General features: G+C 60.1%; 58 protein-coding genes, 1 tRNA gene and 1 pseudogene (2 of these 60 running past the window's edge). 24 read left to right on the top strand and 36 right to left on the bottom strand.

All coding sequences use genetic code 11. The features are described 5' to 3' along the window. A protein-coding gene (locus L8K08_RS14605; protein WP_242198139.1) for a TonB-dependent siderophore receptor crosses the window boundary here: on the bottom strand, positions 1–1657 show its 5' portion. Its footprint begins 503 nt before the window's first position; the window shows 1657 of its 2160 coding nt (coding positions 1–1657); the start codon lies at positions 1655–1657; its stop codon lies beyond the left edge, outside the window. 217 nt (positions 1658–1874) lie between these two features. Between L8K08_RS14605 and L8K08_RS14600 the strand changes: the two are divergent. Beyond that, a pseudogene (locus L8K08_RS14600) lies at positions 1875–2119 on the top strand (TOBE domain-containing protein); the annotation flags it as partial. Positions 2120–2273: 154 nt separating this feature from the next. Here the strand turns inward: L8K08_RS14600 and L8K08_RS14595 are convergent. From L8K08_RS14595 to L8K08_RS14500, 20 genes are all read right to left on the bottom strand, one after another. Next, a complete protein-coding gene (locus tag L8K08_RS14595) occupies positions 2274–3368 on the bottom strand; it encodes an alpha/beta hydrolase (protein WP_242198136.1) in 1095 nt (364 codons plus the stop codon). A 77-nt stretch (positions 3369–3445) separates the two neighbouring features. Then, positions 3446–4207: a PIG-L family deacetylase gene (locus tag L8K08_RS14590; protein ID WP_242198133.1), complete on the bottom strand. Its 762-nt coding sequence runs from the start codon at positions 4205–4207 to the stop codon at positions 3446–3448. A gap of 178 nt (positions 4208–4385) precedes the next feature. Further along, positions 4386–5045, bottom strand: a complete 660-nt coding sequence (locus L8K08_RS14585) for a glycosyltransferase (RefSeq protein WP_242198627.1) — start codon at positions 5043–5045, stop codon at positions 4386–4388. After that, on the bottom strand, positions 5042–5641 hold the full coding sequence (locus L8K08_RS14580) for an SAM-dependent methyltransferase (protein ID WP_242198131.1): 600 nt from the start codon (positions 5639–5641) through the stop codon (positions 5042–5044). Before L8K08_RS14580 ends, L8K08_RS14585 begins: the two co-directional genes overlap by 4 nt. Further along, the gene (locus L8K08_RS14575; protein WP_242198129.1) at positions 5638–6396 is read right to left on the bottom strand and encodes a PIG-L family deacetylase; all 759 of its coding nucleotides are present in this window, start codon (positions 6394–6396) and stop codon (positions 5638–5640) included. The genes L8K08_RS14580 and L8K08_RS14575 overlap by 4 nt, the downstream gene beginning before the upstream one ends. Continuing rightward, positions 6393–7391: an acyl-CoA dehydrogenase family protein gene (locus tag L8K08_RS14570; protein ID WP_242198126.1), complete on the bottom strand. Its 999-nt coding sequence runs from the start codon at positions 7389–7391 to the stop codon at positions 6393–6395. Before L8K08_RS14570 ends, L8K08_RS14575 begins: the two co-directional genes overlap by 4 nt. Before the next feature lies 1 nt (position 7392). Further along, the gene (gene glgX, locus L8K08_RS14565; RefSeq protein WP_242198123.1) at positions 7393–9549 is read right to left on the bottom strand and encodes a glycogen debranching protein GlgX; all 2157 of its coding nucleotides are present in this window, start codon (positions 9547–9549) and stop codon (positions 7393–7395) included. A 133-nt stretch (positions 9550–9682) separates the two neighbouring features. Then, positions 9683–9952 carry a DUF2934 domain-containing protein gene (locus L8K08_RS14560; protein WP_106579064.1) on the bottom strand — a complete coding sequence of 90 codons (270 nt, stop codon included), beginning with the start codon at positions 9950–9952 and terminating at the stop codon, positions 9683–9685. Positions 9953–9976: 24 nt separating this feature from the next. Next, positions 9977–12733, bottom strand: coding sequence for a malto-oligosyltrehalose synthase (locus tag L8K08_RS14555; protein WP_242198119.1), 2757 nt, complete (start codon positions 12731–12733; stop codon positions 9977–9979). Continuing rightward, positions 12730–14814 carry a 4-alpha-glucanotransferase gene (malQ, locus tag L8K08_RS14550; RefSeq protein WP_242198117.1) on the bottom strand — a complete coding sequence of 695 codons (2085 nt, stop codon included), beginning with the start codon at positions 14812–14814 and terminating at the stop codon, positions 12730–12732. The genes L8K08_RS14555 and malQ overlap by 4 nt, the downstream gene beginning before the upstream one ends. Beyond that, the gene (gene treZ / locus L8K08_RS14545; RefSeq protein WP_242198114.1) at positions 14811–16556 is read right to left on the bottom strand and encodes a malto-oligosyltrehalose trehalohydrolase; all 1746 of its coding nucleotides are present in this window, start codon (positions 16554–16556) and stop codon (positions 14811–14813) included. The genes malQ and treZ overlap by 4 nt, the downstream gene beginning before the upstream one ends. 19 nt (positions 16557–16575) lie before the next feature. Further along, positions 16576–18132, bottom strand: a complete 1557-nt coding sequence (gene glgA, locus L8K08_RS14540; protein WP_145161041.1) for a glycogen synthase GlgA — start codon at positions 18130–18132, stop codon at positions 16576–16578. Between the two features lie 508 nt (positions 18133–18640). Continuing rightward, the gene (locus L8K08_RS14535) at positions 18641–19594 is read right to left on the bottom strand and encodes a D-2-hydroxyacid dehydrogenase family protein (protein WP_242198111.1); all 954 of its coding nucleotides are present in this window, start codon (positions 19592–19594) and stop codon (positions 18641–18643) included. Positions 19595–19621: 27 nt separating this feature from the next. Next, entirely contained in the window at positions 19622–20635 is a 1014-nt protein-coding gene (locus L8K08_RS14530) for an alpha/beta hydrolase (protein ID WP_145161037.1), read from the bottom strand. 102 nt (positions 20636–20737) lie between these two features. Beyond that, positions 20738–21751, bottom strand: a complete 1014-nt coding sequence (locus L8K08_RS14525; protein WP_242198109.1) for an alpha/beta hydrolase — start codon at positions 21749–21751, stop codon at positions 20738–20740. 214 nt (positions 21752–21965) lie between these two features. Next, a complete protein-coding gene (locus tag L8K08_RS14520) occupies positions 21966–22406 on the bottom strand; it encodes a YqaA family protein (protein WP_242198107.1) in 441 nt (146 codons plus the stop codon). 3 nt (positions 22407–22409) lie between these two features. Further along, positions 22410–22856, bottom strand: a complete 447-nt coding sequence (locus tag L8K08_RS14515) for a DUF411 domain-containing protein (protein ID WP_242198106.1) — start codon at positions 22854–22856, stop codon at positions 22410–22412. Positions 22857–22967: 111 nt separating this feature from the next. Then, entirely contained in the window at positions 22968–23426 is a 459-nt protein-coding gene (locus L8K08_RS14510) for an SRPBCC family protein (RefSeq protein WP_242198104.1), read from the bottom strand. A gap of 90 nt (positions 23427–23516) precedes the next feature. Next, complete coding sequence (locus tag L8K08_RS14505) at positions 23517–25508, bottom strand: methyl-accepting chemotaxis protein (RefSeq protein ID WP_242198102.1); 1992 nt, start codon at positions 25506–25508, stop codon at positions 23517–23519. A gap of 145 nt (positions 25509–25653) precedes the next feature. Then, on the bottom strand, positions 25654–26649 hold the full coding sequence (locus L8K08_RS14500; RefSeq protein ID WP_242198100.1) for an aldo/keto reductase: 996 nt from the start codon (positions 26647–26649) through the stop codon (positions 25654–25656). Between the two features lie 119 nt (positions 26650–26768). On the opposite strand from L8K08_RS14500, the gene L8K08_RS14495 reads away from it, so the two are divergent. Then, a complete protein-coding gene (locus L8K08_RS14495) occupies positions 26769–27683 on the top strand; it encodes a LysR family transcriptional regulator (RefSeq protein ID WP_242198099.1) in 915 nt (304 codons plus the stop codon). Here the strand turns inward: L8K08_RS14495 and L8K08_RS14490 are convergent. Continuing rightward, a complete protein-coding gene (locus L8K08_RS14490; protein ID WP_242198097.1) occupies positions 27674–28579 on the bottom strand; it encodes an AraC family transcriptional regulator in 906 nt (301 codons plus the stop codon). The genes L8K08_RS14495 and L8K08_RS14490 overlap by 10 nt on opposite strands. Positions 28580–28681: 102 nt before the next feature. Between L8K08_RS14490 and L8K08_RS14485 the strand changes: the two genes are divergently transcribed. From L8K08_RS14485 to L8K08_RS14465, 5 genes are read left to right on the top strand one after another with little or no spacing between them, the layout of a single operon-like run. Then, positions 28682–29242 (top strand): carboxymuconolactone decarboxylase family protein, encoded by a 561-nt coding sequence (locus L8K08_RS14485; protein ID WP_242198095.1) that lies wholly within the window; start codon positions 28682–28684, stop codon positions 29240–29242. Between the two features lie 51 nt (positions 29243–29293). Further along, positions 29294–30355 (top strand): acyl-CoA dehydrogenase family protein, encoded by a 1062-nt coding sequence (locus tag L8K08_RS14480; protein WP_242198092.1) that lies wholly within the window; start codon positions 29294–29296, stop codon positions 30353–30355. Next, positions 30352–31155, top strand: coding sequence for an ABC transporter ATP-binding protein (locus L8K08_RS14475; RefSeq protein ID WP_242198090.1), 804 nt, complete (start codon positions 30352–30354; stop codon positions 31153–31155). Before L8K08_RS14480 ends, L8K08_RS14475 begins: the two co-directional genes overlap by 4 nt. Then, entirely contained in the window at positions 31142–32341 is a 1200-nt protein-coding gene (locus L8K08_RS14470) for an ABC transporter substrate-binding protein (protein ID WP_145161011.1), read from the top strand. Before L8K08_RS14475 ends, L8K08_RS14470 begins: the two co-directional genes overlap by 14 nt. Next, the gene (locus L8K08_RS14465; RefSeq protein WP_145161009.1) at positions 32338–33099 is read left to right on the top strand and encodes an ABC transporter permease; all 762 of its coding nucleotides are present in this window, start codon (positions 32338–32340) and stop codon (positions 33097–33099) included. The genes L8K08_RS14470 and L8K08_RS14465 overlap by 4 nt, the downstream gene beginning before the upstream one ends. A 41-nt stretch (positions 33100–33140) precedes the next feature. Here the strand turns inward: L8K08_RS14465 and L8K08_RS14460 are convergent, their stop codons facing one another. After that, a complete protein-coding gene (locus tag L8K08_RS14460; protein WP_164487942.1) occupies positions 33141–33278 on the bottom strand; it encodes a hypothetical protein in 138 nt (45 codons plus the stop codon). Between the two features lie 173 nt (positions 33279–33451). Between L8K08_RS14460 and L8K08_RS14455 the strand changes: the two genes are divergently transcribed. Next, positions 33452–33646 (top strand): hypothetical protein, encoded by a 195-nt coding sequence (locus L8K08_RS14455; protein WP_053255884.1) that lies wholly within the window; start codon positions 33452–33454, stop codon positions 33644–33646. Between the two features lie 9 nt (positions 33647–33655). On the opposite strand, the gene L8K08_RS14450 is transcribed toward L8K08_RS14455, so the two are convergent. Further along, positions 33656–34039 (bottom strand): fe2+ zn2+ uptake regulation protein, encoded by a 384-nt coding sequence (locus L8K08_RS14450; RefSeq protein WP_119740169.1) that lies wholly within the window; start codon positions 34037–34039, stop codon positions 33656–33658. Between the two features lie 238 nt (positions 34040–34277). Between L8K08_RS14450 and L8K08_RS14445 the strand changes: the two genes are divergently transcribed. The 3 genes from L8K08_RS14445 to L8K08_RS14435 all read left to right on the top strand — a co-directional run bounded on the left by L8K08_RS14445 (position 34278) and on the right by L8K08_RS14435 (position 39509). Further along, a complete protein-coding gene (locus L8K08_RS14445) occupies positions 34278–36557 on the top strand; it encodes an acylase (protein WP_242198088.1) in 2280 nt (759 codons plus the stop codon). A 212-nt stretch (positions 36558–36769) separates the two neighbouring features. Further along, positions 36770–36843 (top strand) — tRNA-Cys (locus L8K08_RS14440). Positions 36844–37424: 581 nt separating this feature from the next. Further along, positions 37425–39509 (top strand): PAS domain-containing protein, encoded by a 2085-nt coding sequence (locus L8K08_RS14435; protein ID WP_242198085.1) that lies wholly within the window; start codon positions 37425–37427, stop codon positions 39507–39509. A gap of 158 nt (positions 39510–39667) precedes the next feature. Here the strand turns inward: L8K08_RS14435 and L8K08_RS14430 are convergent, their stop codons facing one another. From L8K08_RS14430 to L8K08_RS14380, 11 genes are all read right to left on the bottom strand, one after another. Continuing rightward, entirely contained in the window at positions 39668–40732 is a 1065-nt protein-coding gene (locus L8K08_RS14430; RefSeq protein ID WP_242198083.1) for a tyrosine-type recombinase/integrase, read from the bottom strand. A 3-nt stretch (positions 40733–40735) separates the two neighbouring features. Further along, positions 40736–40972 (bottom strand): DUF4224 domain-containing protein, encoded by a 237-nt coding sequence (locus L8K08_RS14425; RefSeq protein ID WP_124418880.1) that lies wholly within the window; start codon positions 40970–40972, stop codon positions 40736–40738. A 2-nt stretch (positions 40973–40974) separates the two neighbouring features. Continuing rightward, entirely contained in the window at positions 40975–41319 is a 345-nt protein-coding gene (locus tag L8K08_RS14420; protein ID WP_124417598.1) for a hypothetical protein, read from the bottom strand. Between the two features lie 76 nt (positions 41320–41395). Further along, positions 41396–42217, bottom strand: a complete 822-nt coding sequence (locus L8K08_RS14415; protein ID WP_242198081.1) for a DUF2303 family protein — start codon at positions 42215–42217, stop codon at positions 41396–41398. A gap of 51 nt (positions 42218–42268) precedes the next feature. Further along, a complete protein-coding gene (locus L8K08_RS14410; protein ID WP_124417596.1) occupies positions 42269–42616 on the bottom strand; it encodes a hypothetical protein in 348 nt (115 codons plus the stop codon). A gap of 54 nt (positions 42617–42670) precedes the next feature. After that, positions 42671–42913 carry a pyocin activator PrtN family protein gene (locus tag L8K08_RS14405; RefSeq protein ID WP_124417595.1) on the bottom strand — a complete coding sequence of 81 codons (243 nt, stop codon included), beginning with the start codon at positions 42911–42913 and terminating at the stop codon, positions 42671–42673. Then, on the bottom strand, positions 42910–43287 hold the full coding sequence (locus L8K08_RS14400; protein WP_124417594.1) for a hypothetical protein: 378 nt from the start codon (positions 43285–43287) through the stop codon (positions 42910–42912). Before L8K08_RS14400 ends, L8K08_RS14405 begins: the two co-directional genes overlap by 4 nt. Further along, positions 43284–43559: a hypothetical protein gene (locus L8K08_RS14395; protein ID WP_069023704.1), complete on the bottom strand. Its 276-nt coding sequence runs from the start codon at positions 43557–43559 to the stop codon at positions 43284–43286. Before L8K08_RS14395 ends, L8K08_RS14400 begins: the two co-directional genes overlap by 4 nt. Before the next feature lie 10 nt (positions 43560–43569). Next, a complete protein-coding gene (locus L8K08_RS14390) occupies positions 43570–44151 on the bottom strand; it encodes a deoxynucleotide monophosphate kinase (protein ID WP_242198079.1) in 582 nt (193 codons plus the stop codon). Further along, on the bottom strand, positions 44148–44348 hold the full coding sequence (locus tag L8K08_RS14385; RefSeq protein ID WP_242198077.1) for a hypothetical protein: 201 nt from the start codon (positions 44346–44348) through the stop codon (positions 44148–44150). The genes L8K08_RS14390 and L8K08_RS14385 overlap by 4 nt, the downstream gene beginning before the upstream one ends. Before the next feature lie 134 nt (positions 44349–44482). Continuing rightward, on the bottom strand, positions 44483–45133 hold the full coding sequence (locus L8K08_RS14380) for a S24 family peptidase (protein WP_242198075.1): 651 nt from the start codon (positions 45131–45133) through the stop codon (positions 44483–44485). Between the two features lie 95 nt (positions 45134–45228). Here L8K08_RS14380 and L8K08_RS14375 point away from each other — a divergent pair, with 95 nt between their 5' ends. From L8K08_RS14375 to L8K08_RS14330, 10 genes are all read left to right on the top strand, one after another. Further along, positions 45229–45456 carry a YdaS family helix-turn-helix protein gene (locus tag L8K08_RS14375; RefSeq protein ID WP_242198073.1) on the top strand — a complete coding sequence of 76 codons (228 nt, stop codon included), beginning with the start codon at positions 45229–45231 and terminating at the stop codon, positions 45454–45456. A gap of 138 nt (positions 45457–45594) precedes the next feature. Further along, positions 45595–46083, top strand: a complete 489-nt coding sequence (locus tag L8K08_RS14370; RefSeq protein ID WP_242198070.1) for a phage regulatory CII family protein — start codon at positions 45595–45597, stop codon at positions 46081–46083. Continuing rightward, positions 46076–46279: a TraR/DksA C4-type zinc finger protein gene (locus L8K08_RS14365; protein ID WP_242198067.1), complete on the top strand. Its 204-nt coding sequence runs from the start codon at positions 46076–46078 to the stop codon at positions 46277–46279. Before L8K08_RS14370 ends, L8K08_RS14365 begins: the two co-directional genes overlap by 8 nt. After that, on the top strand, positions 46276–48966 hold the full coding sequence (locus L8K08_RS14360; protein ID WP_242198064.1) for a bifunctional DNA primase/polymerase: 2691 nt from the start codon (positions 46276–46278) through the stop codon (positions 48964–48966). The genes L8K08_RS14365 and L8K08_RS14360 overlap by 4 nt, the downstream gene beginning before the upstream one ends. A gap of 328 nt (positions 48967–49294) precedes the next feature. Then, positions 49295–49777, top strand: a complete 483-nt coding sequence (locus L8K08_RS14355; protein WP_242198061.1) for a hypothetical protein — start codon at positions 49295–49297, stop codon at positions 49775–49777. Positions 49778–49966: 189 nt separating this feature from the next. Beyond that, positions 49967–50311: a phage holin family protein gene (locus tag L8K08_RS14350; RefSeq protein WP_242198058.1), complete on the top strand. Its 345-nt coding sequence runs from the start codon at positions 49967–49969 to the stop codon at positions 50309–50311. A gap of 32 nt (positions 50312–50343) precedes the next feature. Beyond that, positions 50344–50844: a hypothetical protein gene (locus L8K08_RS14345; protein ID WP_242198057.1), complete on the top strand. Its 501-nt coding sequence runs from the start codon at positions 50344–50346 to the stop codon at positions 50842–50844. Positions 50845–50858: 14 nt separating this feature from the next. Beyond that, positions 50859–51212 carry a hypothetical protein gene (locus L8K08_RS14340; RefSeq protein WP_242198054.1) on the top strand — a complete coding sequence of 118 codons (354 nt, stop codon included), beginning with the start codon at positions 50859–50861 and terminating at the stop codon, positions 51210–51212. A gap of 429 nt (positions 51213–51641) precedes the next feature. After that, positions 51642–52205, top strand: a complete 564-nt coding sequence (locus L8K08_RS14335) for a hypothetical protein (protein ID WP_242198052.1) — start codon at positions 51642–51644, stop codon at positions 52203–52205. A gap of 4 nt (positions 52206–52209) precedes the next feature. After that, positions 52210–54204 (top strand): phage terminase large subunit family protein, encoded by a 1995-nt coding sequence (locus L8K08_RS14330; protein WP_242198050.1) that lies wholly within the window; start codon positions 52210–52212, stop codon positions 54202–54204. A 2-nt stretch (positions 54205–54206) separates the two neighbouring features. Here the strand turns inward: L8K08_RS14330 and L8K08_RS14325 are convergent, their stop codons facing one another. Next, positions 54207–54644 (bottom strand): hypothetical protein, encoded by a 438-nt coding sequence (locus L8K08_RS14325; RefSeq protein ID WP_242198048.1) that lies wholly within the window; start codon positions 54642–54644, stop codon positions 54207–54209. On the opposite strand from L8K08_RS14325, the gene L8K08_RS14320 reads away from it, so the two are divergent. The 3 genes in view from L8K08_RS14320 to L8K08_RS14310 are tightly spaced (at most 43 nt apart) and all read left to right on the top strand, a layout consistent with a single transcriptional unit that may run on beyond the window. After that, positions 54643–54894: a hypothetical protein gene (locus tag L8K08_RS14320; RefSeq protein WP_242198046.1), complete on the top strand. Its 252-nt coding sequence runs from the start codon at positions 54643–54645 to the stop codon at positions 54892–54894. The two genes, L8K08_RS14325 and L8K08_RS14320, sit on opposite strands and share 2 nt — an antisense overlap. Positions 54895–54937: 43 nt before the next feature. Then, positions 54938–55144: a hypothetical protein gene (locus L8K08_RS14315; protein ID WP_242198042.1), complete on the top strand. Its 207-nt coding sequence runs from the start codon at positions 54938–54940 to the stop codon at positions 55142–55144. Then, positions 55144–55221, top strand: partial view of a phage portal protein gene (locus L8K08_RS14310; RefSeq protein WP_242198040.1) — the 5' end (the start) only. It continues 1404 nt past the right edge of the window; the window shows 78 of its 1482 coding nt (coding positions 1–78); it begins with the start codon at positions 55144–55146; the stop codon falls past the right edge of the window. Before L8K08_RS14315 ends, L8K08_RS14310 begins: the two co-directional genes overlap by 1 nt.

Below are 55221 nucleotides of genomic sequence, written 5' to 3'. Positions count from 1 at the left end.
CCTGCGGGCAGTTCGGCACGAACACTTGCACCGCCCGGTTTTCCTGGTCGACGCGGAACAGCGCCAGGCTCGCATTCAGCGCGCCGCCCAGGTATTCGCCCTTGATGCCGACCTCGTAGTTCTTGCCGACAATCGGCTTGACCGGCTTACCGGACGTGTCCTTTTCACTTTGCGGCGTGAAGATGTCGCTGTAGCTGACGTAGACCGAATGATGGTCGTCCAGCTCGTAGATCAAACCTGCGTAGCGGGTGAGGTTGCGGGTGACATGATAATCACCGTCGCCGTCACGGTTGTCGTAGTCATACCAGTCAAGGCGCCCGCCGAGGATCAGCTTCAACGGGTCGGCCAGGCTCAGGCGCGTGGTGACGTAGACGCCATCCTGAGTGGTGACTTCGCGCTGGTTGTCGGTGTGGACGAAGTCCGGCTTGCCGGCGGTGAGTGGCCAGTTGGTGTCGTACGGGCTGTAGCTGTGGGTGGTCAGGTCGTAGATGCGCTTGCTGGCGCCCACCACCAGTTCATGGGTACGCCCGAACGCCTGGAAAGGGCCGCTGGCAAAGGCGTCGATGCCGGCCTGGTTTTCATCGTAGGCCGCCTGGTAGACCGTGCGGGCCGGTGTATTGTTGACCCAGCGCGACTGGTAGGAGCCTGAAAACAACGCGTTCTGTTCGGCGTAGTTGGCGTTGACTTGAAGGCTCCAGTCGTTGGCCAGGCGCTGACGCAGCTCGGCGAACACCGTGTTGATTTCCTGGTCCTTGTTCTCCCAGCGAGTGCCGGGGTTGTAGGAGCGCGGCAGGTCCAGGTGATGGCCGTCCTGACCGACCATCGCCGATCCCCAGAAGTAGTTGGTCTTGTCCTTCTGGTTGGAGAAACCCAGGGTCAGGGTGGTGTCTTCGCTCAAATCCGCTTCGGTGACGGCGTAGAAAAGGCCGTGATCTTCCTGGACTTTATCGATGAAGCTGTTGGCATCACCGTAAGAGGTGACCACCCGGCCGCGCAATGTGCCGCTGTCGTTGAGCGGGCTGGAGGCGTCCAGCTCGCCACGGTAATTGTCCCAGCTGCCGGCGGCACCGGTGAGGGTGACTTTCTGCTCGTCCAGCGGCCGCTTGCGGATCAGGTTGATGGCGGCTGAAGGGTTGCCGGCACCGGTGACCAGACCTGTTGCGCCGCGCACTACCTCGACGCGGTCGAACATGGCCAGGTTCGGCTGGGCGCCGACCGAGACCCCGTTGTAGCCGCTGGGAATGCCGTCATACATCAGGTTGTCGATGTCGAAACCGCGCGAGGTGTACGACTGCCGGCCAGGGCCGTTGGAGAAATTCAGGAACAACCCGGGCGTGGCCTTGACCACGTCGTTGATGCTGGTCATCGCCTGGTCATCCATACGCTGTCGCGTGATGACTGTGACGGCCTGTGGGGTTTCGCGCATCGTCAGTGGAAGTTTGGTTGCCGTGGCCATCGAGCCGGTGGTGTAGGACGGGCTGCCTTCGGTGGTCGCGCCGAGTTGTTGCTCGGTGTTGATCTGCGTTGCACCCAACTCGACAACGTCGGCTGGCTGCTGCGTATCGGCGGCGAAGGCCGCTTGTGAGCTGGCAATACAGATGGCCATCGCGATCAAATTGGGTGAAAAACCTTTACCGCCGTGTTGTTGCACAGACATGAAACCGACTCTCCCGAAAGCGCCGTCCCTAGCGAATAACAAAGATGATGATAATTATTCGCATCAGTGTGTCAGATTGGATCCGAGCAAAAAAGCCTTTGACGTTAAATGCTTAACAAATTTTTCACATTGTCGATGCGGGCTTGTCGCCAGCTCGGGCGACGACAGGCAGCCAATACAGGTGCACAACGCCGGCAGACGGGACACTGGAGTTGTTGCCGTGGCACTGATCAAGGCGCCGTGGGTGATGTTGATGACTGGCGCGCAACTGCCTGGAAGGCACGGTACTGAGCGTCAACGACGGTGCGGTGAACGCCGAAGTGGTGATCGAATTGGCCGGTGGTTTCGAAGGTTTACGCCATCGTCACCCGCGACGCGGTGGGGGAGTTGGGTTTGGCGCCAGGCGTCATCGCGACAGCGGTGATCAACGCCTCGCACATCATTCTCGGCGTGCCGGCCTGATCAACACACGGTGGCCCGAGTCCATTCGGACCACCGTGTTCAATTGGTAACACTGTTCAAGCCAGAGAGTGCCATTCCCCTACAGCCGTGCGCTGAGCAGCAAAAAACACGCCCCGCCCAAGGTCGGTACCCGCGCCAGGTCGTCGCGATAAGGTCACAGGTGATCGGCGTCGAACACGGCCTTGGCGAACGCTGCCGGTGCTTCCTGCGGCAGGTTGTGGCCGATTCCGCCATTGATCAGGCGAAATTGGTACTTGCCGGTGAAGCGCTTGGCGTAGTCCTCGGGTTGCGGGTGCGGTGCGCCATTGGCGTCGCCTTCGAGGGTGATGGTCGGCACGCCGATGGTGGGCGACTGGGCCAGTCGCTGTTCCAGCGCGTCGTATTGCGCCTCGCCTTGCACCAAACCCAGGCGCCAACGGTAGTTGAAAACGGTAATAGCGACGTGATCAGGGTTATCCAGGCCTTTGGCGCTGCGCGCGAACGTGGCGTCGTCAAAGGCCCACTTCGGCGAAGCGGTTTGCCAGATCAGCCTGGCAAATTCGTGGGTGTTTTTCTGGTAGCCGGCGGCGCCGCGCTCGGTGGCGAAGTAGAACTGGTACCACCACTGCAATTCCGCCTTGGGCGGCAGCGGTTGCTGGCCGGCAGCCTGGTTGCCGATCAGGTAGCCGCTGACAGACACCAATGCCTTGACCCGCTCCGGCCACAGCGCCGAGACGATATCCGCCGAGCGCGCGCCCCAGTCGTACCCACCGAGTACCGCCTGCTTGATCTTCAGCGCGTCCATGAAGTCGATCACGTCCTGTGCCAACGCCGCCGGTTCACCGTTGCGCAGGGTTTTATCCGACACGAAACGCGTGGCGCCATAGCCGCGGGCATACGGGATCAACACGCGGTAGCCTTTGGCCGCCAGCCGCGGCGCGACGTTGGCGTAACTGTCGATGTCGTAGGGCCAGCCGTGCAGCAGGATCACCACCTGACCGTTGCCCGGGCCAATGTCGGCGTAGGCCACATCGAGCACCCCGGCCTTGACGTGCTTGAGCGCGCCGAAGGCGGACTGGTCATGGCTGGCCGGCGTTGGCGGCTCGGGCATTTCAGCGTGCGCCACGCCCAGGGCGCCGAATGGCAACAAGGCCAATGCCAGAAAAAGCGGACGGTGTTTGGAGCGACGGGTCAACAGAGTGTGCAAGGCGAGCCTCCTGCGGCTGATGGGTGCCTGACACTCAGTTGACCGCTGCGCTGTATCGCGCATATTTCAGGAACGGTCTCGGGTTAAACGCTGTGTATCGCCACGCCTGCTGTACACACTGCGATACATATCCGCCCGCGCTACGCGAACACGATCTCATACGGCTCGCGCATGCGCTCCAGCAGTTCCTGGGCGAGCATCGGCGCGAGCCCGATGGTCGGGTCGCCGACCAATTGGCTGGCGTAGGCATGAGCGGCGTGAAGTTTGCGCGCGACACTCCAGCTGTCCAGACGCACCTTATGCGCCCGTTGCCAAGGCATCATCGCCGCTTCACGCGCCGGACTGTGCCAGGCCCAGATGGGCAGTTCATAAAGCCGCGCGCCGATCAGGCCGCAGGCCTTGGCGCTGGCACGGCCGACGGCGTCGTGGTCGTCATTGCCGTCGTTGCGCCACGTGGTGAACACCACGTCGCCCGGCTGCAGGTAACGCGCAATGAACTGGCTCATCGGCTGTTCACTGCTCGCCAGGGCGTCGTCACGAAAACCGCCGCGAATCCACTTCAAGCTGTGCAGCGGCATCCCCAGCCGGCGCAACGCCTCGGCGCTTTCCTGGGGGCGAATCACACTCAGGCGGCTCGCCGGCCATGCGTGAGACCCCGGATGGCTGGCGCTGCCATCGGTGATCGAGATCAGCAGCAGCGGGTGCTCCAGAGTACTGAACAGTTGCAGCAGCCCTCCACACGCCAGCACTTCATCGCCAGGGTGCGGAGCAATCACCACCACGCGTGCACCGGGCGGCACCAGTGAAGAAGGAGGGATAGCGGGAATTTGCGCCAACTGTGGCGCGCTGTTCCAGATTTGCGCGGGACCGCGGCGGCCCTCGCTTAAGGAGGCAGGCTTCATGGGTGTCACATCCTTGTCGATTGATGCTGGGCCGTACCCCGTTGACGGGACGACGCTCTTTTTGTTCGCCGCAGACTCCGCTGCGGTGATGCGCGGTACTCCAACCCTGGAATACCGGCAAGGCGCTATCAGCATAGTCAAGGATTCATGGGTTTTACATCGTGAAATGTTGATTTTTTCAGCTGGCCTGCATGAGGCTCTTCAAATAGTCACCAAACCCGCCTTGGGCGCGGCAGTCGAGCCGGCCACTGGTAATCACCTGTGGCCTGTGACTCCAGGCGATGGACGCGCCGCAACGCTCCAGATTGCGCACCAGTTGCACATCTTCGTGGCACGCCAGGGGCTCGAACCCGCCGGCCTGCACATAGGCGCCAGCACTCACGCCCAGATTGGCGCCGTGAACATGCCGATGGCCGTCTCGGGCCTGGTAGGCCTGGGTGTAGCGAATTTTCGCCGCGGGGTCGAAGCCTTCACTCCAGGCGTCCACGGTCACGGTGCCGCACACCGCGTCAACACCCAGCGCCAATTGCGCCACCAGCCAGTCAGAGGCGACGCGGCTGTCGGCGTCCGTGCACGAAATCCAGCGTGCACCTTGATTCAGCAAGTGCCGCGCACCCACACCGCGCACCTGCCCGACATTGCGCGCCTGCACGTGCAGGCTGTGCACCGCATAGGCTTGCACGATCGCCGCACTGCCATCGTTGCAGCTGTCGAGCACGGTGAGGATCTGAACCGCTTCGCCGAGCAGCCCCGGATGGCGGGCAGCAACCAGGGCGGCCTTCAGGCATTCGCCCAGCAGCGCCTCTTCGTTATGCACCGGGATCAGAACGCCGATTATCGCAGCCCCTCCAGGGTGGCGACCGAGGTACTGTCGCGACTCCACAGGTCGAGCAGGAAATCACTTTCGTGATGCTGCACCACCGGCGGCATACCCAGCCGTTGCTGCAGCAGGGTATGCACCTGTTCAGCGGTCTGCGGGCAACCTTCAATGCGGGGGCGCCAGTGACAGGCAAGCAGTTGCCCGTCTTCGGTCAAGGCGCCAAGGGCGCAGTCAACCAGGCGGTGCAAATCATCGGCATCCAGGTAGTAGCACAGCTCGCTCAACACGATCAGTTCGAACGAGCCGGTCGGCCACTGTTCCGGCAAACGACTTTGCTGCACCTCGGCATGGGGGAACCCCAGCAACCGGGTTTTTGCCAATGCCACTGCGGCACTGGCCGTGTCACAACACACCAGGTGGTCACAGCGCGGCGCCAATTCGGCGCTCAGCTCGCCGTTGGCGCAACCGGGTTCGAATATCGACGCATAACGCGGGCGGGTCAGCGCCGCCAAGGTCAGCGCGCGTTTGCGCTGCTCGTACCAGCGTTGGCGAAATGCCCAAGGGTCATCATTGCCGGCGAACAGTTGGTCGAAATACGGCGTGGCCACGCTCATACAAACACCACTTCAAAAGGCTGCAGCAGGCGTTCCACCACATAAGGCGCGAGCACAGGCGGCAGGCCGATCTGCGGGTCGCCCTCCAACTGGCTGGCAAACGCGTGGATGGCATGTCGCTTACGCGCCACCGTTTCGGGCGTCAGCGGGATTTTGCGCGCGCGGTGCCAGGGCACCTGGCTGTCTTCGGGGGTTGCCCAGTGCCAGGTCCATACCGGCAATTCATACAGGGTCGCGCCGACCGCATGCGCGGCCTTTGCACTGGCGCGGCCGACGGCCTCATGGTCGCAATGCCCATCTTCGCGCCAGGTGGTGAATACCACGTCGGTGGGTTTGAGGTAGCGTTGGATAAACGTGCTCAGTTGGTCTTCCTGCGCCGCCACCTGACTGTCGCTGAATCCTGCGCGCAGCCATTTGAGGCTGTGCAACGGCAAACCCAGGCGGTGCAATGCTTGGGCTGATTCCTGCGGGCGCACCACACTCAGGCGCTCCACCGGCCAGCGCTGGGAGCCCGGATGGCTGGCGCTGCCATCGGTCACCGAAATCAGCTGAATCGGCCGGCCGATGGCTGCCAGGCCTTGCAGCAGGCCGCCGCAACCGAGCACTTCATCGTCCGGATGCGGGGCAATAATGACTGCCCGATGCCCTTCGGGTACTAACTGTTCGACGCTGATGTGCGGCAGTTCGGCCATGTGCGACGAGGCTTGCCACTGATGCAGTGGCGTGCCCTGGCCTACGATTGGATTGGGTTTCATAACTGCCACCTCCCTGTGGGCTGCTCGGCCACCTGTTCGCCCAACGCCGCCAGGTCGCGTTCCGCATGGCTCTGGCGCACGTACACCGGCAGGTCGGCCATCAACTGGGCAAAGTGCGGGTCTTTGCAATAAGGCCCGGCACCTGCCGCGCGGCCCACATGGTGGATGACCTGCTCGACGGTATCTTCGATGCAGGCGCGCACCTGCTGCGCCAGCAGCCGTGCATCCGCCCGTGGCGCGCGGTCAACCTGTTCGGCACTGTCACGCAATACACAGGCCGCACTGTTGAGCACGCTGTCCACCGCGCCCAGGTGGGCGAGGGCATGGGGCTCGGGGCGCTTGCTGCATTGCTCGCGCAACACCTCGGCCAGGCGTTGCGCGCCGCCGTACCAGCAGGCGGCAATGCCAATCCCGCCTTGCCAGAAGCCAGGGCGGGACAGGTAATCACCCGGCCCGCCGACGGCAATACCCTTGGCCCCGTCGAACACAATCTCGACGCTGCAAGTGGCGGCCATGCCCACGGCGTTCCAGCCTTCATTGGTGACGGTAATGCCGGGCTGATCCATGTCCACGGCAACCAGTTGCTGACGGTCTTCGTCGTCCCAGGCGGTCAGCAAGCCATGACTGACCACCGCCGCCCCGGAACACCAGGCCTTGCGCCCCTCGATGATCAACCGATGGCCATCACGGTGCACACGCACCTTGGCTGTCGGCGGTTCGGCCGCCCACATGCCCCACAAGCTGCCCAAAGGCGGCAGGGGGCTGTCGAGTTCGGCAATGATCGCCAAGGCATCGGTGTGGCCTTCGAACAACTTGCACAGGCGCAGATCGTGGCCCGCCACCTGGGCCAGACGACTGAATCGCTCCAGCGTCTGGCCACTGCCGGGTAACGGCAGCTGGTCCAGGCCTTCTTCCTGAAGTGCCTTCAGGGCTTGGCCCAAAGCGTGCGTGTCCGCATAGCCCCGGTAGCTTTGAAGGAATCCATGCAACGCCATTTCACACCTCGTCGTGCTGCAGTTCAAACAGCAACAGCGAGCGGCCGGTGACCGCGTACTCGTGCTCGAAATCAAAGCGCTCCTGGCCGCGCACCGCCGGCTCATTGGTGTCGAGCATGCAGGTCCAGAACTCGCCTTCAGGCACCGGTGGCAGGCGGAAATTGACCATGTCGTGGTGGGCGTTGACCACCAGCAGCAACGTCGCATCGCCACCCGGGCGGCGAATCCCGGTTTCCTGGGCGCGGCCATCCATCAGCATACCCAGGCAGCGGCCATGGCTGTCTTGCCACTGTTCGGTGGTCATCTCGTTGCCATCCGGCGCCAGCCAGGTGACATCCTTCACCCCGATGTCTTCGTTGTAGTCACCCACCAGGAAGCGTCCACGGCGCAGGATCGGATACGCCAAGCGCAGCTTGATCAGGCGTTTCACAAACTTGAGCAACGCCTTGCCGTCGTCGTCCAGCTCCCAGTTGACCCAGCCGATCTCGCTGTCCTGGCAGTAGGCATTGTTGTTGCCGTGCTGGGTGCGTGCGAACTCGTCACCGGCCACCAGCATCGGTGTGCCTTGGGCCAAGAGCAGGGTGGCAAAAAAGTTGCGCATCTGGCGCAGGCGCAGCGCGTTGATTTCCGGGTCTTCAGTAGGCCCTTCGACGCCATGGTTCCAGGACAGGTTGTTGTTGCTGCCGTCCTGGTTGTTTTCGTCGTTGGCTTCGTTGTGCTTGTCGTTGTACGACACCAGGTCGTGCAAGGTGAAGCCATCGTGGGCGGTGATGAAGTTCACCGAGCTGTACGGGCGTCGACCACGCTGGTTGAACATCTCGCCGGACGCCGTCATGCGTGCAGCGAAGTCTGCCAGCTGGCCGTCGTCGCCTTTCCAGAACGCGCGCACGGTGTCGCGGAAACGGTCGTTCCATTCCACCCAACCCGGCGGGAATTTGCCCACTTGGTAGCCACCGGGGCCGCAGTCCCAGGGTTCGGCGATCATTTTCACCTGGCGCAGCACCGGGTCCTGGCGGCAGGCCACGAGGAAGCTGTGGCGTTCGTCGAAGCCATCGCGGTAACGGCCCAGAATGGTCGCCAGGTCAAAGCGGAAACCGTCCACGTGCATCTCGGTGGCCCAGTAACGCAAGGAATCGGTGACCATTTGCAGCACGCACGGGTGGCTCAGGTCCAGGGTGTTGCCGGTTCCGGAATCGTTGATGTAGAAGCGCTTGTCGTCAGGCATCAGGCGATAGTAGGAGGCGTTGTCGATGCCGCGCATGGACAGGGTCGGGCCACGCTCGTTGCCTTCGGCGGTGTGGTTGTAGACCACGTCGAGGATCACTTCCAGCTTGGCTTCGTGCAGGTGCGCGACCATTTCCTTGAACTCGGCGATCTTGCCGCTGGCCAGGTAGCGCGGGTCCGGGGCGAAGAAGGCGATGCTGTTGTAGCCCCAGTAGTTGGTCATGCCTTTTTGCAGCAAGTGCTGGTCGTTGACGAATGCATGCACGGGCAGCAATTCCACCGACGACACACCCAGCTGGCGGATGTGCTTGAGCACGTCATCTTCCATCAGCCCGGCGCAGGTGCCGCGCACCGACTCGCCAACCGAAGGATGGCGCATGCTGATGCCGCGCAGGTGGGTTTCATAAATGATCGTGCGGTCCCATGGCACCCGCACCGGCTGGTCGTTGCCCCAGGTGTGCGCCGGGTCGATGACCTTGCACTTGGGCACGAAGGGCGCGCTGTCGCGTTCGTCGAAACTGAGGTCGTCGTCGGGGTGGCCGATGGTGTAGCCGAACAACGCTTCGGACCATTTGAGTTCGCCCACCAGCTGTTTGGCATAGGGGTCGATCAGCAATTTGTTGTGGTTGAAGCGGTGACCATTGGCCGGGTCGTATGCACCGTATACGCGGTAGCCGTAAATCAGCCCAGGGTGGGCGTCGGGCAGGTAACCGTGGAAGGTTTCGTCGGTGTATTCGGGCAGTTCGATACGTTCCAGCTCAACTTCGCCGGTGTCGTCAAACAGGCACAGTTCAACTTTGGTGGCGTTGGCCGAGAACAGCGCAAAGTTGACGCCCAGGCCGTCCCAGGTGGCGCCGAGGGGGAAGGGCAAACCTTCACGAATCCGCGACGGCTCGTTTTCCGGCGTCGGTTGTTTTTTTTCTGGTTTGCTCATTGAGTTGCTCCTGCAAGGGTCTTTTTTCGGGCCGAGCGCGACCGTGCTGGCGATCGTTCAGCTGACGCAGTGGATATTCAAAAGGGAACCTCCTGCCGGCAGCGCCGGGAGGAGGCCCGTAAGGTCGTGACGCTTAAGGCTTGGGTTTTTTCGGTGCTGCGGGCTTTTTCGCCGCAGGCGGCGCCGGTTTGCTCGCCGCCGGTGCTGGCGGCTTGGCTTTGGGCGCAGGCTTGGGCGCGGTTTTCGGCTTGGCAGCGGCCTTGGGCTTGCTCGGCGTCAGCGCTTCGGCTTCGGCCAGTTTGCGCGCCATCTCCCAGTGGCGGGTGTCCTCTCCGTGGGGCTTGCCCTCGGATTCCCAGATCTGATGCGCCAACTCGCGAATACGTTTGTCTTCAGTACTCATCACAATGCTCCTCACAGAAAAGTTTCAGCTTTCTTGATCATCAGGATTGATAAAGACATTGACCGGGAAATCCCCCAGGGCAGCGCTGATCAACAGCTCCTTGTTTGGTGTGACTGCGCCTGTATGAAAAAGTCCCTTCCAGTTTTGCGTTGTCGCGGCGAACGGTAATTTCACCCGCGTATCGCCCCAAACCTGCGCGTTGATGTGGGGCCGCTCACCGTTTTCCAGCAGGCGATGAGGCCAGCGCGGCACCACCACCACCAGGCGTTTGCCTTCATGTTCGCGACAGAATGCGACCACGTGTTCTGCGTACGTGCCGGTGACCTCCAGCGGTGTGTAGCGGACGCTGCGGAAGATCTCGGGGTTCGCCTTGCGCAACGCCAGCACTTGGGCAATCAGCGCTTGCTTGACGCGCCCGTCGCGCCAGTTGGACAACAGTTCAGGGATGTCCGGCGGTGTGTTCAGCGCTTGTTGCCGTGCGCTGAAGTCCACCGGACGACGGTTGTCCGGGTCCACCAGGCTGAAGTCCCAGAACTCATCGCCCTGATACAAGTCCGGCACACCCGGCACGGTGATACGAAGCAAGGATTGCGCCAGGCTGTTGATTGCGCCCGCCGCGGCAATCGCGTGAGCGGCATTGCCCAGGGCGGTGCGCAACGCGCTGCCGGCCTCGCTGAGCAACAAGCGCGAGAGAAACGCCTCGACGCCTTGTTCATAGGCCTCGTTCGGTGCGCTCCAGCTGCTTTGCAACTTGGCTTCGCGCAGGGCCTTTTGCTGCCATTGCCAGAGGCGCTGCTGGTAGTTCTCGACGTCCAGGTGCAGGTCCAGTGGCCAACTGCCCAGCAATACTTGATACAGGATCAGCTCGTCACCGGCCGACGGGCTATTGGCATCCTCGCGCAACGGGGCGGCGAGGGTGCGCCAATGCTCGACCTGTTCGACATACCACGGCGCGCATTCACTCAATACCGCCAGGCGTGCGCGGGTATCTTCGCCGCGCTTGTGGTCGTGGGTGGCGGTGGCCAGCAGGTTGTCGGGAAAGGTCTGCAAGCGCTGTTGGTTGACGGTGTGAAACGCCGCCACCGGCGCACTGAACTGCTCGGTGCTGAAACCCACGTCATTGCGCGACAGCAGTACTGCCGAGCGATAGAACGCGGTGTCTTCCACGGCCTTGGCCGCGGCCGGAGAGGTCAGTTGCTGGAAGCGCACACAGGCATGCTTGAGTATCTTGCGCTCACGCCCGATCGGGCGATGGCGCCACGGCTGGCCACCCAGCCATTTTTCCAGGTGATCGAGCACCGGCCAGTCGCCTTCGCTCAAGGTGCTGCGGGCACCGGCCAGGGCTTGCAGGAAAAACACGTCATCGTTTTCGCTGCGGCCACGGGCGCTGATGTAAGTGCGGTACACCGGGAAGTGCACGATCAGCTCCTGCAAGGCGCGGCGGATCGCGCCCAGGGTCAGGTCACGGGTCATCACATCGTCACGGGCCACTTGCAGCAGGGCCTGGGCCACGCTTTCGAAGTCACCGGCCAGCGAGCCATTCAGGATCTGCTGGCGCGCCAGCCAGGCTTCTTCGATAAACGCCGCTGGCCGTCCGCTGTGGCGGGTCCACAACTCGGCAAGCGGCTCGAAGCCTTGAGGATCGTGCTGCAGCAACGACAGCTGGTTCATGAATTCGTAGCCGGTGGTGCCGTCCACGTTCCAGTCTTCGCGCAGGGTTTCGCCTTCACCGAGGATTTTTTCCACGAAGATCGGCAAGTGCCGTTCGGGCGCCAGTGAATCAACCCGACGCCGCAGCTTGCGGCAGTAACCGCGTGGGTCGGCCAGGCCGTCGATATGGTCGATGCGCAAGCCATCGATCAGGCCTTCGCTGATCAGCTCGAAAATCTTGCCATGGGTGGCCTCGAACACCGCCTTGCGTTCGACGCGCAAGCCGCCCAACTCGTTGACATCAAAGAAGCGCCGCCAGTTGATATCGTCCGCCGCCGTGCGCCAGCTGGCGAGCCGGTAGACTTGTTCTTCGAGCAATTGATGCAGACGATTGAAACCCTCGGGCTGGCGCGCGTCGAACTCGCCCAGACGTTGCTCGATGGCCTGGCGCACGTCGCTTTCGGTCGCGCGTTCGGCCAGCGCCTGCTTGAGCCAGGCGGCTTCGTGGTAGGCATCATCCTGACAGGCCAGCGCGCTGAAACGCTCGGCCAGCGGCCGGAGCGGCTCGTCGGCGCCGAGGATCAATGCGTAGTCGCGCGGGCAGATCGGGAAGCGGTGTTCGTAATGCTCGACGTAAAACGCCCCATGCTCAGCGTCGAAATGCAGCGTCAGCGTGCCGGTTTGCAGGGCCTCGCCGTAGTCGCTGCCCAAGAACGGCATCAGCAGTTGGCCTTTGAGCAACGGGTCTGGCGAGTGCCACTGAATATCGAAGAACTCGCTGTAGGGGCTCAGGCGTCCCCATTCGAGCAGGTCCAGCCACCACGGGTTGTCCGCGCCACCCACGGCCATATGGTTGGAGACGATATCGAGGATCAGCCCCATCTGGTGTTCACGCAGCGCAGCGACCAGGCGACGCAAGGCCGGCTCGCCGCCCAGTTCGGGGTTGACGGTCGTCGGGTCGACCACGTCGTAGCCGTGCATGGAGCCGGCGCGGGCACTGAGTATCGGTGAGGCGTACAAATGGCTGATGCCTAGCTGGGCGAAGTACGGCACCAGAGGCACCGCATCGTCCAGGGTAAAACCTTTATGGAATTGCAGGCGCTGGGTAGCGCGCAGGGGCAGTGCTTTCATCGGTCACGCTCATAGGCTTGGTTACGCGCAACGGCCAGCAGTTCGAGGCGGCGGGCAGCGCCGGCGTTGTCGAGCAGGCTGGCGGCTTCGCCCGGCAGGCGACGGCGCCAATTGGGATGGGTGTCAGTGGTGCCGGGCAGGTTGGCTTGTTCTTCGATGCCCAGCGCGTCTTCCAGCGGCAGCAATACCAGCGGCGCACGGGTATGGCCGAGGTAGCGCACGCTGGCGTCGATCATGTGGTCGGTATCGTTGCGAATTTCATCGACAAAGTTCTGCGGGTCCTGGCTCAAGGCCTGGCGCAGCGCCTGACGTTCGCGCAGGCGGTGTTCGCTCCATTGCTCGACCGTCGGTGCGTCGATCAGGCCGAGCTGGATATTCCACTCGATGTCGCGGCTGTGCCACCAACCGTTGAGGGTCGGCAAGTCGTGGGTGCTGGTGGTTGCCAAGGCGTTGTCCGGCCAGTCGAGGATCGGCCTGAACTGGCCATCGTGATTTTGTTCGAACAGCAGCACGCGCATGCCCAGAATCGAACGCGCGCTGAGTTTTTCGCGCAGGCCGTCGGGCACGGTGCCGAGGTCTTCACCCAGCACAATCGCCTTGTGGCGCTGGGATTCCAGCGCCAGCAGCCGCAGCAGGTCGTCCACCGGGTAATACAGGTACGCACCCTCGCGCGGGGAGGCATCCATGGGGATCACCCACAGGCGTTGCAGGCCCATCACATGGTCGATGCGCAGGCCGCCGGCATGGGCGAAGTTGGCTCGCAGCATCTCGATAAAGGCGCGGAAGCCATTGCGTTTGAGGCCCTCGGGGGAAAACGCAGAGATGCCCCAACCTTGACCGGCGCGGTTGAGAATATCGGGCGGCGCGCCCACGGTGAGGTTCGCCAGCAATTCATCCTGGCGGCTCCAGGCCTGGCTGCCGCCGCCGTCGGCGCCGACGGCCAGGTCGGCGATCAGGCCGACGCCCATGCCGCTGCCACGCGCCGCTTGCTGCGCACGCTCCAGGCAACGCGCGATCAGCCATTGGCTGAACGCGTAGAAGCCGATTTCGTCACGGTGCTCAGCGGCGAACTTAACCAGCTCAGGGCTTTGCGGCGAGCGCCAGGCTTCGGGCCAGTGCCGCCAGTCGAGGTCCTCTCCCGCGGCGGCGCGAACGGCCTGCACGGCTTCGAAGCGGCAGTGGTTCTCCAGGGCTTCACCGCCGTTCTGGCGAAAGCTCAGGAAATCGGCATGCTGGGGGTGTCCGCCGTGGCGGAAGTCTTCATACAGGGCGCGCAACAGGCGCTGCTTGGCCTTGGCGGCGGCGGGCCAGTCGATCAGGGTGTGTTGTTCCAGCGTGTGCAGTTCTTCGGTCAAACCGCAGGCGTCGATGGCATTACGCACTTCGCGCTCGCCCAGAATGCAGGCAGGCGAGGCGTACAGGCTGTTCAGAAACAGGCGGCTGGACGGCGAGTAGGGGCTGAAGCGCTCGGTGTCGGCGCTGAACATCGCGTGCATCGGGCTGATCGCCAAGGCATCGGCGCCGCGTTCGGCGGCGGCGCGGACCATGTGCTCCAACGCCTGTGTGTCGCCAAAACCGCCGTCGCCGAGACGACGCAGCGCATACAGCTGGGCGCTCAGGCCCCAGGCGCGCGCGGGTTGGGCGTCAACCGCTTCGGCCACGCTGTAGCAATGGGCGGGCGCCACGGCCAGGGTGAAGGTCTGGTCGTCGATGTGCACCTGGTGATAGCCCAGCGCGATGACGCCTGGCAGCACGGCATCACCGTCGAGGCGCAGCTCCAGGGTTTCGCCGGTTTCCAGGCTGACGCGGCAGGGCGTGTCTGCGGCAAAGTAGCGTGCCAGGTCGAGGCCTTCGCCGCTGTCGACGGTCATCAACGGCGGCAGGTGCTTGTCTTGCTGCACCTGTTCGAGTTCGAGCAGGCTGGCGTTGATTTCGGCATCGGTATCGGCCGGGTGGCCCAGACCTTTGAGAACGGCGCGCAAGGCGCCGGGTTTTACATGTTGCGGGCGGCCGTTTGCGTCGATCCAATCGACGGCCAGGCCCGCTCGGCTGGCGAGTATTTCCAGGTTCGCTTCGCTCAAAGGTGCTCTCCAACAGGGGATAGGGCAACGCGTGCGCTGAAGGGCGCCAAATGCGCCCCTTCACCGGCAAGCGTTTCAAATAGCAGGTGCGGCGGCGCGGGGTGATCCAGCGGTTCTGCGCCCAGGTTCAAGTCAATCTGCAACACACTGCCGTTGCCCAGGCGCCAGCGCGCGCTGACGGCGCCTTGCCCCAGTACTTGCGCACCCAAGGCCACGCTGCCGGGCAAGTGCGGCACGATCCGCTGGTGGCGCAAGCTCAACAGTTGGCGGTAGAACTGAGCGTGTTGGTTTTCGGTGAAGACGGGCGCTGATTGCACAAAGGTGGGCAGCGCGTTCGGGTCGGGAATGTGTTCGCGCCTTTGCGGGTCCTTGAATGCGGCAAAATCGGCAAACTCGTTGCGCCGGCCTTCGCGCACAGCTTCGGCGAGCTCGCCATGGTGATCGGTGAAAAACAGGAACGGTTCCTCGGCGTTCACTTCATCACCCATGAACAGCAACGGAATCATCGGCGACAGCAGCAATAACGTCGTGGCTGCCTTGAGCGCCTGCGGTGAGCACAGCTGATGCAGGCGTTCGCCCAGTGCGCGGTTACCGATCTGGTCATGGTTCTGCAAAAACGCCACGAAGGCGCTGGGCGGCAAGTCCCCACTGGGTTCGCCGCGCTCATGGCCATGGCGGGTGGTGTGGCCCTGATAGATGAACCCTTCACCCAGGCAGCGCGCCAGCTTTTCGGTAGGGTTTTCGGCAAAGTCGCTGTAATAGGCGTCGGTTTCGCCGGTGAGCAATACGTGCAGCACGTTGTGAAAGTCATCGTTCCACTGCGCGTCGAAATCGTTTTTCAACAGGCTGGCCTGGTTCAGCTCGTTTTCCAGCACCAGCCAAACGTGCCGGCCTGTGTCTACCTGTTGGCGAACACGGTGGGCCAGCTCCTTGAGAAAATCGGGATTGTCGATCGCGTGCACCGCGTCCAGACGCAGGCCGTCGAAGCGGTATTCGAGCAACCACATCAACGCATTGTCGAGGAAGAAGTCGCGCACTTCGCGCCGATCAAAATCAATGCCAGCGCCCCAGGGCGTGTGCACATCTTCTTGAAAGAAGCCTTTGGCGTATTGGCCCAGGTAGTTGCCGTCCGGGCCGAAGTGGTTGTAAACCACATCGAGCATCACCGCCAGGCCGTGTTCGTGGGCGCTGTCGATCAATTGCTTGAGCTGTTCCGGCGAGCCATAAGAGGAGTGTGGCGCATAGGGCAGAACCCCGTCGTAACCCCAATTGCGTTCGCCGGGAAATTGCGCCAACGGCATCAATTCAATCGCAGTGACGCCCAGTTCAGCCAGGCGTGGCAGTTGCGCTTGTACGGCGGCGTAGCCACCCAGCGCACCCACGTGCAGCTCGTAGATCACCGCTTCGTGCCATGGGCGGCCTTGCCATTGGCTGTGGCGCCACTGATAGGCGAGTGGATCGACAACCACGCTCCAACCATGAACATCCTGGGCTTGCGCCCTGGATGCCGGGTCGGGTACATCGTTTTCGCCGTCGATGTTGTAGCGGTAGCGAGTGCCCGCCGGGCACTTTATCTCTACCTCAAACCAGCCATCTGCCTGAGGCAACATGGCGATGGACTTGCCGTCTTCCAATTCAACGCTGACATAAAACGCGTCTGGCGCCCACAGGGCAAAACGCGTGTGTTGCGCGTCCAGCATAATTGCGCCGTGGGGCCAGGTTTCCAGAGTCCGTGACGGCATCTATGAAGCCCTCCCTTGATTATTTGTTCGATTTCCCCAGTGCTTTAGCCACAAGCTGTTCATACAGTTCGGCGTAGGGTTCCACTGCCTGGGACCAGTTGAACGGTTGTGTCATGGCGCGACTGCGCATCGCATTGAGCAGGCCGGTATTGGCAAATACCCTGAAGGCGCGGCTCAGCGCTTCCTTGTAGCTGTCTACCGTGGATTCATTGAACAGGAACCCGGTGACGCCATTTTCAATGGTGTCGGCCAGGCCGCCGGTATTGCGTGCCACCGGCAGCGAGCCGAAGCGCTGGGCGTACATCTGGCTCAGGCCGCAGGGCTCATAGCGCGATGGCATCAACAGGAAGTCACTGCCGGCGAACATGCGGCGGGCGTCGGTTTCGTTGAAGCCGATGCGCACGCCCACCTGGCCCGGGAAGCGCAGGGCCAGCTCACGCATGGCGTGCTCTTCTTCAGGCTCACCTCGGCCGATGATGGCAATCTGGCCACCGTTCTCGACGATAAAGCTGCTGACCGCCTCGGTGAGGTCCAGGCCTTTTTGGTAAACCAGGCGCGACACCACGGCAAACAGCGGGCCGGTGGAGTCGTGCAGGCCGAACAACTCACGCACGTGGGCGGCGTTGATGGCTTTGCCTTCCCAGTCACCAATGTTGAAGTTGTGGGTCAGGTGCGTGTCGGTGGAGGTTTCCCAGCTTTCATCGATACCGTTGGGGATGCCACTGAGCAAGCCCTGTTGAGTCTTGCTCGCCAGGAAGCCATCGAGGCCGCAACCGAATTCCGGCGTGGTGATTTCCTGGGCGTACGTGGCGCTCACGGTGGTGATATGGCTGGAATACGCCATGCCAGCCTTGAGGAACGACATCTTGCCGTAGAACTCCATGCCTTCCTGTTGCAGGGCATGCGGCGGGATCCCCAGCTCAGGGGTGGAGGCCAGGCTGACCACGCCTTGGTAGGCGAGGTTATGAATGGTGAACAGCGTTGGCGTACGCGAACCACGCCAGTGCATATAAGCCGGAGCCAGGCCAGCGGGCCAGTCGTGGGCGTGCACCAGGTCCGGGCACCAGTGGATCTGTGCGAGGTTGGCAGCCATGTCGGCGGCGGCCAGGCCCAGGCGTGCGAAGCGGATGTGGTTGTCCGGCCAGTCACGGCCGTTGTTGGCGCCGTACGGCGTGCCTTCGCGCTCATACAGCTCGGGGCAGATCAGCACATAGATGACCAGGCCATCCTTAAGATCCATGCGCCCGATCTTGCACGGCGGCAGCGCTGCGTGGCCACCCAGTTCGCCGATGATATGGATCGGGTTGTCGCTTTCCATCACTTGCGGATAACCCGGAATCAGCACACGCACGTCGTGCAGATGCGCCATGGCGCGGGGCAGGGCGGCGGACACGTCGCCCAGGCCGCCGGTTTTCACCAGGTCGGCGAATTCGGAGGTGACAAACAGGACTTTCTTTCTATTAGGGTTCTGACTCACGATCGGCCGCACAGTGTTGGGCAGGTCGGTCAACGATGTTGGCCCCCCTACCGGCTGACTAAAACGCTCTCCCTGAGTTTCTACTGCAGCACTGATCATAGTTCTCTCCGACATATCTGGTTGGCTAATGGCCCGCTGCCATCGGCTCCGAAGACCGCATCCTGCGGCCAGGCGCACAAGCACTGTACAAACTGGCAAGGCGTATGCCAGTTGCACTCATTGCTAAAAAAGAGTGGATGGACGGGCATTTGGCGTGAACCGCGTGCACTCGCCTCCCTTAAAAACTGGACCTATGGCAGAGTTGGAAAGTTTCGATTTTTTGCGGGGTTTTTGTTTTGGAACGGACCCATCGGTCATGAGTCTAGGCCAGATCCCAGAGCCTGTATGGTTTATGCGGGAATTTTGTAGGACAAAAAACTTTTAACGATATGCAAGGTTGAATGCTTGCGCTGATCGTCGGGGTTGTCGGGGAATGCGTGGCCTCAAGACGTGCTCGCGTTGAGCCGCACACTGCCCGGGGTCCTGCAGTCAAGCGCAGGGTCGCTTCGCGCGCCCCCGTGGGTGCACGCACCTCGCCAGAGCAGTGCGTACGCCCCTGATTGGTGCGCTACCCGAGCACGCGAATGGGCGTGTCGCCGGCCCAGGCCTGGATATCCTCGATCATCTGCTGGTAGAACTGCCGGTAATTCTGCTCGCTCACGTAACCCACATGCGGCGTGGCCAATACATTAGGCAAGCGCCGGAACGGATGTTGCGCAGGCAGTGGCTCTTGGCTATACACGTCCAACGCGGCCCCGGCCAAGCGTCCGGTGGACAAGGCCTGCACCAGCGCCTGTTCGTCTACGATCGGCCCGCGTGCCGTATTCACCAACCGTGCGGTTGGCTTCATCCAGCCCAGCGCCTGGGCATCCACCAGGCCACGGCTGCGATCACTGAGTACCAGGTGCACCGTCAGGATGTCGGCCTGTTCAAACAGCTCGCGCTTGCTGACCCAGGTCACTCCCGACTCGGCCGCACGTTCTGGTGTGAGGTTTTCACTCCAGGCGATCACACGCATGCCGAACACCTGGGCAAATTGCGCGACCTTCTGACCAATGCTGCCCAGCCCCAGGATCCCCAGGGTCTTGCCGTACAGATCACCGCCCAGGCCAACCTGCCAGCCGCCGTCGCGCAACGCATTGGCCTCGACCAGCAGGTTGCGGGTCGAGGCCATGATCAGTGCCCAGGTCAATTCCGGCGCCGCCTGCTTATAGCTGTCGGTGCCACACACCTGGATTCCCAAGGCCTTGGCCGCCGCGATGTCGATGGCCGCGTTGCGCATGCCGCCGGTCACCAGCAATTTCAATTTGGGCAGGCCCTGCAACAGCGCCTTGTCGAAGGTCGAGCGTTCGCGCATCACGCAAATCACTTCAAACCCCTTCAAGCGCTCAATCATCAACGCGGTGTCCGCCGGGTAGTCGTGCAGGAAATGCACCTGGCCCACCGACTGCAGCACCGACCAATCCACCACGCCACTGGCTACATCCTGCCAATCATCAATGACTGCGATCTGTACCGACATTCACGAGTGCCTCGAAAAAAGGTTGGATTAAAGGGCGTTCAACCCCTGCAACAGCGTCTGATTAAACTTCACCGGCTCTTCCATCTGCGGCGCGTGCCCAAGGCCCGGGAATTCCACCAGGGTTGCGCGGGGGATCAACTTGGCCACTTGCTTGCCGAGCACGTCGTAATGGCCGAGCCTGGCCTTGACCGCTGGCGGCGCGATATCGCTGCCGATGGCGGTGGTATCGGACGTGCCGATCAGCAGCAGCGTGGGCATCTGCAAATCCTTGAACTCGTAGTACACCGGCTGGGTGAAGATCATGTCGTAAATCAACGCCGAGTTCCATGCCACCTGGGTGTGCCCCGGGCCTTTGTTCAAACCGGCGAGCATGTCGACCCAACGGTCGTACTCGGGCTTCCAGCGCCCGACGTAGTAAGTGTTGAGTTCATACTGGCGAATGCCGTCGGCGCTCAGTTTCAGCTCGCGTTCATACCATTGGTCAACGCTGCGATAGGGCACGCCCAGCGCTTTCCAGTCTTCCAGGCCGATCGGGTTGACCAGCGCCAGCTGCTCGGTTTGCGCCGGGTACAGCAGCGCATAGCGGGTGGCAAGCATGCCGCCGGTGGAGTGGCCGACGATGGTGGCCTTTTGAATGCCGAGTTTTTCCAGCAGTTGGTGGGTGTTGAGCGCCAGTTGCTGGAAACTGTATTGGTAGTGGTCGGGCTTGCTGGACGTGCAGAAGCCGATCTGGTCGGGCGCGATCACCCGGTAGCCAGCGCCGCTCAAGGCTTTAATCGATTCATCCCAGGTGGCGCCGCAAAAATTCTTGCCATGCATCAGTACCACGCTGCGCCCGTTGGCCTTGCCTTGGGCGGGCACGTCCATATAACCCATCTGCAGGCTTTTGCCCTGGGACTGAAAGTTGAAATGCTCAACGGGATAGGGGTACTTGAAGCCTTGCAACTCGGGCCCATAGGCGGGGCCTTCAGTGGCGGCAAAGGCGGGGACTGCAGTGCTCAGCAACAGGCTGGCAGCGCACAGTGAGCGGATCAACGTCATGGGGCAGGCTCCGAAAACAGTGTCTCGGATGCTGTGGCGAGGGGATTAAGCGAGGATTAACGGAGCGCTGCGTGACCAACCAGCGCCCCAGCGGTGATCGCTTCAAGGCGCGCTCAAACCCTGCAGTAGCGCTGCGTTGAACCGTTCAGGGTCTTCCACTTGCGGCGAGTGGCCCAGGCCGTCGAATTCCACCAGCGTGGCACGAGGGATCAACTGGGCGACTTGCTTGCCCAGCACCTTGTAGTTGCCGATTTTCGCCTGCACTTGTGGCGACGCCAGGTCACTGTTGAGGGCCGTGGTGTCCTCGGTGCCAATCAGCAGCAGCGTCGGCACCTGCAGGTTTTTGAACTCGTAGTACACCGGCTGGGTGAAGAGCATGTCGTACAGCGCCGCGGAATTGCGCACGACCTCTGTGTGGCCGGAGCCATTGGTGAGGCCGACCAGCATGTCCACCCAACGGTCGAAGGCCGGTTCCCAGCGCCCCGCGTAGTAATGGCGCTGTTGATAGGCGCGCACGCTTTGGTAGGTCAGCCGGCTCTCTGATTGAGCCCACTGGTCGACGGTACGGTAGGGCACGCCGAGGGCTTTCCAGTCCTCCAGCCCGATGGGGTTGACCATCACCAGTTGCTCGGTTTGCTGTGGGTAGAGCAAGGCGTAGCGGGTGGCGAGCATGCCGCCGGCGGAATGGCCCAGGACCGTGGCTTTTTGAATGCCGAGCTTTTGCAGCAATTGATGGGTGTTGATCGCCAGTTGCTGAAAGCTGTATTGGTAGTGATCAGGCTTGCTGGAGGTACAAAAACCGATCTGGTCCGGCACCACCACTCGGTAACCGGCTTCGCTGAGCGGTTTGATCGAGCCTTCCCAGGTGGCGGCGCAGAAGTTCTTGCCGTGCATCAGCACAATGCTGCGGCCATTGGGCGTGCCTTTGGGGGCGACGTCCATGTAGCCCATTTGCACGGTTTGGCCTTGGGACACGAATTTGAACCGTGCCAGCGGGTAGGGGTATTTGAACCCCTGCAGTTCGGGACCGTAGGTGTCGTGTTTGCCGGTGGCGCAGCCGGTCAGGGTCGCGGTGAGTAACAGGCCGGTGAGATAGAACATACGCTTGGCGTGCATGGTGGGCTCCGCAGTGAAAATCGGATGCTGTCGGCAAGCGATTAATCGAGGATTAACCCCTTGGACCGGCCGATGGGCACAGCTCAACGGCGCGGATAAACAGAAGATTCTTACGGGGAATGTCCGCATAACCGTGCGTATACGTAGGAAATTAAGGGCCGACCGGGCTAGCGTCTAGCTGTCAGATTTGACAGTGTCGACCAATGGTCTCGCGTTACCGGTGCGTGAGCTGGCTCAGCGTCACGAGCGCTAGCACCGCGTATCGCGCGCCCTTGGCCACGCTGACCAGCAGCAGAAAGCGCCAGAACGGTTCACGCATGACGCCAGCCACCAGGGTCAGCGGGTCGCCGATAATCGGCACCCAACTGAGCAACAACGGCCAATGCCCCCAGCGTTGGTAGTGCGCGCGCGCCTTTTCCAGGTGCCGCGGGCTGACCGGAAACCAGCGCCGCGTCTTGAAACGCTCGACCGAGCGCCCCAGCCACCAATTCACCACCGAGCCCAGTACGTTGCCAACGGTGGCGAGCGCGAGCAGCCACCACAGGCTGTAATGGCCGCTGATCAACAGGCCCACCAGCGCCGCTTCCGATTGCATCGGCAACAGCGTGGCGGCACCGAAGGCGGCGAAGAAGAGGCCCAGGTAACCGGTGAGCATGACTCAATGGGTCGGGTAGTCGGCCACCACCACGTCTTTGCCTTCGCGGGTCAGGCCGATGACCTGATAGGCGTCGCTTTTGCCGTCCATCTCCATGCCCGGTGACCCCATGGGCATGCCCGGCGCCGCGATGCCGAGCAAGTCGTCGCGTTTGCGCAAGGCCAGCACCTGTTCGGCAGGCACATGGCCCTCGACGAACTTGCCGTCGATCACGGCGGTGTGGCACGAGCCCAGGCGCGGTGCCACGCCCAAGCGCTGCTTGACGGCACTCATGTCGGCTTCGACAAGGTCGTTGACCTTGAACCCGTTGCTTTGCAGGTGACTGATCCACTTTTTGCAGCAGCCGCAGTTGGCGTCGCGGTGCACGTCGATAGGGATCAGCTCGGCAGCCTGGGCCAGGCTGGAGGTGAGCAAGGCTGAAAGCAGGGCCAGTCGCAATGGGTTTTTCATGCGGGTCTCGTGAGCAAGAGGACGTCGTCGGGAATGGGGGCGATCATGACGACGTCATCGCAGGCAAGCCAGCGTCTACAGGTCGGAGGAGGTGCCAGTAATGTTTCCAAATTATACGGAGGGCGCGTTTTCCAGCCGATGCTTGAGCTGGTCCAGGGCAACGTCGGACAGCTCGACCATGCGCTCATGCAAGGTGGCCAGTTGCAGCTCGGTTTCGTAGGTCAATATGCGCTTGAACAGCGTGCCACCGTGATGGGACTGCAAAAAATAGTGAATGGCGCCGTCCACGGCCAGGGAAGTGAACACAGTCTTGAATTCAGTCGGATGGCGGGCGATTTGCACGCGATAGCTCATGGGCACACGCACACCCAGCAGGTCGATGACTTCGGTAAAGCGGGTGCCGGCCGGGAGTGAGCCGGTGGTGCCGGTGTCGGCGCTGAGGGAAGTGGGGTGCCACTCGTGCCAGCGGTCAGGCTGGGTCACGTAGTCGTAAACGACGTCAATGGGGGCTTGGATAAACCGTTCCTGAATGATCCGCTCCAAGCGGCTCGAATGCTCGACAGCGTGCATGACACACCTCCTGTGTGGCGAGACTTTGCACTAGGAGCTGTCAGGATAGTCCCACTCCCGTGTTTTGCACGGGAGTGTTTCATGCATTTATCAGCGCACCTTGAAGCGACTCATCAACGCAATCACTCGGCCATTGGCATCCAGCAGGCTCTGTGTATTGGTTTCAGTGGCGTGGCCACTTTCCACCAGTTCTTCGACCATATGTCGGATCTGCACCATGCTGCGGTTGATCTCCTCGGTCACCGCGCTTTGCTGCTCGGCGGCGGTGGCGATCTGAGTGCTGAGGTTGTTGATATGGCTGACTGAGCCAGCCATCTCGTCCAGGCCCGTGTTGACCCGCGCGGTAGCATCCGCGGCCGACTGACAACTGGCCTGGGTGTTTTCCATGGCGGTCACCGACGAACTGACCCCGGTGGTCAGGCGTGCGAGCATTTCGTTGATCTGCGAGGTGCTGGCCTGGGTGCGTGCCGCCAGCGCCCGAACTTCGTCGGCCACCACCGCAAAACCACGGCCTTGCTCACCGGCCCGCGCCGCTTCAATCGCAGCGTTCAACGCCAGAAGGTTGGTCTGGCCGGCAATTGCGCCGATCACCCCGAGGGTTTCGGTGATGCGAGCAGCGTCCTGGCGCATGTTTTCCACGGTGTGGGTGGCGCTGGCCACTTCGCCGATCAACGCGCTGACGCTGGTGGAGGCTTCTCCGACCACCACCCGTGAGCGGTCCGCGTGTTCGTTGGCGCGCTGGGTGAAGGAGGCGGTTTCAGCGGCGTTCTGCGCCACGGTGTCGGCGGTGGAGCTCATTTCGGTGATGGCCGTGACCGTTTGATCGGTCTCCGACGCATGCCGCACCAGAATCCGGTTGGTGTGCGCCGAGGTCTGCTGCAATTGCTCAAGCCCCGTCGACATGGCGCCCGTGGCCTGGGTCACTTCGCCGATCATGTTTTGCAGGTAGATGATGAAGTGGTTCACCGAGTGGCCAATGGCGCCCATTTCATCTTCGGCACGGATGGTGATGCGGCGCGTCAGGTCGGCATCGCCGGCAGACAGCGCGTCGATATTGATGCTCAGCGACTTCATGCGCTGCACCAGTTGGCGGATGGCATAGAACGCCAGCAGCACCAGCAGCAACACCATGGGAATTTGCAACAGGGCCAGGCTGCCGAGCACATCATCACGCTGTGCGGTGATCAGCGAAGTCGGCAGGGCGGTGGCGAGGAACCAGGGCGTGCCCTCGATCGGGCGCATGTAGAAGGTGCTGGCCACGCCCTGGTTGTCGAATTCGGCGCGCTGGGCCTGGTCGCGGTGGGCGAGGGCCTTGCTGACCTGAGCGGCAAACGCCGAGGTGCCGGCCAATTCGCTGATATTTTTCAACACCACCGGGCCGCTGAGGCGCGTGCTGTTGCTGATGATCTTGCCGTCGCCTTCGACGATCAGCATCTGCCCGCCGATGTCTTTCTCTTTGCTGGCGACCAGGTCATTGAAGAAACCCAGGGTCACGTCAATGGTGGCAACACCGTAGGCGGCACCGTCGCGCTGGATGGCCATGGCGCAGTTGGTGCGTGGCTCCTGGCTGGCGTCGTCTTTGTAAGCCGCCGCCCAGGCGCACTGGCCACGCGGTGAGGCGAGACCGCCTTTGTACCAGCTCTGATCGTAGTAATTGGGCGCCGCGTCGCTGTTCCAGAAGGTATTGACCGCCAGCTTGCCCGACGCATCGCGGTGCCAGAACGTGCTGTGCTTGTTGCGCCCCGGCGTGCGCTGATTCGGCAATGGCCAGATGCCGCCACCGAAGACTTTCAGCTCGCCGTACTGGTCCACCAGGCCGGGCAGGACTTTGTCGATGGCATCGCTGTCGAGCAGGGGGATAGTCTGGGTGATGCTGCGTTGCTGGGCCTGAACCTTGTTCAGTTCGCCCTGAATCTGTTCGGCTACTTCCGCGATGCGGTTGAGCACCACCTGTTCTTCAGTGTGCCGCAGCTGGGGCGCGACCAACTGGCCGATCCCCACAACCGTCAACACAGATAACACCAGGACGAACAGCACCAGAAACAGGGTGTAGCGGGTTTGGATGGAGCGCAGTGGGGGCATGAGGTCGTCCTTACGAAGCGTTTATTATTGACGCGGCTGTGTTAGAGCTTCATCGGGCTATCGGCTTGGCAAGGAGGAGCTTGAGGTACCATCGTGCAAGAAAAGTCAGGGCGCACCGTAAGCCGGTGCACCCTGACCACATGGGCTATTTATTCACCAGGCCCATTGATGCCTCGGTGTAGCGCAAACCCGCAGTAGCGCCCGCCGGGAAGATTGACGTCAGCGCCGCCAATTCGGCAGGGCTCAAGTTGATATCCAGGGCCGCCACGTTTTCTTCCAGGTATTTGCGCTGCTTGGTGCCGGGAATCGGGATCAGGTAATCACCCTGCGCCAGCACCCAGGCCAGCGCCAATTGCCCGGCTGTAACGCCCTTTTGCGCAGCCAACCCTTTCACTTGCTTTACCAGCAGCAGGTTTTTGGCAAAGTTCTCACCTTGAAAGCGCGGGCTGGAGCGGCGGTAGTCGTCGGCGGCGAAGTCCTCCGGACTGTTCAGCGTGCCGGTGAGAAACCCGCGCCCCAGCGGGCTGTAAGGCACAAAGGCGATGCCCAGGCGCTGGCAGGCCGCCAGGCAACCGTTGTCTTCCTGGTCGCGGCTCCACAGTGAATATTCACTTTGCAGGGCGCTGATCGGGTGCACCTTGTGCGCACGCTCCAGGCTAGCCGCCGAGGCTTCACTCAGGCCCAGGTAACGCACCTTGCCTTGCTTGACCAGTTCGGCCATCGCGCCGACGCTTTCTTCGATTGCCACGTCGGGGTCAACGCGGTGCTGGTAGTAGAGGTCCAGCGTTTCGATGCCCAGACGTTTCAAGGTGCCGTCAATGGCCTCGCGAATGTACTCGGGGCGGCCATTCACACCGCGCGCCGACGGGTTGGCCGGGTCACGCACAAAGCCGAATTTGCTCGCCAGAAACACCTGGTCGCGTTTGCCGGCGATGGCTTTGCCGATCAGCGCCTCATTGGTGTGAGGGCCATACATGTCGGCGGTGTCGAGCAAGGTGACGCCCAACTCCAGGGCGCGGTGCAAGGTTGCAATCGCTTCCTGGGTATCGGTGCCGGTGGTGTAGAAATCAGTCATGCCCATGCAGCCCAGGCCGATGGCGCTGACGTGAGGGCCGTTTTTGCCGAGTTGACGAGTATGCATCGGGGCAGCTCCTTGGGGGGAAAGGCCCCCATTGTTCTCCTCGACAACTGAGGGATAAAGCGGCTAAAACCGCTATCACTATTAGGATTTTCTAAACAATGCCCCGGGAGAACCTGGCTTTGGACCGATTTAACGCCATGCGCGTGTTTACCCGAATCGTCGAACTGGGTGGCTTTGCCAAGGCCGCCGACAGCCTGCAACTGCCACGCGCCTCGGTGACTATCCTGATCAAGCAACTGGAGGCGCACCTGGGCGTGCAGTTGCTGCAGCGCACCACCCGGCAAGTCAGCCCGACGCTGGATGGCGCCGCGTACTACCAGCGCTGCGTCAGCTTGCTGGCAGACCTTGAAGAGACCGAAGCGGTGTTCGCTACCCGAAGCAGCCCGCGTGGCACATTACGCATCGATATGCCCTCGGGCATCGGCCGATTTCTGGTCATACCTGCACTGCCGGAGTTTTCCGCTCGCTACCCGAACATCGACCTGGAAATCGGCCTCAACGACCGCCCGGTCGACCTGATTCGCGAAGGTGTGGACTGCGTGCTGCGCGGTGGCCTTGCGCTGGACGACTCGCTGGTGGCGCGTCCGCTGGCAATGATGGATCAGGTGACCTGTGCCAGCCCCGCGTACCTGCAGCGTTTCGGCGTGCCCGCCAACCTTGACGAGCTTGCCGGCCACCAGGTGGTGGAATACTTCTCCAGCAGCAGTGGCAAGCGCTATGGCCTGGAGTTTCAAGTAGGGCAGGCGCTGCGCCTGGTGGACCTGCCCAAGCAGGTTGCCGTCAACAGTGCCGACGGTTACCTCGCCGCCTGCGAAGCGGGCTATGGCCTGGTGCAGACGCCTTATTACCACGTCATGCAGCAACTGCAGGCGGGCAGCCTGGTGGAGGTATTGGCCGCGATCAAGCCGCCGCAACTACCGCTGACGGCGCTGTACCCGCCGCATCGCCAGCTGTCACCCCGGGTGCGGGTATTGGTCGATTGGCTGGTGGAGCTGTGCGCGCGACCGGGCAACGGGTTGCAACGTCAGGCTTGAGCCTTGCGGTAGGCGCCGGGTTGCTGCCCGGTGACTCTGTAAAACGCTCGGGTAAACGCCGCCACCGATTGATAACCCACGGCCAGCGCCACATCCGCCACGGTCTGGTCTTCCTTGAACAGCTGGCAGGCGTGGCGCATGCGCATCATCAACAGCACCTGCCCCGGCGACTGCCCGCACAACTCGTTAAACCGCTTGAAAAACGCCGAACGCGACAGCCCGGTGCAGGCGGCCATGCTTTCCAGCGTCCACGCATCAGCGGGGTGTGCGATCAATTGTTCCAGCAGGTTGGCGAACGCCGGTTGCCGGCCCAGTGCGGCGAGGCCACCCAATTCGGTGTTGTCGATGACCTGTTGACGCAGCACGTACAGAAACAGCAGGTGGCAAAGCCGTTCAAGCAAGGCCGAAGAGGGCGCCGGCGTGCGCTCGCACTCTTGCAGGATCAGTTCGAACAGGTTGCGTGCGGCGATCAGGGACGGGTCGCCGGCACGCAGGATGATCCAGGCGGGCAGGGTGTCGACGATCATCGCCGACAAGCCCGAATGAAAATGAAAGAACCCGCAGACCAGGCCCACGCCATCGCTGGCCAGGCTGTCCAGCGGCAGCATCGGCCGGCGCGGGCACTCCTGCGCCCCGGCGGCCGTGGCCTCGCCCGACAGGCGATAGGCCAAATCGCGCAACAGAAACACCGCGTCGCCATTGTTCAGTTGCAGGGGGGTGGATTCGTCATCGATATGCAGCCAGCATTGGCCCTGAACGATCAGGTGAAAGCTCGCCCTCGCCAGCCCATGCGTGCTCGCATGCCAGTCACCGCAATAGCGGCCGACATGGAACAAACTGGTGTTGAGTTCGAGGCTGTCTAATAACCAATCGACAAGTGCACTGGACGAATTCATCTAACGGAAAGACTCAAGAGCAAGTAATCGCTACTTTAGCCTATTGAGGCGATTTTTTATAACCAACAGACTGGATACACGAATCCATCAGGAGACCACTCCATGTCCCGTGTACCGTTGCTCACCCCAGAAACCGCGCCGCAAGCCGCCAAACCTTTTCTCGAAAATGCCCTGAAGGCCTCGGGGTTCATCCCTAATCTGCTCGCCGTATTGGCCAACGCACCGGCCGCGCTGGAAACCTACATCACGGTTTCGGGCCTCAACGCCAAGGCAGAATTGAGCCTGGCCGACCGCGAAGTGGTGCAACTGATTGCCGCCACCACCCACGGTTGTGATTTTTGCGTTGCCGGCCACACTGCCGTGGCGCGCAACAAGGCCAAGCTGCCTGAAGACGTGATTGATGCCCTGCGCCAGCGCGGCGAACTGCCCAATGCCCGCTATGAGACACTCGCCGCCTTCACGCGCGAAGTGATCGCCACGCGCGGTGACGTCAGCGATGCAGGCTTCGAGGCGTTCCGTGCTGCCGGTTATTCCGAAGGCCAGGCCCTGGAAGTTATTTTGGGCGTGAGCCTGGCAACCCTGTGCAACTTCGCTAACGTGTTTGCCCGCACGCCGCTGAACCCGGAGCTGGCGCAATACCGTTGGGAAAAACCGGCAAGCTGAAGCGCGCATGCATCGGCGATGGTCCACCTGCTGTAACAAGGAGAAACATGAATGCTTGACCCAATCTTGAGCCGTTGGCTCGATGTTCAAGCGCAGGCCCTGGATGTGGGCAGTAGCGATCCACAGGAAGTGCTGCCAAGGCTGGCAGAGTCCAATGTCTTGCGTATCGGCGTGCCCAAAGCGCTGGGTGGCCTGGGCGGCGACGTCACCGGCGCGGTTGACGCCATCGCCAATGTCGCCAGCCATTCCCTGGCGGCGGCATTTGTCTGCTGGGGCCAGCGTTCCTTTATCGAATATTTGCTGCAAAGCCCCAATGAGCGGCTGCGCGAGCACCTGTTGCCGGACTTGCTCAGCGGCAAGCTGGCCGGGGCGACCGGCCTGTCGAATGCGATGAAGTTTTTGTCGGGCATCGAGACCCTGCAAATCAGCGCCGAGCCGACCGAAGACGGCTGGACCCTCAACGGCCGCCTGCATTGGGTGACCAATTTACGCAAGAACGGCTTTGTCGCGGCCGCCGCTATCGAGCATGCCGCCGGCGGTGCGCCGTTTATCCTGGCGATTCCTGATTCGGTTGCCGGCTTGCAACGCTCGCGCGACCTGGAACTGATGGGGTTGCAGTCGAGCAATACCGCAGCACTGGGGCTCGAAGGCGTCGAGCTGAGCCGTGAGTGGTTGTTGCATGAAGATGCGCGCAAGTTCCTGCCGGCCGTGCGCCCGGCGTTTCTGGGCTTGCAATGCGGCATGTCCATTGGCCTGGCCCGTCGTTCGCTGGCGGAGGTGGCCAACCACCTGGGGTCGAGTCGCACGGTGTTGCGCGATGAGTTGGAAGCGTTGCGGGTAACCCTGGATCACTTGGTCAACGACCTGAAAAAGGGCCTGCTCGCCGGGCGCTTTGCGGCCGAGCCCGTGCCGCTGTTCAAGCTGCGGATTGCCCTCGCAGAAACCGCCGCCAGTGCCGTGCAGCTTGAACTGCAAGCCAGCGGCGGCAAGGCCTATCTCACCGCCCACGGCAGCGGTTTTGCACGGCGTTGGCGTGAATCGGCCTTTGTGCCGATCGTGACGCCAAGCCTGGTGCAGTTGCGCACCGAGTTGCATCGCCAGGCCAATCTATGAACCAGGCGGTATTGACGGCCCAGGGCATTTGCCTTGGGTATGCCAGCGGCCCGGTGTTGCAAGGGTTTGATTTGCAGCTGCAACCGGGCGAAGTGGTATCGATCCTGGGCCCCAGCGGCGTCGGCAAATCCAGCCTGTTGCGTGTGCTTGCCGGTTTGCAGGCGCCCCAGGGCGGTAGCGTGCGCGTGCTGAGCGAGCCCTTGAATGGCCCGCATCCACGCGTTGCAGTGGCATTCCAGGACCCCAGCCTGTTGCCCTGGCTGAGCCTGGAAAAGAACGTCGCATTTGGCCTGGATTTCGCCCGCCAGCCGCACTTGAGCACCGAGGAGCGGCGCCGTCGCGTTGACCACGCCATTGCTGCGGTGGGGCTGGAACACGCCCGCCAACAGTTTCCGGCGCAATTGTCCGGCGGCATGGCCCAGCGCACCGCATTGGCCCGCTGCCTGGCACGCCAGCCACAGGTGTTGCTGCTGGATGAGCCGTTCGGCGCGTTAGATGAAGTCACCCGCGCCGATATGCAACACCTGCTGCTCAAGGTCAACCGCGAGCAAGGTTCGGCGGCGGTGCTGATCACCCACGACATCGATGAGGCGCTGCTGCTGTCCGACCGTATCCTGCTTCTGGGCAACCGCCCAGCGCGCACTTTGGGCGAGTGGCAGATTGACCTGCCACAGCCGCGTGAAGAACAGGTCGAGGCCATCGGCACGCTGCGTATCGACATTCTGAAAACCTTACGGCAGGCGAGCCGCCCTCAACCCAACCCCCTTGAACTGCTGGAGCCCAACCATGTGTCTGGATGACCTCACTCACTCGCGCCGTGACTTTCTCAAACTCTCGGCGGTGCTCAGTGCCGCCGGTGCCATGCCGCTGCTGAGCAGTTTGCAGGCGCGCGCCGCCAGCGAGCCGGACGCGCCGGTGCGCATCGGTTACTTGCCGATCACCGACGCCACGCCGCTGTTGGTCGCACACAACAACGGTCTGTTCGAAGCTGAAGGCATCAAGGCCGAGCGCCCGGTGCTGCTGCGCAGTTGGGCCCAGGTGATCGAGGCGTTCATTTCGGGACAGGTCAACGTGATTCACCTGTTGTCGCCGATGACGGTGTGGGCGCGTTATGGCAGCAAGGTGCCTGCCAAGGTTGTGGCCTGGAACCACGTCGGCGGTTCCGGCCTGACCGTGTCGCCGGGCATTACCGACGTCAAGCAACTGGGCGGTAAGTCGGTGGCGATTCCGTTCTGGTACTCGATCCACAACGTAGTCGTGCAGCAGTTGTTTCGTGATAACGGCCTGACCCCCGTGGCGCGTGCTGCCGGCAGCGCGATTGGCGCCAACGAGGTCAACCTCATCGTGTTGCCGCCTTCCGACATGCCGCCGGCCCTGGCCAGCAAACGCATCGACGGCTATATCGTCGCCGAGCCGTTCAACGCCCTGGCAGAAAACCTCAAGGTCGGCCGGGTGCAGCGCTTTACCGGCGATGTGTGGCGCAACCATGCGTGTTGCGTGGTGTTCATGCATGAACATGACCTGACCAACCGTCCCGAATGGTCGCAAAAGGTCGTGAATGCGATCGTAAAGGCCCAGGTGTGGACGCGCGACAACCGTGAAGAGGCGGTGAAGCTGCTGTCCAAAGACGGCCCGAACCGCTACACGCCACACGCTGAGCCGGTCTTGAGCAAAGTCCTTGCGCCGGCCGCCGCCGACCGTGCTGCCTATTTGGCCGACGGTGCGATCCAGCATGCCAATTGGGACGAACACCGCATCGACTTTCAGCCCTACCCATTCCCCAGCTACACCGAGGAACTGGTGCGGCGCTTGAAGGACACGCTGATTGAAGGCGACAAAAAATTCCTCGCCGACCTCGATCCGGCGTTCGTTGCCAAAGACTTGGTCGACGACCGTTTTGTGCGTAACGCCATCGAATCGGTGGGCGGCATGAAGACCTTCGGTTTGCCGGATGGCTACGAACGGCACGAGGAGATTGGCGCTTGAGTAAAGGCAGAATCCCGGGCTGGTTGCTGGGGCTGAGTGGCTTGGCAGGCTTGCTGTTTTTGTGGTGGCTGGGCGTCAAGGTATTGGGCGACGCCGACGGGTTGTCGGCGCGCTTTTCAGTGGCAGCGACCTTCAGCAGCTTGTGGGAACTGCTCGGGCGCAGCGAGCTGTACCTGCACATCGCGGTCAGCCTGAAGCGTATTTTCGTCGGCCTGTTTCTCGCGTTGTGGGTAGGCGTGCCACTGGGCCTGCTGGTGGGCAGTTCGCGCAACCTGGAGGCGGCCACCACGCCGGCCTTCCAGTTTCTGCGGATGATTTCACCGCTGTCGTGGATGCCTATCGTGGTGATGTTGATGGGCGTGGGCGACCAGCCGATCTATTTCCTGCTGGCCTTCGCGGCTGTGTGGCCGATCATGCTCAACACCGCTGCCGGCGTGCGTCAACTCGACCCGCGTTGGCTGCAGTTGAGTAAGAGTTTGAGCGCTACGCGCTGGGAAACCTTGCGGCGGGTGATCATCCCCGGCGTGGTGGGGCATGTGCTGACCGGCGTGCGCCTGGCCATCGGTATCTTGTGGATCGTGCTGGTGCCGTGCGAAATGCTTGGGGTCAGTGCGGGGCTGGGGTACTACATCCTCGACACTCGGGACCGTCTGGCCTATTCAGAACTGATGGCCATGGTGCTGCTGATCGGGCTACTGGGGTTTGCCCTGGATGCGTTTGCGCGTTGGTTGCATCAGCGCTGGGTGCACGCTGGCTGAGCGCCCCGTTTTCCGGGCTGGAAAACGGGGCGCAGGCGCGATCAGCGGTGTTCGTAGCCTGGGCCGCCGTCGTAGCGATGATCGTGCCAGCCGCCACCGCCGCCGTGTGGGAAAAAGAAGCAGCCGCTCATGCTCAGCATGATCAGCAATGGAATCAGCAGTGTGATTCGACGTAACATTTGAAAATCCTCTAGGGTGCTCACAAGGTCAATCAGGCGTGGGACAAGCCAAACTTTTTCATCGCCTGTAACATACGACCCTGCCGACCCTCATCCATCCCCGTCACTGGGTATGTGCTTGGCATGTTAGGCGATACAAAGTGGATACATTTATCAGGTTCAGGAACCCCGTCATGACCCAAAAGCAACGTTTGAAATATTCGATTCTGATTTCCCTTGTGGTGCTGGGGACGATGTTCGGCCTGTCCTATCTGCAGAACACTGGGGTCATCAGCGAAAAAACGTTCCAGTACATCGCCATTGCCGTGGCGGTGACTGTGGTAGTGATCAACGGCATCATGCGCCGCAAGGTCAAGCCCAACTTCTGATCGCGCCAGTCAGGCGCGACCATCGAGCACTTTGGCAGCCTCTTCATGGAGGCTGTAGCTTTTATCGGCATTGAGGGTGATCACGCCCTCGCTGCACAGGCGCTTGAGCACCTCACGCACGCTGAGAAACGACAACGGAATGCCCAGCTCCAGCAAATGGCTGTGCACGCCGCGCACCCCGAGGGTGCGCTGGTTGTCGGCAGCGGTGAGGAGGGCGTCGATGACCTTCAGCCGAATCAGGCTGGTGCGCAAACCGAAGCACTTGAGCAAATGGCGAATACGCTGGTTGCCTTGCTGTTCGGGCGCTTTGCCGAACGCGTGTGCGCCGCCGCTGCCGTAATTGGCGTCGGCGGCCGGTGAATGTCCGTCCGTGGGCAGTTGCGAGTTGTACATGCAGAAAACTCCTTATCAGAGCCTGATCAGGAAAATGATGGCGCTCTTACCTAATAAGACGAACGAGCGACAGAAATCATGAAGTGCTGAATGTAGAAATTTTGTCGGTATCGACTTTGTCACAGCGCGCACGCCTTAAATAAACGCGTCCGGCGGCTAAATTATTCCCGGTTCATTGCGTCCTTACGGTGGGGTAGCTGCCCCTTGTGAGGGTGTTCAATTTGACTGTGGAGCTTGCGTGATTATTTCCAACCGGTTGTCCAGGGTGTGCGTGGCGGGGCTGTTGCTGGGAGCCAGTGTTGCCGCGTCGGCGCGCGAGCAAGTGACACAGGCGTCGGCGGACATTCGCCGCACCACGTTTGGCGTGCCGCACATTCGCGCCAACGACGAACGCGGCCTGGGCTTCGGCATCGGCTACGCGTATGCCCAGGACAACCTGTGCCTGCTGGCCAACGAAGTGGTGACGGTGAGCGGCGAGCGCGCCAAGTATTTCGGCCCCGAACAGGCGACCCTGGAGGAGCGCAACAACCTTGCCAGCGATGTGTTTTTCACCTGGCTGAATACACCCCAAGCGGTGAGCGCTTTTTGGAACGCTCAGACGCCACAGATACAGCAGCGGATTGAAGGCTACGTCGCGGGCTACAACCGCTACCTGAAAGAGCAGGGCGCGCCGGCACAATGCCAGGCGGCGTGGGTTCGACCGATTGTGGCGCAAGACGTGGTCAAGCTGACGCGCAGGCTGCTGGTGGAAGGCGGTGTCGGTCAATTCGCCGAAGCCCTGGTTGGCGCCACACCGCCTCAGGCCACTGCCAGTGTGAAACCCGGTTTAAAAGCCTTTGAGCAGGCGTCGGCCAACCAGCAACGTTTCAGCCTCGACCGCGGCAGTAACGCGGTCGCGGTAGGCCGTGATCGCTCGTTCAATGGCCGTGGCATGCTGTTGGCCAACCCGCATTTTCCGTGGGTGGGCGGCATGCGCTTTTATGAGATGCACCTGACCATCCCCGGCCAACTGGATGTGATGGGCGCCGCGCTGCCAGGCTTGCCGCTGATCAACATCGGCTTCAACCAGCATGTGGCCTGGACCCACACGGTCGACACGTCCAAGCATTTCACCCTCTACCGCCTGACGCTTGATCCCAAGGATTCGACGCGCTACCTGCTCGACGGTCAATCGATTCCCCTGGAGAAAAGCTCCGTCACCGTGCAGGTCAAGCAGGCCGATGGCAGCCTGAGGCCGCAGGCGCATACCCTGTACAGCTCGCAATTCGGCCCGGTGGTGCAATGGCCCGGCAAGCTGGATTGGGACAGCCACTACGCCTTCAGCCTGCGCGACGCCAACCTGGGCAACGACCGCGTCCTGGAGCAGTGGGACGCCATGAACCGCGCCACCAGCCTCAAGGCGCTGCAAACCTCGGTGCACACCCTGCAAGGCATCCCGTGGGTCAACACCCTGGCCGCCGATGACCAGGGCCAGAGCCTGTACATGAACCTGTCAGTGGTGCCCAACGTCAGCGCGGCCAAACTTGCGCAATGCAGCGACCCGCGCGCCGGCCTGCAACTGATCGTGCTCGACGGATCCCACAGCGCCTGCGCCTGGGACATCGACCCGCGTGCCGCCCAACCCGGCATCTTCGCGGCCGCCGACCTGCCGCAGCTGGAGCGCACCGACTACGTGCAACACGCCAATGATTCGGCGTGGATGGCCAACCCCAAGGCGCCATTGACCGGGTTTTCGCCGGTGATCAGCCAGGATCATATCGGCCTTGGCCCACGCGCCCGATTCGCCCTGCAGCGCCTGCAATCTCTGGCCAAACAACCGATCAAGGTGACCGACCTGCAAAACATGGTCATGGACAACGAGGTCTACCTCGCCAGCCAAGTCATGCCCGACCTGCTCGCGTTCTGCGCCAAACACCTAGGCGGGGATGCGGCGACATTGCAGCCACTTTGCACCAGCCTTAAAAACTGGGACCAGCACGCCAACCTCGACAGCGGCGTCGGCCTGGTGCACTTCATCAATCTGTTCGAACACCTGCAGGCACTCCCCGACGCCTGGCGCGTAGCCTTCGATCCGGCGCAGCCCCTGACCACTCCGCGTGGGCTGGCCACCGAGCGCGAACCCGTGGCCAACGCCCTGCGCGAAGCCATGCTGGCCTCGACGGCAGCGGTGAGCCAGCTTGGGTCGACCCGCTGGGGCGACATCCAGGTCAGCGGCCAAACTCCGATGCACGGCGGCCCGCAGCAGCTGGGCATCTACAACGCCATGCAAACCGTGCCACGTGCCGATGGCAAACGCGAAGTCGTCAGCGGCACCAGCTATTTGCAAATCGTCACCTTCGACGACCAAGGCCCGCAGGCCCTGGGCGTACTGGCATTCTCCGAATCCAGCAACCCAGCCTCCCAGTATTTGAAGGATCAGACCCGCGCTTTCTCCGAGAAAAAACTACGCCCGCTGCCCTTCACCGACGCCCAGATCCAGGCTGACCCGCAGTATCAGCAACAGCTCATCAAGGAGTAGGGCAGGTGCGCAACCCCTTGATGCCAATACGAAATATTTTTGAAATCAAGGGGTTGCAGGTAAAAGCAAATGAGTACATAATGGCGCCCATCGAACGCAATGAATTATTAAAAACTTCAATGTATTCAATAAGTTAGAGTAGAGGCAGGGTTCTATAGCCCACTCAAGTTTTTATGCGGTAAATGTCAGCGGTCAGGGCATTTGTCGTTTGAGGCCGAGTAGCAAAATGGTTATGCAGCGGATTGCAAATCCGCCTACGCCGGTTCGATTCCGACCTCGGCCTCCACTCTTAGAAACCCCGTAGATTAACGTCTACGGGGTTTTTTATTTGCTGCGATATACCTACCACTTCCGCATCTTTTCGAATCACTTCCGCAACAACCTGCACGGCATTGATGAATTTTGGGCGTTTAGGGTACGGCTCAAGCGTTCAATTATGCTGCGGCTAGGCTTTCATAAATGGCTTAAAATTGAACGAGATGGGCTTTTTCGCAAAAGAATGGAGGAGTTACTAGACGGTAATAAGATGTCCTTTTAAGGTGCGACTGCTCAACTGTCAGCCGCATTTAATACTCAGCAGCCTGACTACTCTTGACACGGAAACATGCGTACTACCTAGCTAGCCGGCAGTAGAATGGAATTTTGGCCACGACAGTATTGTATTGGTCAGTGATGAGGGGGTTGCCCTCTATTTTCACTCGCAGTAGTGTGAACCTTCTGCGGTAAGATAAATCTCAATGACGGCTTAATCTCTCCACCTGCAGGGCGACGCAGTGAACTCTAATGACTAGTGACTTTAGTGAAACCGATTATCTGAGATCTGAGAACGAGTCGCTTCGCTCGAGATTAGCTGCGGCCGATGCACAAATGGAACGTGACGCGCGCGCTCGTCAGGGCCTAGAGCATCTGAGTGTCGCCTTAACGGCTGGTGGAGTTATTGGGACCTGGAATTGGATCCCAAAGCGAGACTGTTTCACCGGAGACGCAGGATTCGCCAAAGCGTTTGGACTTGATCTAGCCCTGGTCAACGTTGAAATGCCCATCGGCAGAGTTCTTGAACACGTTCATCCTGAAGACAGGCCGAGCTTGGACGCTGCAATTGAAAGGGCCATCGTCCTAGGTGGTGCTTATTCTCATCAATATCGAGTGATGCGCTCAGACGGCAAATATTATTGGCTGCTCGCGAGCGGACGAGTTGATTACGATGAACAAGGAGAACCGATAAGTTTCCCAGGATTTGTAATCGATGTAACAGAACGACGGACAGCAGAGGAGCGTCTTCGCATTAGCGAAGCCCTTACGAAAGAAAACGTGCAGAGGGTGCAGCTTGCATTAGATGCAGGTGCAATAATAGGAACGTGGAGCTGGGACCTGCAAACGGACCTTTTCAATGTCGACCAAGCGTTCGCTAGCGCATTTGGGCTTGACCCAGCACTTGGACGAATGGGCATCCCTTTTGCTCAAATTGTGGCCACTGTTCATCCGGATGATCAGCAAGGTTTGGCGTCTGCCATTCACGACGCCAGAACGCGTGGAGGCGCGTACGCACATCAGTATCGCGTGAAGCGTAATGACGGACGTTATTACTGGCTAGAGGCCAATGGTTTCGTTGAGCACTCGCCTGAGGGTATACCCCTTCGTTTCCCAGGAGTTCTCATAGACGTTGAGGGTAGGCGAGCCATCGAAGCGGAACGTGATCGCGCAATAACAGAGCTGCGGGCTTTGAATGATACGCTCGAGCAGCGCGTCGCGGAGCGCACTGATGAGTTGATCAAAGCACAAGAGAGACTGCGCCAATCTCAAAAAATGGAGGCCGTTGGACAGCTGACTGGTGGCTTAGCACACGACTTTAATAACCTGCTAGCTGGCATTTCGGGGGCGTTGGAAATCATGCTGATCCGACTACGCCAGGAGCGCTTTAGCGATATAGGGCGTTATATAGCAGTAGCTCAGGATGCATCAAAGCGTGCCGCCGCTTTGACCCATCGGCTACTTGCCTTTTCCCGTCGCCAGACACTCGACCCTAGACCAACAAATATCGGCCGGCTCGTTGATGGAATGCAGGACCTGATCCAGCGAACAGTTGGCCCTAGTATCACAGTGGAAGTCATCAGTGCGCCGGGGCTTTGGGTTACCTTGGTGGATCCATCACAGTTAGAAAATGCACTTTTAAATCTTTGTATTAATGCACGTGATGCGATGCCTAGTGGTGGTCGAATAACCATTGAAACGGCTAATCAGTTCATTGAAGGGCAAGATTCACATCTACACCAGGTCTCGACTGGAGACTACCTTTCACTCCGTGTGGTTGACACGGGCGTAGGCATGTCGCCTGAAGTAATATCCCGGGCCTTTGAGCCTTTCTTCACCACCAAGCCTCTCGGCGAGGGTACTGGTCTTGGGCTGTCCATGATTTATGGATTTGCTCAGCAATCAGGTGGGCAGGTTCGTATCAGTTCAGAGGAAGGGCATGGCACAGCGGTGCATATTTACCTTCCCCGTTATGATGACGAAACAGTAGTCGAAGCGGATACACCCGAGTCTCCCGGATTGCATCTCCAGGAGCTGATAAAGGGAGGGACGGTATTAGTTGTTGACGACGAGCCCTCTGTTCGTATGCTGGTTTCAGATATTCTGGACGATCTTGGCTACGTCTCGATCGAGGCAGTAGACAGCGTTGCTGGCCTTAAACTGCTGCAGTCTAACTTACGAATCGATCTGCTTATCACAGATGTTGGCTTGCCTGGCGGGCTAAATGGACGTCAGATGGCCGACGCTGCTCGCGTGTTTCGTTCGGATCTCAAGGTTTTGTTTATCACGGGCTATGCTGAGAGCTCGATAATAGGGAGCGAACAACTGCCTCTAGGGATGTCTGTACTCACCAAGCCTTTTCAAGTCGATAAAATGGTTTCGCATATCCTTTCACTTATCGAAGGTCGCCCCGTTGAGTGAGTTCATGTTATTGGGCATCTTTAACAAGCGGTTACTTTAGCCAGATCAACATGGATCGTGCGCGTTCATAGGTTTATTGTGTGCGATATCAGACTATTTTTTTTATTACTTTGGGTGATTTCTAGACAAGCCTGAATTTATCTTAACTAAGTTAAAAATTATCTTGTTGGCTTAACTACCTCACCCACTCGCCTATAAACTCTCTTTGTTATCTCTTCAGTTGAGTGGCCCAGCAGACGGCTAGCATGAGCTAACTCGATTTCGCTAGCGGCTTTCGGCCTGATATCCTTGAACTGGAACTGCCTAATGCTAGTAGCCAGCGCGGGATCACCATCAGTGGCGGCTTTTATCGCAGCTTTCTCTCTTGCGTCGTCCCACCTGTTGCGCAACATCTGCTGGCTCATTCGAAGTCCAGACGCGTTTGTTATCAAAGTTGACGTGCGGATTCCATTGACGGCTCTGCGTTCTTGCAGGTCGTCGATAAAGCTACTCAGGCCGGATTGGATTCCGTCATCTTCCAAGCGCAGACGGAGACGTTTATCGGTCTTGCCCTGACCAATCAGCAAAAAGCCATTGCTCAAGTCGGTGGCTGCAACCTTGAGCACATCAGCGGGACGTTGGCCGGTCAGGTAGGCCAGATCCATCGCGTCCTTGAGTTCCTGTACTGCTTCCGCGTATACCGCGTTCCATACGGTTTCACCGGCATAATAGTCACGTGGCTTTTCCTTGTTGCGGCGAACGCCAAAGCAAGGGTTTGCTTTGTCAGTCAGCCCCCATTCTCGTGCAATGGTAAATGCATGGGAGAGCAGGGCGATCTCACGATTGGCCCTCACCTTGGCTGTCCTAGCGTCACGATACTGCGCTACTACCTGAGGCGTGATCGACTCAATAGGGGCGCCCTCAAATGCTCTTCTTAGCTGCTTGAGTTCCTTGCGGTTGTCGGATTGGGTGCGTATCGACTTGCCCGGGATGATTTCCTTTTCGTAGCGATCAAATACATAGCTCATCAGATGGGTAGGCTTAGGCGGTGTCTTGCGCTCCAGTCTTGCCCATTCCACTTTGGCCTGATCGAGGTCTGTTCCGAGTGGTATTTCCTTCCGCTTCCCGTCGGTAGTTCTCCCGTCGTAGTAATACGATGTCCAAGTCTTTCCACTCTTACCCTTGCGGGTGCGCCGTATCATCCGTGGTGGCAGATCTCTATTGGCTTTACTTCTCTGGCGCATCAGTCAGCCCACCTTTGCAAGGTCGAGCGACCATGTTTCAGCCACGGTATTAACAGCGGATGGTTTGACTCCTGACAGTTTCATTCGGGCATAAATCCGGCCAACTATTGGGCGGCGAGCGCCTGTCAGAACAAACTCCCAGTGGTTTTCGGTCAACCACTGGATCTGCTTGGAGGGGATCTGATAGCCGGTGATGGTCGCCAGTTCTTCATCGGCAAGGGTTTCGCTTTGGACTTCCATCATCATGCCTCCGCATCAAGTTGCGCAGGGTAGGCCGCCAGCCACATCTTCGCGGCAAAGGCGCTAAGCTGCAGGCGCTGTTTGTTCACCCTGCCGACCATGATTTCTGTGCCTTGGAACGCTTGCCAAGTTTCGACGGCGAGTCGCAGTGACGTGGTGACATTCGTCATCAGTTCGTGGTCTTCAAGGGTGCAGGCTGACGATGCGGCATTCTGCTCGCGGGCCAGGTTGGCGCCACGATCAAAGCCGCGCGCGAAGGCTTTCTTGCGTGCTTTAATAAGGAAAAACGCGGTCGCAATCCAACCTACGAGCAGGCCGGCGACGATAATGTAAGTTTCGATTTGCATGTGCTGTTGCCTCATTAGAGCCCGCCGCCGGACAGTTTTGGTGAGAGGACGGCGACGGGGTGTTGCAGGGAATTAGTTAGAACGTGGCTTCATAGAGCGGCACGTTGGTGATGTCGCCTTCGATCTTGGCGCGCACGGCGTGGTAGGCTTCTTCGAGCACCTTGTCGGCGCGCACCAGTTCGTACCACATGACCAAGCGACCTTCCTGAATGCGGTAGCGGAAGCGGGCGGGCACGCAGAAGGTATCGCCGCCGAGGAACGGCTTGAGCGCAATGAAGAACTCTTCGGGGATACGCAACTGGCCAGCTTCGCCTGCGCGCCCGTCGATCTCTTCGTTGTAGGTCAATTGCACCTGGCCGTTGTCAAGGCGAGTGCCTTGTCGGAACGTGATGTTCTTCTTGGCTTCCAGGGTGCGGCTGATTTCTAGCATGTCGGCAGCGCTTGGGGTGTTCTCATACTCGGGGTGGTGAGTGATGTCTTTCACGTTGTCTTCGATGAATTCGGCGAAGGTAGCCTGGTCCATGCGCTTGCGATCCATTTCCTTCCAGTTGCCCCATTCAACGGTGGTCGGGCAGCGGTACGTCGCTTCATGATCGCGCCACGCGGGTGTGGCCGGATCGTGGTAGTCGATGACTGCCGTGAAAGTCCGGCCTTCGGGGCCGTTGCAAAACACTGCCGTGGCCTGAGTGGAAAAGCGATTCACGTAGCTGATGAACGACTCGGCATCGAGCACGGTGAGCTTCTGCTTGATGCGTGAAGGTGCGGGCAGCAGGTGTTCCAGGCTTTCGATGCTGACCCCGTTCGGTACGAGTGCCAGCGGCGCAGGTATGCCCGGGACCTCCATTGGTTTGCCGAGGGACTGAGCCAGGGTGACCATGTGCTGTAGGGCTTGTCGCATTGGATGTGCTCCAGTGGGTGAAAATTTGGTGAGAGATTGGTGGGGCGGGTGTTACTGACTGACCTGGCGCAAAGCGCCAGGCCCGGGCTCCTCCACGACACTGCGCAGCGGGATTTCCTGCTGGCGTGGGTCGCGGCGGGTGATGTTGCCTTCGGGCGTAAGGAAGAACAGAGATGTACCGCGAGCCAGAACAGGCTCTTTGGTCTTAACGTCGGCCTTCACGGTCATCTGGCCGCCGCCATCAGGCTTGTAGGTGAGCTTGATGGTTAGATCGCCGCCCTTGCCGGTCATACGGATGGCGTCGATCAGGCTGTGCTGGGCTTCGGTGAGTTCGTCCAGTAGGCCACCGGCCTCAATGTCGCGCAGGGTGTCCATAAAGGGACGTGCTTTGGTGTTCATGTGCTGTGCCTCATTGGATGTGTCGCCCCTGATCGGCAGGGGCTACCGTTTGAATCAGGCCGCTTGCTTCGTTGCTTGGGCGTCGAGGTAATCGGCCAGGTCGTGGAGGTAAACGACTGGCTTGGCGCGGGCGGAGCAGTGCAGCCGCTTAACCACCAGCGCGATCCGACCGGCCTTGATTTCGCTCAGTAGGTAACGGTCGGTACGTATATGCGTGAAGTACTGTTCACGCACGGCGGTCAAGCTTGGGCACGGCGTGGCGAACTGGCGCCGGAGTTGGTCCAGAGTGGTTGTCACGCGGAATCCTCCCCTTGCCCCTCCTTTTGGGGCACCAGCTTGAGGCGGATCAGTTCGGCGAGACCTTCTTTGCTTTTGCCCTTGGCCGCTGCCAGGACGTTGCCTTCGACGTCCGCAACGACGGCGCCGTAGGGATATTCCGGGCACTTCACCGGCGTCACATAAGCGACCTGGCCTTCGGAGATCACTGCATCGACACAGCGGAAAACTTCGGCCAGCTCGACCGACACGCAGGGCAATGCCTCCAGCAGTTCAACGGCTTCGGCTGAGGCGCCGATCAGAGTGGCGCGGCTGATTACCGTTGGGTGGTTGAGGTACATCGGCACCAATTTCAGGGCGCCTACAGCGGAGTTGATGGCGTTCGGCGTCTTCATGCTGCTGCGTCCTTGTTGGTGATAGTGATGTCCAGCTTCTTGGCGATCCACTCAACGCCGGCTTCCTTGACCATCACTACGGCGTAATGCACGGGCTTGCCGATCGTTGGATTCCAGCGCACGCGAGCGTCCGAAAACAGGTAGCCGCGCTCGCGATGGGCGCTGGCCAGGTCGCCTGATGAGTTGATCACGCCAAGTTCCCGCAACCTGGTGCGGAAGGCGCGGGGCTTGAGCCCGAGCAAAGCTGCGGTTTGATCCAGGGTGCGGTTCATGGCTGCGGCCTCAGGCTGTGAGATGTTCGGAGTGTTGCTGGATGCGGCGAACCATCAGGAACGCCTTATCCAGCGAGCGCAGGAACTCCTCGACCGTGCCGTAATTAGTCAGCGTTAGATCATCCTTATGAGCAGCTACCCCGGCCTCGCTGACGTGAGGGTTCACGGCTGGTGCATCGGCCCGAAAAATATGAATGACCGTGCCGCCGCGGCGACGAATGAGGTCCGCTTCGTTTTCAAAGCGCACGTCGCTGATGACGAAGCCCAGCACCGCGCCCAGCGCCTTCGTCATGTAATCGAGGTTTTGTTCAGCGAGCTTTACCCATACATCTGGGTGCACTGTGTTGCGTGCCCACTCAGTGCCCATTGACTGCATCAGCTGACGTGGCGAGCGGTCGAGCCAAGCCAGTGGCTGCTCCTTGCGATCGTCTTCGAAGTCGGTAGGGTCGAGGTTGAAGATCGCCATCAAGCCATCGCGGAGCGGATCAGCGAATGCGTAGTGCTCCAGAAGGTAAGTGCCAATCAGGTGTTCGGCGGCTGTCGACTTGCCGGAGCGGGCGCGGCCAGTGAGGCCAATCAGAATAGGCCTCATGCTGCGTCGCCTCCCAATGGGCCCAGGTCATCGCTGGCGGTGTCGATGGGGGCGGGAGCAATCGTGGCGCGACCCAGATTGACGATGACCAGAAGGCCGGTGTTGCGCTGGATGCGTTCTACGGCGGCGGGGCTGGTTGCCGCCGCCGGGTGAAGGTAGACCGGGCAGCGGGTGTTGCTGTGCTGTGTCGTTTGCATGGTTCGTACTCTTTGGTGAGAGGGGTACGAGACAAAGTTAGCAATGGCTAACGAATTAAGCAATAGCTTCCGCTAACGTAATTTTCAGCGGTCCAAAAAAAGCCGCCAGCGGCGGCTCTCTTGCATCTTTGGGTTTACGTCTGAACCTGGCTGGGTGGAACAATCCCGCCGACGTAATGAATTGTTTCAATCTCAGAGCGCGGCACGGTCAGTCGCCCGTAGGTGTCATTAATGGACATCAGGCTCACTTCCTCAGCATTTGCATAGAGGAGTTCTTTGATCGTTTTTTCCCCGTTAGTCAGAGCTAATAGTACGTACTCACCAGGTACTAACTCACGTCTCGGCTCACACCACACGACCCAGCCGTTGCGGATGGCGGGCGCCAACGCGTCGCCTTTGATTCGAAGCGAGTAAGCGGTCGGGTCTGAGGTTGGAACGTCCACCCACCCGGCCCCTCGTGCCAGCTCTTCCCATGCTCCATCTTGTTTCAATTGGGCCACTCCTTGAAGGGGAGCCCGCCGGAATGGATTGATGAGAATTGGGCCTGGTTCTATGCCAGACGCCAACCCATCCTGGGCTGAGCGCGCGGGCATTAAAAGAGTTCCGCCAGTGAGGCCGATCTTATCTTCGAGATTCTTGGCGGCCTTATCACCCATAGGTCTATGGCCGTTCAGCAATTGGGAAAGGTATGAGGGGTCGAGATTGTGGCGATCGGCAAACTCTTTAGTTTTGAGATCGCCGATCAGGGCCCTGAGGGCTTCAACGCGGAGCTGGCTGATATTCATCCAGTTATCTTAAAAGCGTTTAGCATTTTGTAAATTGCAAACCGCTATTGTTAATGTCGTTAGCGGCTGCTATCTTTCGCAAAACGGAGGTGCACATGAGCTTGCATGCATACATAAAAATTCTCGATAAGGCGAAGCTGGATGACCTGGCGGCGCGTTGCGATACGACTGCTGGGCAACTAAAGCAAATTGCATATGGGAATCGGCGTGCCAGCGTCGTGCTGGCTGTTTCGCTTGAGCGTGAAACTCAAGGGGCAGTCACCTGTGAACAGCTCCGCCCTGATGTTGATTGGGCGTATTTGCGCGGCACTAAAGCGGCTTAAAGGGTGCTGGGCTGGGGCCTCTCACCAAAGATCCCCCAGCCCAGCTACGACGATACACAGCACATGCACATCGGTCGTGGTCGTAGGATAGGGCGTGCCCGTTTCTATGGCTAGACCGTAAAAGGGGTATTTACGGTTATGAGTCGAACAGATCAATCACCGGCCACTGTGCCGGTTCTTTCACTTCGCAAAGCCATCTACCGCGCAGCCCATGATTACAAAGGCGGTGTAACCGCGTTGGCGCTCGACATGGTGATGGATTACGACGGCCTTCAAAAGAAGGTCAAGCATGACTTCGAACAGCGCTGGCTGGATCCTGATGAACTTGAAGAGCTGATCCGGCTGACGGGCAACTCTCTGTTGCTGGATGCATTGATGCGGCCAGCCGGTATGGTTTGGTACAAGCCTGAAGCAGCTGCGCCGACCAAGACTGCTTTGCTCGCTGTCAGCAAGGTGCTGCACGAGACTGGCTTGTTCGTGTCGAGCATGCATGAAGGCGCCGCGGACAACATTTGGGAGCCACATGAAGTCCAGTTGCTGGAGAAACATGGCGCCGATGTGATCCGCGCGGTGCTGGGCATCATGGCTGGCGCACGCGAAGCCATGGAGGCACGAGATCATGAGTGACATCATCGATGTAGCCAATGACCAAGCAGAGTATTTCCTACAAGTGGCGCTTGATCGCCGCCCACGCCCAACCTGTGCCGTGAGTGCGCAGTTCTGTGAAGATTGTGATGACCCTATCCCGTTACTTCGTCAGCAGGCTGTTCAGGGGTGTGCGACCTGTGCCAGTTGCCAGGGGTTGCGGGAGCGGCGGCGATGAGCGAGCAATCTACCAGCACCGCGATATCGTCCTGGGCTCGCCGCTATATCGAAACCTTCAACTTTGCCTTGGTCCCGATTGACCCGGGCGAGAAAGCACCGAAGGGCATGGGCTGGAACAAGCCAGGTGGGTACATCACCGACGCGGCCGCAGCCGAAGCATTCTGGCAACGCAACCCTAATCACAACCTGGGCGTAGTGCTCGGGCCCAGCCGTGTCTGCTCGTTGGATGTGGACGATGTGCAGTGGACGCGGTTTGTGTTGTTCGACCAAATGGGGCTTGATCTGGATGCCATGGCGGTGGTCTATCCGACCATCGTGGGCAATCCTTTGCGGTTTCGCGTGCTGTTTAAGATGCCGGACAACATCGAGCTTACGCGCCACTCGCTTTCTTGGCCCAATGAGAAAGACCCCGATGGGTCGATTCACAAGGGGCTGATGGCTCGGGCGAAGGCGGCGAAAGAGCAGGGGGATGTTGCTGGTGAAGCAGCTGCTAAAGCCGAGGCTGAGGAATACAAACGTTTTACGGTGTTCGAGCTGCGTGCGGGCTTGGTGCAGGACGTATTCCCGCCATCGATCCATCCGGGCACTGGCAAGCCGTACACCTGGCGTACTCCGCCGAATGCTGCTGATGGTCTGCCGGTGCTCACCACGGATCTGCTGAATATTTGGCAGAATTGGGACGTCTTCAAGCGCAACGCCGAGGCCGCGTGCCCCTGGGCGCCCAAGCCAAAGAAGCCCGTGGCGAAACCGATCAAGCGCACTCCACCCACCGACGGCAAACCTTCGGTGATTGATGAGTTCAATCGGTGCCACGATGTGGAGGAGCTGTTGCGGGCTCACGATTACATCAAGCGCGGTAACAAATGGTTGTATCCGCACAGCAGCACCGGGCTACCTGGCGTGACGGTCACAGACCGCAAGGTCTATTCGCACCACGGCGCGGATCCGCTGGCGAACGGGCACCAGAACGACGCGTTTGAGGTGTTTTGCCTGCTTGACCACGATGGCAACCAGTCGAAGGCAGTGAAGGAAGCCGCTCGGATGTTGGGTATGCAGCACGCGTCGCGGCCAGCACCACAAGATCTTCCCCCGGCCCCATCGGCGGATGCCAGCGAGCAGGACTCAAGTACGCAGCCCAGTGAAGCCGCTCCGGCTGCTGACGGGGGGGCGGGGGAGGCGTTGACCTATGAGCAAGTGCTCCGCCGGTACGTGTTGGTCGAGGGCACCACCCATGTGTGGGACCTCGACAAGTCACGGATTATGAAGAAAACCGCGTTTGAAGCGCGGGTTGGCAAGCCGCTGGCCAAACAATGGATGGATGACACCGCCAAAAAGTTGATCTCGGTAGACAAGGTTAGTGAGATCGAGCAAGCCCGCAAGATGGCAAGCAAGAAGGGCGGTGCGCTGAACTTGGAGCCGATTGAGCGCTACGTCTACATCGACGGCACCAAAGACGTGTGGGACCGGGAGAAGAAACGCCGCATCGCGGAAGGCGCCGTCAAGATGGCGCTCGGCGATATGTACGGTATGTGGTTGAACAGCCCGGAGCGGCGAGTCGTCGACGTGGAGAACATTGTGTTCGACCCGACGATGACGAAGGATCCCAACGTCTACATCAATACCTTCGACGGACTGCCAATGGAGCCCAGCCGCGACGACGCGTCTTGCGAGAACCTGCGGTGGTTGATCTCCTTCCTTTGCAACCACGATCAGTCCTCGCGCGATTGGCTGATCAAGTGGTTGGCGTACCCTTTGCAGCACCTGGGCGCGAAAATGGATACGGCCGTGCTGGCTCACTCAACCATGGAGGGGTCAGGCAAGAGCCTGCTGTTCGCCGATGCATTCGGTTTGCTCTACGGGCAGTACGCGGCCACCGTCGGACAGACCCAACTCGAAAGCAACTTCAACGCCTGGCAAAGCCGCAAGCTTTGGGCGGTGTTTGAAGAGGTTGTGAGTCGTGACCAGCGTTATAACCAGGTAGGCAAGATCAAGCATCTGGTCACCGGCAAGACAGTGCGCATGGAGTCCAAGTTCATCAACGGTTGGGAGGAGGCCAACCACATGAACGCCGCCTTCCTCAGTAACGAGATTATGCCCTGGCCGATCGCGCCCAGTGACCGGCGAATGTTGGTGCTATGGCCGATGGAGACGCTTCCGGTGGTGCGCCAGAAAGCGGTTGGCCGAGAGCTGGAGAATGGTGGTGTTGCAGCGCTGTACGCGTGGTTGTTGGCCGTTGACCTGGGCGACTTCGACCAGCGCACCAGACCGCCAAGCACTGATGCGCGTGAGCGGTTGGTGGCATTGAGCCGGGCCAGTTGGCAAACTTTCCTGTTCCTCTGGCAGTACGGTGAGCTTGGGCGTGATATGTGGGGCGCATGTTTGTCCACCGACCTCTACGCGATGTTCCTGGAATGGTGCCACCGCAACAAAGAGCACGTGATGAGCCAGACGAAGTTCTCGTTGTTCATTGGCTCGGAGGTGGACAAAACCCGCGCTATCCCTTGGACCGAAGGCAGCAACCGCAAGTTTGGAGCGTTCTTCTTTCCCCGCGATGAGCAGGCTTCCCAGCCCCCATCACTCAGCTCGGCCGACCTGGGCAAAGCGGTGGTTGCTTGGCGGGCTGCGGCGCGCCTGGCGGGCTGGAACGTCGACAACTGGGACCACATCAAGGCGGCTGCAGCATGAATCCGACTAAAAGTGTGTTGGGTGTGTTGGGTGTGTGTTGGGTTGGTTTTCGATACCCCACACAATTTCAAGCCTTCTATTTCGCGGCTTTCCTGGCTGTGTGTTGGGTGTGTTGGGTTTGGCATCGCGCACGCGCATGGGCGACGTTATTTGAATCCATGGAAGCGAGATTTTTTTCTTATGCGAGAACCGTTAAACCCAACACACCCAACACACTAAACACATTTGATTTAAAGCTATTGAATTTAAAGGGTTTTAGGTGTGTTGGGTTTGTGTTGGGTATGGCGTTTTTTGTGTCGGGTTGGTTTTTGACCGGGGGAGCGGGGCGATGATCGAAGAAATGGAAACTCTGTTGAAGCATTGGGGCGAGCAAACGCGGCGCTGTGGCTCTGCCGGCGGGCTGGCCAGCCCAATGGCCACGATCATGGAATGGGGTGGTTGCGCTCCCCGTGGTACGCCTGGGCCACGGAGCCTGCTTGATGGTGGTGCTGGTATTGACGCTGTTGCGCAAGAGGTCGCGGCGGCGCTGGCCGAGGTGAGTCGACAGGATGAGCGCGGTCACATGCTCGAGCGTCTTGCGGTGCTTCGTTATACCGATGACTCGGCGCCAACGTGGTTGATGCAGTTGCACCTGGTCGGTTCCCCATCCCGAGCGAAGCAAACCTACTATGACTGGGTGCATAGCCTTCATCTGCGGTTGCTACAGGTGTTGGCTGATCGGTCTGGGGCGAGAAAGTGGCTTACCGCTGGTCAGGGAGCTTTGCCTCAAAGTCTCCTCAAAGCTGCGTCAAAGTTGCGTCGAGTCAGTTAACCGAAATTGCCCCCTTTTCGGTTCCGTACTCAGGGGGTAAAAAGTCCCCACGATATGAAATTTGCGCCTTGGCGCTCCCCGAGCACGTGCTGTGCACCCCGTCCTGGCTCTTGCCATGACACTGAAACCCTGCCCCCCGGCGGGGTTTTCTTTTTTGTGTCCGGCACACTCCTTCATTTGAGGCACAACATGACAAATGAGCAGCAAGCGCTGGCTGAGATGCCGATCTGGTTAGTGATCGTACTGGCTCTGGTCGGCGGCGTATCGGGTGAGATGTGGCGAGCCGATAAGGACGGGGCTCGCGGCTGGGCGTTGGTGCGGCGGCTGGTACTGCGATCGGGTGCCTGCATCGTCTGTGGCGTGTCGGCCATGATGTTGATGATAGCGGCTGGCATGTCGATTTGGACCGCCGGAAGCTTGGGTTGCCTGACGGCAATGGCCGGTGCCGATGTTGCCATTGGCCTTTACGAACGCTGGGCCGCCAAGCGGCTGGGCGTATGCGAAACCGACTCCCAGTCGAGTCGTGCTGAATAGCATCCACCCACTCGTTAAGCAGGTCGTCAGACATGAACGAATCCAGGCAGCAGCAGATACTCGCCGGGCAGTCTTCTATTGCCCAGAAAGTTTTTGGTCACGTACCGATCCAAACGAGCTGGAGCGTTCCCGCTATCCACGCCGCCACTCAGGCAGCCAAAGCCACTGGTGCCGCAGCCCCTGCAATACGCCGCGCGCTTGGCGAACTCAAAGATGCCGGACTGATCCGTGAGCCGGTATCCGGAAAGTTTCAGCGTGACGCAGCAACCTCAAAACTCAGAAAGGACCGGGCCGTGACTCAGGTAGCCAAGCAGACCGTTGTTTCGATCAAGAAGCCCGAGGGCGCATTGGATGTGTTGGCGGCACTGTCTGGGGAGGTGGTGAGTCTTTCTGACGAGTTCAGCAAGCGCATGAAGGCTTTGGCCGGCCGCATCGAAGAGGTAGCCCTTTCGGTTGAGGCTGAACGCGAAAGCAATGCCGAAGCCATCGTCAAAGCCAAGCGGCTGCAAGAAGCGTTGCGTGAGTTTGCGTAAGAGGAGACCGAACCATGAAGGTACATGTTTTTGAGAAAAGCTCAGAAGTACTGTGGGTCAAGACAGAAACCGGCGGTCTGACAAGTCTGTCTTACCGCCGGGATGGAACGCTGGAGAAGATCATTGCTGCGTTGGAATCAGCTTTGTTACAGGCTCGTGCGGAACAGAATTGCCCGATCGTGGGTACTGATGTTGCAGCTGATAACTCCGCAGCTCTCGCAGAAATGTTAGATCGTCAGTTCCTTGTTGATGTTAGTCATCACCCATTCCCAGATGCCCGGGGACCTGAAGAACGAATGCCAGGCAGTTGGGGCGCGGAAGTGAACGCGATTCCCGGACTGCCAGATGACTGCGACGTGTCCAGCTAGGTCTGCACCCCAAGCTGCTTGTTGGAGCGAGTCCATGATCTCTTGTTGAGACATGTTCGACTGAGAGCCGAACGAAGACGTCAGCGGAAAGATGATCATGTCTTGGCCGCTTTGGCGGACATGAGCAATTTGATATTTAGCCATCTTTTACCCTTCGTGATTGATGAGGCGTCCTTCCTCGGCATGCCTTCTGCTGAGGAAGGACTATCTGATGGTAGCACTTTGCTTTCTATGCCCGCTGTGTCGACCCGGACGGCCTCGATTTCCGGGTGGCACGATTTTGGGGGGCCGAAAAATCGACGGGGACCCTGGTGGGATTCGAGGGGCACGGGGCATGAAACCCGCGGGAAAGTGTTAGCGGCAAGGTTTACCACGTTGGTTGACAGAGGTTGACGGTGGTTGACAGTCCTAGGTTGACAGGAGGTTTACATGACCATTTTGAGCCGTACGGAATATGCGGTAAGTAAGGGCTGGTCCCGTCAGTACGTTGGTAAATTGGTCCAGCGTGGCCGCCTTGTGCTGACACTGGACGGAAAAGTGGACGTTGAGGCAAGTGAGCAATACCTCGCAATGACTAGCGATCCCGCCCGTAGTAATTCACTCGGCAAAGTTCCGCTGGTCCTCGGCCATCAAGAGCGAGAGCCCGCGTTTCCTCATGCTTCGCAGGGCGCGATTCCCACGGCTGCGCCGGACTACCAAAAAGCACGGACCCGGCTTGCGCTGGCCCAAGCTGAAAAGGCTGAGAGCGAAGTACTCAAAGCTAATGGTGAGTTGGTTGAGCGATCAGTCGTCGATGAGGCCGCTTTCGCATCGGGTCGGATGGTTCGCGATCTCCTATTGGCTCTGCCACCTAAGCTCGCCCCAGAACTTTCAGCAATGAGTGATCCCTGGGATATAGAAAAACACCTGATGAAAGAGCTCCGTAGTGTGCTTGAGGATGCCGAGCGCATTTCCACAGAAGACTTTATTCATGCTGTAACGACTACGAGCTAAGCCTATGCCTGCCGAATATGCCAACGGTGCAGAGGTGTACCGCGAGGCGTATTACCGTGGGCTGCGTCCAGAGCCAGCGCTTTGGGTTGATGAGTGGGCCGATGAGTACATGCGTATCCCGCGTGATACCGGTGCTGCCGAACCAGGTAAATACCGTACATCGCGAACACCCTATGCTCGCGAGCCAATGCGGTGCTTGTCGCCATCGCATCGGTGCAAACGTGTGGTCACTATGGTGGCCTCGCAACTTATGAAAACGCAGATCGCCTTAAATTGGATCGGTGGTCTAATCCACATGGCACCTTCCAACATCCTCACCTTGTTGCCGAGTTTGGGGCTGGCCAAACGGGTGTCCTCGCGAATTAGCAAGACGATCAAGGCAACGCCCGTATTGCGGGAGCGTGTCGCCTCTAGTCGTTCGCGTGATTCACGCAACACCATGGACACTAAGGAGTTTGAGGGTGGGTCGCTGTACGTCACCACAGCGGGGTCTGCTGCAAACCTTTCAGAGCTGTCGGCGCGCTACGTGTACGGCGATGAGATCGACCGCTGGGAAGTCGACGTAGGCGAAGAGGGCGACCCCATCGAGCTGGCGGAAACGCGGGGCAGTACCTTCGGCCGCAATGCCAAGTTCTACTTCTCCAGCTCGCCGACGATCAAGGGTGCCTCGCGGATAGACGATCTGTTCGAGGGCAGCGACCAGCGTTACTACTACGTGCCGTGTCCGACCTGCGGGCACATGCAGACCCTGGAGTGGGAACGGCTGCATTACTCCCAGGACTTCAACGTGGTGCACTACGAGTGCGCCGCGCCTGAATGCGATGTGCTGATCGAGGAACACCACAAGGGCGACATGCTCGCCCGTGGCGAGTGGCGCGCCCATTCGAAGGGCGACGGTGAGACGGTCGGCTTCCACCTCAACGCGCTTTATTCGCCGTTGGGTTGGACGGGCTGGAAGTCGCTGGCGAAGCAATTCGAGAAGGCGAAAAAGGCCCAGGCCAAGGGCGACCTTGAACCCATGCAGGTGTTTTACAACACCCGTCTGGCGAAGGTCTGGGACAGCGCGCAAGAGCAGACCAAGGCCTCGGTGCTGATCGAACGGGCACGTCGGGAAGGGTTCTCACTCGGTGCGATGCCCGCCGCCGTGATGATGATCACAGGTTCTGTGGACGTGCAAGCTGACCGCCTGGAGTTTATGGCAATGGGCTGGGGCGTCGGCATGGAACGATGGGTCATCGATCATCGAGTGATCGCGGGCGATCCTTCGGACGAACGCACCTGGGCAGTTCTGGATGAGCTGCTCAAGGAACGCTACCGGCACCCGTGCGGTGTTGGCCTGGGCATTCTCGCGACCGCCGTCGACTCCGGTGGTCATCATACGGACGAGGTCTACCAGTTCTGCCGCGTGCGGCGCTGGCGCAACATCTTTGCGATCAAGGGCGCGAGCAAACCCGGCAAACCAGTGATCGCCCAACGGCCGTCCATGGTTGACGTGACCTGGAAAGGCCAGACCGAACGCGGCGGCGCCGAGTTGTGGTTTGTCGGCACTGACACCGCGAAGGACTGGATCTATAACCGCTACCCGTTCGAGTCCGGCCCGGGCGCGCTGCACTTTGCCAACGACCTGCCGGACGAGTTTTTCGCCCAGTGCGTGGCCGAGCGCAAGGTCGCCAAGTACGTGCGGGGCCATAAGCGTATCGAGTGGATCAAGGGCAAGGCCGAGCGCAACGAAGCGCTCGACCTGATGGTGTATTGCCTGGCGATGGCGCATTACCTCGGCATCAACCGCTACCAGGAACATGACTGGGAGCGGGTAAGGCAGTCGCTGGCGCAGTCGGGTTTGTTCGATGAAAAGGTGGTCGCCGCCGAACGTGTCACGGCCGCCGAGCAAGCTACCGAAACACCGCCGCCGCAACACGTTGCCCCCGTCGCCCAATCGCGACCCGCTGCACCCCCACAACGCCGCAGCTCCACCAGCGGCTATTTGAAGAGGCGCTAGTGTCAAGATAGCCCGATCATTGGACTCAGTATTCGCACGCCAATACCGAATGCTTCAGATACTAATCCGCGTGCGACTTCTTTTCCGCCTTTTTTAGCGCTGGTAGCAAGTTGCTCTCCAATAGAGGTAGTGGAGGCCACGCTTTTGGGGATGGCTTTCAGGACCTCAAGGCCTTTTGCGGTCAGTACTGCATCGTCTATGCGCATGTAGGGGTAGGGCTTACAAGTGATGTAACCCGCTTGCATTAACCATTCGGCAGTGGCGATGAAGAATTCTGCGTCTTCAGTAGGTACTTCGGTCCCGTATCGCTCGTCGAATCGCATTGCGTTTTCAACGAATGAACCCGCCATGAGCATCTGGGGAAGCGGAAAACTTTGGTAAAGCTCGGCAAAAAGTTTGCCGGTGATGTCATCAAATTTCTCAATATTGGAGACTGCCATGTCAGTAAACCCTGAGGAAAAAGCGCAACAAGCGCAGAAAATTAAGGCTGCCGCCGAGCTCCAGCAGGAGCTGCGTCGCGTCGTATCGGATCAGTTAACAGGAAAAATGGATTGGGTTCGTGCTCGCACTTATTGGCGAACGCGCCTTCCAGACATTCCGTCTGAAGAGTTGGCCGACGCGCTGACTCACATCCTGGCTGGCGGCAGTTTCAGGCAGGAAATTCAGTCGAGAAACCAGAACTTCGTCTGACGGCTTTTATATCACACCGCCAGGACCCTCCAGAGCAGAGCCCATGTCATTTACTCAAAAGCACCTCGACGCGGTTGAGGCGGCCATTGCTCGCGGTGAAAAAACCGTACGTTACGGCGATCGCACCGTGGAATACCGCTCCATCGACGAACTGCTCAAGGCCCGCGACGAGATCCGCACGTCGCTGAATCAAGCCGCTGGACCGCGCTCTCGCGTAGTCAGGCTCTACCACGGAGGCAAGGGAATCTAATGGCTCGACATTATCCGACGCTGACCCGTAATGGATTCTTGCTGCCGTCGAACATCAAGGCCAGTTACGAAGGCGCC

It is taken from the genome of Pseudomonas sp. TREG-RG-20F-10-E-6-01 (assembly GCF_022662455.1).
In the GTDB taxonomy this organism is placed as follows: Bacteria; Pseudomonadota; Gammaproteobacteria; order Pseudomonadales; family Pseudomonadaceae; genus Aquipseudomonas.
The sequence above is the reverse complement of the archived record's forward strand: the minus strand, read 5'-3'. Positions and strand labels throughout refer to the sequence as shown.

What these genes read in the sequence shown, in the direction of transcription:
- L8K08_RS14595 (WP_242198136.1), bottom strand. Translation starts at nt 3,368, where the DNA reads ATGCGCGATACAGCGCAGCGGTCAACTGAGTGTCAGGCACCCATCAGC.
- L8K08_RS14590 (WP_242198133.1), bottom strand. Translation starts at nt 4,207, where the DNA reads ATGAAGCCTGCCTCCTTAAGCGAGGGCCGCCGCGGTCCCGCGCAAATC.
- L8K08_RS14580 (WP_242198131.1), bottom strand. Translation starts at nt 5,641, where the DNA reads ATGAGCGTGGCCACGCCGTATTTCGACCAACTGTTCGCCGGCAATGAT.
- L8K08_RS14575 (WP_242198129.1), bottom strand. Translation starts at nt 6,396, where the DNA reads ATGAAACCCAATCCAATCGTAGGCCAGGGCACGCCACTGCATCAGTGG.
- L8K08_RS14570 (WP_242198126.1), bottom strand. Translation starts at nt 7,391, where the DNA reads ATGGCGTTGCATGGATTCCTTCAAAGCTACCGGGGCTATGCGGACACG.
- glgX (WP_242198123.1), bottom strand. Translation starts at nt 9,549, where the DNA reads ATGAGCAAACCAGAAAAAAAACAACCGACGCCGGAAAACGAGCCGTCG.
- L8K08_RS14560 (WP_106579064.1), bottom strand. Translation starts at nt 9,952, where the DNA reads ATGAGTACTGAAGACAAACGTATTCGCGAGTTGGCGCATCAGATCTGG.
- L8K08_RS14555 (WP_242198119.1), bottom strand. Translation starts at nt 12,733, where the DNA reads ATGAAAGCACTGCCCCTGCGCGCTACCCAGCGCCTGCAATTCCATAAA.
- treZ (WP_242198114.1), bottom strand. Translation starts at nt 16,556, where the DNA reads ATGCCGTCACGGACTCTGGAAACCTGGCCCCACGGCGCAATTATGCTG.
- glgA (WP_145161041.1), bottom strand. Translation starts at nt 18,132, where the DNA reads ATGATCAGTGCTGCAGTAGAAACTCAGGGAGAGCGTTTTAGTCAGCCG.
- L8K08_RS14535 (WP_242198111.1), bottom strand. Translation starts at nt 19,594, where the DNA reads ATGTCGGTACAGATCGCAGTCATTGATGATTGGCAGGATGTAGCCAGT.
- L8K08_RS14530 (WP_145161037.1), bottom strand. Translation starts at nt 20,635, where the DNA reads ATGACGTTGATCCGCTCACTGTGCGCTGCCAGCCTGTTGCTGAGCACT.
- L8K08_RS14525 (WP_242198109.1), bottom strand. Translation starts at nt 21,751, where the DNA reads ATGCACGCCAAGCGTATGTTCTATCTCACCGGCCTGTTACTCACCGCG.
- L8K08_RS14520 (WP_242198107.1), bottom strand. Translation starts at nt 22,406, where the DNA reads ATGCTCACCGGTTACCTGGGCCTCTTCTTCGCCGCCTTCGGTGCCGCC.
- L8K08_RS14515 (WP_242198106.1), bottom strand. Translation starts at nt 22,856, where the DNA reads ATGAAAAACCCATTGCGACTGGCCCTGCTTTCAGCCTTGCTCACCTCC.
- L8K08_RS14510 (WP_242198104.1), bottom strand. Translation starts at nt 23,426, where the DNA reads ATGCACGCTGTCGAGCATTCGAGCCGCTTGGAGCGGATCATTCAGGAA.
- L8K08_RS14505 (WP_242198102.1), bottom strand. Translation starts at nt 25,508, where the DNA reads ATGCCCCCACTGCGCTCCATCCAAACCCGCTACACCCTGTTTCTGGTG.
- L8K08_RS14500 (WP_242198100.1), bottom strand. Translation starts at nt 26,649, where the DNA reads ATGCATACTCGTCAACTCGGCAAAAACGGCCCTCACGTCAGCGCCATC.
- L8K08_RS14490 (WP_242198097.1), bottom strand. Translation starts at nt 28,579, where the DNA reads ATGAATTCGTCCAGTGCACTTGTCGATTGGTTATTAGACAGCCTCGAA.
- L8K08_RS14485 (WP_242198095.1), top strand. Translation starts at nt 28,682, where the DNA reads ATGTCCCGTGTACCGTTGCTCACCCCAGAAACCGCGCCGCAAGCCGCC.
- L8K08_RS14480 (WP_242198092.1), top strand. Translation starts at nt 29,294, where the DNA reads ATGCTTGACCCAATCTTGAGCCGTTGGCTCGATGTTCAAGCGCAGGCC.
- L8K08_RS14475 (WP_242198090.1), top strand. Translation starts at nt 30,352, where the DNA reads ATGAACCAGGCGGTATTGACGGCCCAGGGCATTTGCCTTGGGTATGCC.
- L8K08_RS14470 (WP_145161011.1), top strand. Translation starts at nt 31,142, where the DNA reads ATGTGTCTGGATGACCTCACTCACTCGCGCCGTGACTTTCTCAAACTC.
- L8K08_RS14460 (WP_164487942.1), bottom strand. Translation starts at nt 33,278, where the DNA reads ATGTTACGTCGAATCACACTGCTGATTCCATTGCTGATCATGCTGAGC.
- L8K08_RS14455 (WP_053255884.1), top strand. Translation starts at nt 33,452, where the DNA reads ATGACCCAAAAGCAACGTTTGAAATATTCGATTCTGATTTCCCTTGTG.
- L8K08_RS14450 (WP_119740169.1), bottom strand. Translation starts at nt 34,039, where the DNA reads ATGTACAACTCGCAACTGCCCACGGACGGACATTCACCGGCCGCCGAC.
- L8K08_RS14435 (WP_242198085.1), top strand. Translation starts at nt 37,425, where the DNA reads ATGGAACGTGACGCGCGCGCTCGTCAGGGCCTAGAGCATCTGAGTGTC.
- L8K08_RS14430 (WP_242198083.1), bottom strand. Translation starts at nt 40,732, where the DNA reads ATGCGCCAGAGAAGTAAAGCCAATAGAGATCTGCCACCACGGATGATA.
- L8K08_RS14425 (WP_124418880.1), bottom strand. Translation starts at nt 40,972, where the DNA reads ATGGAAGTCCAAAGCGAAACCCTTGCCGATGAAGAACTGGCGACCATC.
- L8K08_RS14420 (WP_124417598.1), bottom strand. Translation starts at nt 41,319, where the DNA reads ATGCAAATCGAAACTTACATTATCGTCGCCGGCCTGCTCGTAGGTTGG.
- L8K08_RS14415 (WP_242198081.1), bottom strand. Translation starts at nt 42,217, where the DNA reads ATGCGACAAGCCCTACAGCACATGGTCACCCTGGCTCAGTCCCTCGGC.
- L8K08_RS14410 (WP_124417596.1), bottom strand. Translation starts at nt 42,616, where the DNA reads ATGAACACCAAAGCACGTCCCTTTATGGACACCCTGCGCGACATTGAG.
- L8K08_RS14400 (WP_124417594.1), bottom strand. Translation starts at nt 43,287, where the DNA reads ATGAAGACGCCGAACGCCATCAACTCCGCTGTAGGCGCCCTGAAATTG.
- L8K08_RS14395 (WP_069023704.1), bottom strand. Translation starts at nt 43,559, where the DNA reads ATGAACCGCACCCTGGATCAAACCGCAGCTTTGCTCGGGCTCAAGCCC.
- L8K08_RS14390 (WP_242198079.1), bottom strand. Translation starts at nt 44,151, where the DNA reads ATGAGGCCTATTCTGATTGGCCTCACTGGCCGCGCCCGCTCCGGCAAG.
- L8K08_RS14385 (WP_242198077.1), bottom strand. Translation starts at nt 44,348, where the DNA reads ATGCAAACGACACAGCACAGCAACACCCGCTGCCCGGTCTACCTTCAC.
- L8K08_RS14380 (WP_242198075.1), bottom strand. Translation starts at nt 45,133, where the DNA reads ATGAATATCAGCCAGCTCCGCGTTGAAGCCCTCAGGGCCCTGATCGGC.
- L8K08_RS14375 (WP_242198073.1), top strand. Translation starts at nt 45,229, where the DNA reads ATGAGCTTGCATGCATACATAAAAATTCTCGATAAGGCGAAGCTGGAT.
- L8K08_RS14370 (WP_242198070.1), top strand. Translation starts at nt 45,595, where the DNA reads ATGAGTCGAACAGATCAATCACCGGCCACTGTGCCGGTTCTTTCACTT.
- L8K08_RS14365 (WP_242198067.1), top strand. Translation starts at nt 46,076, where the DNA reads ATGAGTGACATCATCGATGTAGCCAATGACCAAGCAGAGTATTTCCTA.
- L8K08_RS14360 (WP_242198064.1), top strand. Translation starts at nt 46,276, where the DNA reads ATGAGCGAGCAATCTACCAGCACCGCGATATCGTCCTGGGCTCGCCGC.
- L8K08_RS14355 (WP_242198061.1), top strand. Translation starts at nt 49,295, where the DNA reads ATGATCGAAGAAATGGAAACTCTGTTGAAGCATTGGGGCGAGCAAACG.
- L8K08_RS14350 (WP_242198058.1), top strand. Translation starts at nt 49,967, where the DNA reads ATGACAAATGAGCAGCAAGCGCTGGCTGAGATGCCGATCTGGTTAGTG.
- L8K08_RS14345 (WP_242198057.1), top strand. Translation starts at nt 50,344, where the DNA reads ATGAACGAATCCAGGCAGCAGCAGATACTCGCCGGGCAGTCTTCTATT.
- L8K08_RS14340 (WP_242198054.1), top strand. Translation starts at nt 50,859, where the DNA reads ATGAAGGTACATGTTTTTGAGAAAAGCTCAGAAGTACTGTGGGTCAAG.
- L8K08_RS14335 (WP_242198052.1), top strand. Translation starts at nt 51,642, where the DNA reads ATGACCATTTTGAGCCGTACGGAATATGCGGTAAGTAAGGGCTGGTCC.
- L8K08_RS14330 (WP_242198050.1), top strand. Translation starts at nt 52,210, where the DNA reads ATGCCTGCCGAATATGCCAACGGTGCAGAGGTGTACCGCGAGGCGTAT.
- L8K08_RS14320 (WP_242198046.1), top strand. Translation starts at nt 54,643, where the DNA reads ATGTCAGTAAACCCTGAGGAAAAAGCGCAACAAGCGCAGAAAATTAAG.
- L8K08_RS14325 (WP_242198048.1), bottom strand. Translation starts at nt 54,644, where the DNA reads ATGGCAGTCTCCAATATTGAGAAATTTGATGACATCACCGGCAAACTT.
- L8K08_RS14315 (WP_242198042.1), top strand. Translation starts at nt 54,938, where the DNA reads ATGTCATTTACTCAAAAGCACCTCGACGCGGTTGAGGCGGCCATTGCT.